Raw genomic sequence first — 57119 nt, forward strand, 5'->3', positions numbered from 1 at the left:
AGAAGACAACGCCGCTCACCGCAAAGTCCGCGCACGCGTTGAGCACGTCTTCTCCCGGATGAAGAACTACAAGATCCTCCGCGACTGCCGGCAGCGCGGCGACGGCCTCCACCACGCGGTCCAGGCCGTGGCCCGCATGCACAACCTCGCCCTCGCCGCGTGACCGCCAAGCTCAGCTGCCCGCTTCAGGCTGCTTGATCACGGCCTTGTGCAACACCCTTTAGGGTCGAGGCGATCACGCGGCGGCGGGTTCTCGGGTGGTCTCGAGATCGTTGAGCACCGCGAGAACCGGCCCCCAGCACATGCCGACGGTGTCGCGGTCCGGAATGACGCCGCGTTCGCGTTGTTTTCGGAGGTGGACGAAATTTCGGTACTCACGGACGATTGCCATGAAGTCGTGGGCGTCCATCTGGATCCAGCCTCGCGTACGAGCTGTGTCCAGGAGCAGGGCGAAGCTGGCTCGTTCAGGCGCAACACGCCTCTCGCCCTGAGGGATGCCCCGTTGCAGGCTGGGGTCTCTGTGCGTGAGCACGTCGAGGAGAAGAGCTTCTGTGAAGCTCCCGATGCCGATGAGAGCCATGCCGTACGCGCCGTGCTGCTCGCAGATCTGTGTTTCGGTGACCCTCGCCATGAGTTGGCGCAGGAACTCCTCGCTGCTGACCAGGGGGCGGATTCGCTCTTCCAGGTCCTCGGGGACTGAGAACACCGTGCTGTCGCCGTCCGTGCTGATATCGCCCAGGACGGGGCGTCGGGCGACGTAGGTGACAGCCAGCCCCTCGGCAGCGAGAAAACTGTTCAGTTCTTGGCGGATGAGGTCGGCGGAGGACGATCCATCCTCGTATTCGAGCGGATCGCAGATGCGGCAGAGCAGCCTGCTGACTGCAGCGTGATCAGTGGCGCCGACCATGACGTCCGTGAGCCACACGATGCGGGGTGAGCCGTCGTACTCGGGGGTCGATGGCCAGGCTGCGCGTTGCAGGAGTTGTTCGAGCTGGTAGCCGCGGCGCTCAAAGGGACCGTCCATGTCGACGATGAGACGAGCGACGCGCTCGAGGGTCAGAGTGTCAAGCGTTTTCATCACTGTTCCTTGTCTGCCGGGTGCCGGGCCTGTTCAAAGGCGCGGGTGAGGCGTTCGACGATCACGCGACCGCGGCGTTTGAACCCGAGTTCGGTGAGGGCCTGGCCTACGCGGGTATCGCGATCGAGTTGGAATCCGTCGCTCAGAAGCCACTTGGCCAGGGCGAGCAGATCTGAGTCGCTGTAGGCACCGGTGCGTCCGCCTTGTGGCAAGACAGGACGGGCGCCTCGGCCGGTCACTGCGGGCTGAGCCGGTGGGCGGTGGACGGCATCGGGAGCAGGCGTGCGGTCGGCCCGTTCCATGGCGTCACGCCAGGCGTCAAGGAGCCTCTCGATTTCAGCATGCGGATCGGCGAACCAACTGGACGCCCAGATGCGATGGAAGCGCCATCCGAGTCTTTCCAAGTGTTCTTGTCGCAGTCGATCGCGGTCGCGGGCGCTGGGAGCTCGGTGATAGCGATCACCGTCCGTTTCGACGGCGAGCATCATCTGTCCGGGGCGGTCACGGTGACCGAGCGCGAAATCGATGCGGTAGCCGGACACGCCCCATTGCGGTGTGACCGGAACATGAGCCAATTCGAGTGCCACAAGTATCTGTTGTTCGAAGCCGTTGAGATTCCAGTCGGTACGTGCGCCACCAGCGCGCTGGAGGTCTCCGCCGTGGGAGGCGTACTCCAGGAATCCGCGCAGCATTTCGGGGCCACGATGCCGAGTGGCCAGAAGCTTGGACGGGTCGAAGTCGTGGTGGGTGAAGGAAGAGACGACGATCATCGACTGGCGGGCGCGAGTGATGGCCACATTGAGGCGCCGTTCTCCCCCATCGTTGTTGAGCGGGCCGAAGTTCATGGCCAGGCGCCCGCTTGCGGCCTTCCCATAGCCGATGCTGAGAATGATGGCGTCACGTTCATCGCCTTGGACTTGTTCGAGGCTTTTGACGAAGAAGCGCCGACGTGGGCCCGCTTCGGGGCTGAAGTAGTCCTGCACGTCCGGCCGGTCCTGCAGAGCTTGCCTCAAAGCAAGGTCGATCCGGTCTGCGTGACGCTGTCCCATGGTGATGACACCGAGACTCTGAGCCGATGTGTGGGTGGCATGCGCCAGGGCGAGATCGACGACGCGCTGTACTTCTTCGTCCGAGGAGCCGGATTGGCCAGGGCTGACTTGGGCGTCGACGATGTCCAGGCGAATGGGGCTCGCCTGGACGGTGCCTGGAAAGGTGACGAGTGTGTCGTCATAGATGGCATGGTTCGCGAAGGCGATGAGGCGTTCGTCGCGACTGCGGTAATGCCACTTGAGGGTGTGGACGGGCAGACGGGTACACAGCATGTCGAGGAGGGACTCGAAGGCATCTGGTGCGGCGTCGCCGGAGTCCTCGTCATCGGTGTTCTCGTCTGAGCCGCTGAGAAGCTTCTGGAAGAAGGTCGTCGGGGGGAGCTGGTGTGGGTCGCCGGCGACGATGACCTGTCGGGCGCGCATGATGGATGTGATGGCGTCGTGCGGGAGGACCTGGCTGGCTTCGTCGAAGATGACGACGTCGAAGAGGCGGGTGGCGGGAAGGACGCGACTGACGACGAGTGGCGACATGGCCCAGCACGGTTTGGCGGCCATGAGGACGTCCGGCGCCATCTCGACGAGTCTGCGCAGGGCCAGGTGCCGGGATTTGCGGTGTGCCTGGGTGCGCACGAGGGTGTTCTGGTCGGCATGGGCATCGCGTGCTTTTCTCAGCCAGGTGGCGACTTCGTATCGGACGCGAGCAGGGTTGAGGTCGCGATGGGTGCGGTCGAGACGTTGGAACTGCTCGATCGTGTGGTCGTGCTCGGTACCGATGAAGGAGCGGAGATAGGGGCGTTGCATGCGCGCCTCGTCGAGAACGGAGGCCCACCAGAGGTGGTTCAGGGTTCCGACAGCGCCATCGGGGTCGGTGCCGACTTCGGCGAGCTCATCCAGGAGGTGGCCGAGCCCGGCCGACTCCAGGCGATCGGTGAGCTGGTTGAGCTCGGGCATCCGCAACAGTGTCTCGCGGTCTTGGTCAAGCCGCTGGATGTACCGGTCCACTTCCCCAGTTGAGGTGTTATCCCAACCGTCCCAGCACACGCACAGTGCTATCGCGGCGAGCTGGTTGCACACCTCCGTGAAGGACGCGGCCGCAGACGACAGTCCGGGAACGGCCCATGGCCTACTGCCGTCAGCGGTGGCCCGTTCCTGCCACCGGGCTTTCTGCTCCGCAGCGTCGGTGAGGGCCGCATGCAGCAAGTGGCGCGCACGACAACCGTCCTTGGCCAGTCCTCGCGCTCTCGCTGTCAGTTTTCGGCGTTGCCACCAGCCAACTTTGACAACATGCTCCCTGCGCCATGCACGGTCGGCGGTCGCGGCGACCATATCGTTCAGGTCGGAGTCGAAGACAGCCGCCTCGAAGCGACTGAGGGTACTGGTGACGTCGTGCAACAGTGTCAGGAGGGACTGCCATCCTTGGACATCGTCGGCCCGCCGCAACCCCGCGGTGTCCACCAGCTTCTCGACGGTGCGTCGCGCATTGGTCAGAGCGCGTCCGGTGAGCTGGTCGAGACTGGTGACGACGGAATGCAATTCGCTGTCGGAGCAGACTGTCAGGCGAGACCAGGGAGATGAGCCACACCGGACCAGGAGACCGCTCTTGGCCACGAAGGCGCGCAGGTCCTTCTCGGTCTGGAGCTGCTGGTCGCCGTGGAAGCGGCGCAGGTCGCTGCCGCGTAACCGCAGTCGGGTGTGCCGGTCACAGGGGCTGGCCATGAGGCATGCGATCAGTTGGTACGGACTGATCTCCCACGGTGCCAGCGGCTGGTGAAACTCCTGAACGTGCTGCAGGGCCTGCTGTCGATGACCATCAAGGTTCCGGTGGAGACCATCAGGGCGAGGTGGGGGCTCCTGTCCAGCGCGTTCCAGGGCCTCATATAGCTGCTGCGCGGTCTGGCGGCGGCTGAGTTTGTTGCCGTGCAGGTCGAAGACAAGTCCATCGAGGTCGACTTCGGCAAGATTGTCGGTCACCGCTTCGATCGCGGCACGCTTTTCGGCGACGAAGAGCGTCTTCTTACCCAACGCCGCGAAGGCAGCGATCAGGTTGGCGATGGTCTGGCTCTTGCCCGTGCCGGGTGGCCCCTCAATGACCAGATGGGCGCCGGCCAGCGCGGCGGTGATGGCTTTCTGCTGAGAGCCATCAGCGTCCCGGACCAGGTATTCCGACCCAGGTGCGACGGAATCCGCGCTGGAGTGTGCGCGGGGAACAGCATCTGCGCGTAGAGCACGCTCGGCTTCCTTGTCTTTGGCCAAGGCCGCGACGACCGGGTGGCTCGCCAACAAGTCGACCGACTGGGCGAGGTCGTTGACCATGGGAAGGCGGTCGAAGCTGAAAACGCCGGCCACCACGCGCTCTTCCAGTTCCACCTGGAGATCGCTCCGTGTGCAGGCGGTCTGCAATACCTCATAGGCGCAACGCGTACGGTCATCAAGATCAGCGCACTCGTCGATCGCGTTCGTGATCTTGTCGGTGAGTGCCTCGAGATCACCGTCCAGCCCGTACTGACGGCTCAACGCGTAGAGGAGAACTGGATTGACCTCGACCTCACCCACCCCGGCGAGGACGAAGTCATTCTCTGTCACGGTGCGCGGTTCAATGGTGATCGGCTGCAGGAGAAGGGGAGCACGCAGCGCTGTGACCGGTCGGCTGCCTCGCGTTGCGGGGGGCTCGACACACACGATGCCGAGTGCCAGGCGCCCGGCGTCAATGCCTTGTTCCTCCGCCAGCTCGACCATCTTGCGACGGAGACCCCGTGCTCGTCCCCACGCCGTTTTGTGATCGCCCGAGGCGGGGAAGAGGCTGGACAGGCGGGTTGCGCGGCCGTTCAGTAGCGATGTCAGCGCCTGCGGCGCCGCATGAGTGACGTCCAGTGTCGCCCGCTTCGTGTCTTTGAAATGCAGCAGAGTGTTGTAGGGGCCGAAGTCGATCAGTGCATCGGACCATTGCTGCGCACAGACCTCCACCGCCCGACGGCGTGCAGGTCCCACGTGCTCATCCACGTCTTCCCCTTGAGTGAACTGGCTTGCTGGCGCGACCTGTTACGGGCCGCGGTCCGCCCTTGGTCCGAGACGAACAGATCAAGATATGGGGCGGCGACGGCATGCAACAGGAGAAATCTGGTCACGCAGGGGGCGCGCGAGAAGCACGTACGGCGCAGATGCAGCGAACCTGTGCAGTTCCAGCCAGTTCGCTCGCTCGAATGCCATGCCTACTTGCGTGCGCCCGGCTCCCCGCAGCTACGTTCCACTCCGTCCAGCGCAGGACGACACGATGGGGGACGGATGGCAAGGACCGCGCGACAGACAATCAACTCGCTACGTCGTCCGGCGAGCGTTCGTCTCCACTCCACCGAGGAGCTCGTCGGCCAGGTTGAGTCGGCGGCGGCGCTCGTCGACAAGAGGCGGCGCGAAAAGGGTCAGAGCACGCTCCGTCGGAAGCCCGCGCTCCACCCCGTCATCGGCGCGCAGTCAGTAATCACCATGGAACTGACGCCTTGGAAAGTTCTGCACGCCCTGGCGCGCGGATACATGCTGTCAAGTCAGGGGACGGGTCACGGCCTTGCAGAACACTGGCTGAGTCTGAAGTTCTGCGAAGCCCTGGATGTCAATCGGGCCCGGTCCATGGAACTCACCGAAAGCGGCAGGACACCCGAGAGCTGGTACAAAGGCATGCAAGCGCGTGAGTTGGCTGTCGGGTTCGGCCTCGCGGCGGCCGAACACATCGTGCAGCAGCGTTATCCGGACCACATCATCTCGGTGGTGGACACCGGGATTGTGCTGCGCGCCGGATGGGCCCCGAGCGTCTCGCAACGCAGCAAGTCCGCCCGTCCGCGGCCTGACTACATCCTGGAGGCGTGGAAGCCGGGCGAACCTTCGAAGATCACGTTCGTGGCTTGCCGTGGCAATCACCAAAAGCCGACCAAACGCAGCGGCCAGACACGCCACACCACAATCCAGCAATTGATCAAGGGCGCCGAGCTGACCGAAGGAATGCAGATCGGAGACTGGAACAGCACCGCCAGCCTCATGATCTCGACTGAGCTCCTAGGCCAGGGCGGCATCGTCGTCAATGTCATCGAGTCACCTGGCCACACTCAACTCCCCCTCCGCACACCGGGAATGTCCGGGCACGCAGACGATGAAATCAAGGATGAACCGGGGATTCCTTACCTCAATGCGATCCAGATACCGAACCGTGGAGAGCGACGTGCGCACAAAGTCGACGGATTTCAAGTAGGCCCCGAAAACGTCGCGTGGTTCGGGCAACTCCTCGCCCGGACCGGGGCGGCCGGCCTGACGGCCTTCGCCGGAGGCGGCCCGAGAACAGCCCGCTACCTCACCGCACGCCAAGGACAGAAGTACTACCAGGTACCTGTGTTCGCTGCTACGTCGAGCGTCGATGACGCCGAGCTCTATGTAGGCGACACGAAGTTCGTCGGCACAGACCACGTCTTCCGGCTCGGATCTGTGCGCGTCGAAGCCTTCTCTGGGATGGCGAACGAGTTGTACGAGCTACTCAAAGAGGGGCGAGTAGAGGAATACCGACGCGTGACATACGAGCGGAATCAACAAGGCGCCTGCACGGCAGACGAAGGCACTGGCCCTCTTTCCCTGCAACCCGACGGCACAGCCATGGCGCTGAGAATCTTGCCGCTTCGGCAGCAGCGCAGGTAGGGCGGCCCTCGCCTCCTACGGCCGCCAAGGCCCCTATCAGCACCTGCCCAGCGGGGGCCTCAGTCGCCGTCACATGTGCCATGTCGCACTGCGGAAGGTACAGAAGTCGTCACCGGGCGGATGGCTCCCACGGTACCGCCCACACCGCACACCGTGCGCACAAACGAAACCGCAGCTCAGGAGCCCTTCGCGGCCGGCTCCAGAATCGCCACGCACTCCACATGATGCGTCATCGGAAACAAATCAAACGCCCGCAACATCCGCACTCGATACCCATTCTCCCCGAAGTACCCCAAATCCCGCGCCAGCGCCGCCGGATCGCACGCCACGTACGCGATGCGTCGCGCCCGCAGGGACGCGAGGTGCTTGACCGTGTCGCGGCCGGCGCCCGCGCGGGGTGGGTCGAGGACGATCAGGTCGACCTCGGTGATGCCCGTGCGCGGGAGGACGGATTCGACCTTGCCCTGTTCGATGCGGACGCGGGGGAAGTCGGCCAGGTTGTGGCGGGCGTCCTCGACCGCGCGTTTGCCGGACTCGATGCCGAGGACCGCGCCCTTGTCGCCGAGGCGGTCGGCGAGGGCGCCGGCGAAGAGGCCGACGCCGCAGTAGAGGTCGAGGGCCATCTCGCCCTTGCGCGGGAGCAGGCCCTGCATGACCGCGGTGACGAGGGTGTCCGCCGCCTTCGGGTGGACCTGCCAGAAGCCGCCGGCACCGACCCGGTGGGTGCGGCCGTCCGCTCGCTCGCGGACGAAGGGGCGGCCGTGGACGCGGTGCACGCCCCCGGACTTCTCGTCGACCCGCATCACCGAGACCGGCTTGTCCAGCTCGACCAGGGGCAGGCGGCCGCCCGGACGCGGGGTGAGGATCACCTGGCGGTCCTGGGAGCCCGTCGCCGCGATCGCCTCGACCGACTCCATGCCGGCCCACTCGTGCTTCTCGATGCCCAGCTCCGACACGCCGGGCGCCGCGATCATGCAGTGGTCGATGCGCTCGACCTCGTGCGAGCGGTGCCGGCGCAGACCGGCGTGGCCCTCCGCGTCGACCGCGTACTGCACCCGGGTGCGCCACTGCGGCACCTCGCCGGCGGGCAGCTTGTCACCGTCGGCCGGGACCACCGTGCCGTCCCAGCCGGCCTCCTCGGGGGTGAGGCCCGCGAGCCGCCGCAGCTGCTCGGCGAGCACGTCCGCCTTCAGCCGGCGCTGGGCGCCCGGCTTGGCGTGCTGCCAGTCGCAGCCGCCGCAGCGGCCGGGCCCGGCGAAGGGGCAGGGCGCCTCGATGCGGTCCTTGGACGCCTCCAGGATGCGTACGGCGTCCGCGCGCAGGAAGCGGGCGCCCTCCTCGCCCTCGGTCACCTTCGCCACCACGCGCTCGCCGGGCAGCGCGTGCCGGACGAAGAGGACCTGGCCCTCGGCGGTACGGGCGATGCAGTGGCCGCCATGGGCGACGGGGCCGATCTCGACCTCGTACTCCTCGCCCACCAGAGACGTGTTCGGTTCTGCCTGCATGGTGGGTGGCTCCAGAGGATCGGGTTCGCGACGGAGGACGGCAAAGAAGCAGACGAGCTGCGGAGACGGGTCCGGGGCGGTCGAGCGCAGCCCGGTGGACCGACAACAGCCCACCAGTCTACGGCCTCGCCGCCCCGGTCCCGTACCGCGGTGCCTCGTCAGTCCTTGGCGGACGACCCCGACGACCCCGACGGCTCCGACGACTCCTTGGGCCGCTCCCCCGCCGGGCCGCGGCGGACCGCGCCGGGCGCGCTCCACTCCTGGCGCCTGCGGGCCCGCATCTTGGCCGCTTCGGAGGAGGCCAGCTGGTAGGGCACGGAGGTGACCATCACACCGGGCGTGAACAGCAGGCGGCCCTTGAGGCGCAGAGCGCTCTGGTTGTGCAGCAGGTGCTCGTACCAGTGGCCGACCACGTACTCGGGGATGATCACGGAGACCGCGTCCCGCGGGGACTCCTTGCGCAGGCCCTTGACGTACTCGATCACCGGCCGGGTGACCTCGCGGTACGGCGAGTCGAGGACCTTCAGCGGTACGTCGATGCCGCGCCGCTCCCACTCCTCGCGCAGCGCCTTGGTCTCGGCCGGGTCCACGTTGACCGTGAGCGCCTCCAGGCCGTCGGAGCGCATCAGCTTGGCGTAGGCCAGGGCCCGCAGGGTCGGCCGGTGGATCTTGGAGATCAGCACCACGGAGTGCACCCGGGAGGGGCGGACCAGGTCGTCGTCCGGCTCCTCGGGCGCGGCGATCTCCTCGGCGACGCGGTCGTAGTGCTTGCGGATCGCGGTCATCGTCGCGAAGAAGATGCACATGCCCAGCAGGGCCACCCAGGCGCCGTGCGTGAACTTGGTGACCAGGACGACGACCAGCACCAGGCCGGTGAGGAAGGCGCCGAAGGTGTTGATCGCCCGCGAGCGCATCATGTGGCGCCGCTTGGCCTGGTCCTTCTCGACCGCCAGGTGGCGGTTCCAGTGCCGGACCATGCCGGTCTGGCTCAGCGTGAAGGACACGAACACGCCGACGATGTAGAGCTGGATCAGGCGCGTGGAGTCGGCGCCGTAGATCACGGTCAGCAGCGCGGCGGCGCCGGCCAGCAGCACGATGCCGTTGGAGAAGGCGAGCCGGTCGCCGCGGGTGTGCAGCTGGCGGGGCAGGTAGCGGTCCTGGGCGAGGATCGAGCCGAGCAGCGGGAAGCCGTTGTACGCGGTGTTGGCCGCGAGGAACAGCACCAGCGCGGTGGCGGCCGCAAGCAGCACGAACAGGAAGCTGCCCTTGCCGAAGACCGCCTCGGCGACCTGGGAGATCACCGGGTTCTGGACGTAGCCGGAGCCGATCGGGTGGCCGTTGTGCAGCAGGTCGGTGGCCGGGTTCTCGGCCATGCGCACCTTGGTCGTCGCGGCCAGGGCGATGATGCCGCAGAACATGGTGACGGCCAGCAGGCCCATCGCCGCGAGCGTGCTCGCCGCGTTCTTGGACTTCGGCTTGCGGAAGGCCGGGACGCCGTTGGAGATGGCCTCGACGCCGGTCAGGGCGGCACAGCCGGAGGAGAAGGCGCGCAGCAGCAGGAAGACCAGCGCGAAGCCCGCGAGGCCCTGGTGCTCGGCCCTGATGTGGAAGTCGGCGGTCGGCGCCCGCATGGTGTCGCCGAGCACCAGGCCGCGGAACGCGCCCCACAGGATCATGATGAAGACGCCGCCGACGAACACGTACGTCGGGATCGCGAAGAGCTTGCCTGACTCCTTGACGCCGCGCAGGTTCATCAGCGTCAGCAGGACGATCACGACCGTCGCGCAGAGCACCTTGTGCTCGACCACGAACGGGATGGCCGAGCCGAGGTTCTCGATGCCGGAGGCGATGGACACCGCGACCGTCAGCACGTAGTCCACGAGCAGGGCGCTCGCGACGGTGAGTCCGGCCTTGGGGCCGAGGTTGGTGGTCGCCACCTCGTAGTCGCCGCCGCCGCTCGGGTAGGCGTGCACGTTCTGGCGGTAGGAGGCGACCACGGTGAACATCAGCACGACGACCGCGACGGCGATCCAGGGGCTGAAGTGGTACGCCGACACGCCCGCGATGGACAGGACCAGCAGAACCTCCCCCGGCGCGTAGGCGACGGAGGACAGCGGGTCGGAAGCGAAGACGGGCAGTGCGATGCGCTTGGGCAGGAGGGTTTCCCCCAGCCGGTCACTGCGCAGTGCGCGCCCGATCAGGATCCGTTTGGGCACGTCGGTCAGTTTGGACACGAGAGAGGATCGTAAGCCTTCGAACTGGCAGCCGCCCACCCTGTCCGCAATATCTTCCCCATGGGTGAACTCGGCGGCGGAGTGATGTACGGATTCCGTGGCGCGGGCTCGGGTCGTGCCTAGATGGCAAACCCCGTCTGTCGCCGACCCTGGAGGCCCCATGCCGCCGACCGCTGAGCTGATCGGGGCGGTGCTCGCCCTGGCCGGCCTCGGAATCCTGACCGCGTGCAGCGTGCGCAGCATCACTCGCAGACGAGCGGATGAGCCTCTATGAGGCCGTCAGAGCCCGTCAGAGCCTCTCTGAGCCCGGTGCGCGGGCACTACCGGGGCACGGGGGTGCCCGGTGAGGGTGATGCGTGTGTAGCTTGGGCGACAGTCTGAGAACCTGTTCAGGCCAAGCCAACGACTCTTGACATCGGAAGGACGGTCGTGCACATCGTCATCATGGGCTGCGGGCGAGTAGGCTCCGCTCTCGCCCAGACCCTGGAGCAACAGGGGCACACGGTCGCCGTGATCGACCAGGACCCGACCGCCTTCCGTCGGCTGGGACCGGGATTCGGAGGCCGCCGGGTCACCGGAGTCGGCTTCGACCAGGACACCCTGCGCGAGGCGGGGATCGAGGAGGCGGGCGCCTTCGCGGCCGTCTCCAGCGGCGACAACTCCAACATCATCTCCGCGCGGGTCGCGCGCGAGATGTTCGGCGTGGAGAACGTGGCCGCCCGCATCTACGACCCCCGGCGTGCCGAGGTCTACCAGCGCCTGGGCATCCCGACCGTGGCCACGGTCCGCTGGACCGCCGACCAGATGCTGCGCCGGCTGCTGCCCTCCGGGGCCGAGCCGCTGTGGCGCGACCCCACCGGCGGGGTGCAGCTCGCCGAGGTGCACGCCTCCCCGAAGTGGGTCGGCCACAAGATCAGCAAGATGCAGGAGGACACGGGCGTCCGGGTGGCGTTCCTGACCCGGCTGGGCGAGGCGATCCTGCCCACCTCCCAGACGGTGCTCCAGGAGGGCGACCTTGTGCACGTGATGATGCGGACGGACGACGTGGACACGGTCGAGGCGGCGTTCGCCGAGGGCCCGGAAGAAGAGGGCGGTCACTGATGAGGGTCGCCATTGCCGGAGCCGGCGCCGTGGGCCGCTCGATCGCGGGCGAGCTGCTGGAGAACGGCCACGAGGTCCTGCTCATCGACAAGGCCCCGACCGCCATCTCGGTGGAGCGGGTGCCGCAGGCCGAGTGGCTGCTGGCCGACGCCTGCGAGATCACGTCCCTGGACGAGGCGGCGCTCCAGCGCTGCAACGTGGTGATCGCCGCCACCGGTGACGACAAGGTCAACCTGGTGGTGTCGCTGCTCGCCAAGACGGAGTACGGCGTCCCGCGTGTCGTCGCCCGGGTCAACAACCCCAAGAACGAGTGGCTGTTCAACGAGGCGTGGGGCGTGGACGTGGCCGTCTCCACCCCGCGTCTGATGTCCGCCCTGGTCGAGGAGGCGGTGAGCGTCGGCGACCTGGTACGGCTGCTGCGCTTCAGCCATGGCGACGCCAACCTCGTGGAGCTGACGCTGCCCGAGGAGTCGGCCCTGGCCGGCACCCAGGTCGGGGACGTGCGCTGGCCCGAGGACACCTCGCTGGTGACCATCATCCGGGGCACCCGGGTGCTGACGCCGTCCCGGGAGGACTCCCTGGAGCCGGGCGACGAGCTGCTGTTCGTGGCGGCTCAGGCCCGGGAGGAGCAGCTGGAGGAGCTGCTGTCGGTGCGCAAGCGGGAAGAGGCCTGACGGGCCGGAGCGGACGGGCCTGAGGCCCCGAGCACGCGGAAGGGCGCCCTTGGTGACAAGGGCGCCCTTCGTCGTCGTAACGGCCGTCCACGGGACGGAGCACATTCCGCCGACCGTCCACGGCGCGGAGCACTGCTGCCGGACGTCTACGGCACGGAGCCGCATCCGCCGGTCCTCTACGGCACGCAGCACAGCTATCGGCCGTCTACGGCACGGAGCTCACGCCTGCCTGCGATGGCGGCCCGGCATGGACTCGGGCTCGCCGCCCTCCGCGGCCAGCGCGGCCTTGCGCTCCTTCTCCGCCTTCTCGGCCTGTTCCTCGGCCTCCATCTCCGCGAAGACGTCGATCGGCGCGGGCGCCTTGGCGAGGAAGACCCAGGTGAGCCAGACGGCCAGCAGGAAGGGCGGGATCTTCAGGGCGACGAGGACCCAGCCGAGCCGGGTGGTGTCGGACCACCAGTACAGCGGGAAGAGGATCGCGCACTTGGCGAGCAGGATCAGGCCCCAGGCCCAACTCGACTTCGCGTAGGCCTTCTTGCGGCCCGGGTTGCGGGTGCGCCAGGAGAGGTTCTCCTTGAAGACCGGGCCCAGCACGACACCGATCAGCGGCACCCCGAACAGGGTGGTCACGATGTAGGCAAGCGCCAGGCCCAGCGTGTAGAGCATGCCGGGGAGGTAGAAGTCCTTGGCATTGCCGGTGAACATGGCGAACACCACACCGAAGGCCACGCCGAACACACCGCTGAAGGCGTGCTTGACGGTGTCCTTCATGGCGAGCCGGACCACGACCAGCACCAGGGAGACGGCCAGCGCGGCGATCGCCGAGAGGTGCAGGTCCTTGTTGACCGTGAAGATCGCGACGAACAGCAGGCCCGGCACGACCGTCTCGACCATGCCGCGGACGCCGCCGAACGCCTCGAACAGCGCCGCCTCCGTCACCGCACGGGCGTCGCCTTCGCCGGACACGCCGGGCGGGGTCTGGTCGGTGTCTTCGGTCGGCTTGTCGAGGGACGTCACCGGCTACTCCCGTCCGAGGGGTCGCAGTTCGTACTTCGGGTTGAACAGCACCCGGCGGCCTCGGCTCAGCGAGATCCGGCCCGATGCGATCAGCTTGCGCCCCGGTTCTATGCCCACGATGGAACGCCTGCCGAGCCACACCACGTCCAGCGCCGCGGAGCCGTCGAACAGCTCGGCCTCCAGGGCCGGGACTCCGGCGCGCGGACGCAGGGTGACCGTGCGCAAGGTACCAGTTACGGTGACGATCTGCCGGTCCTGGCAGTCGCCGATCTTCGTACAACCGGCCGTCTCGGCGTCCTCGCGCAGCTCCTCGGACTCCAGGTCCTCCTGGGACGTGGAGAGCCGGTCGAGCATGCGCCGGAACCGGCCGGCCGGCTTTTCTGAACGAGGAACAGCACTCATATCTGAAGCGTACCGGGGCCCGCCGACAGCGCCGTATCCCCGCTCACACTTCCCCGGTACGCGCCTTTTCGCCCGTCGAAACTCACTTCTCGAACCGGTACCCCATCCCGGGCTCCGTGATGAAGTGCTTCGGGTGCGAGGGATCGGCCTCCAGCTTGCGGCGCAACTGCGCCATGTAGACGCGCAGATAGTTCGTCTCCGTCCCGTACGAGGGCCCCCACACCTCCTGGAGGAGCTGCTTCTGGCTGACCAGGCGGCCCGTGTTGCGGACCAGCACCTCCAGGAGGTGCCATTCCGTGGGGGTGAGCCGGACGTCGCGGCCGCCGCGGTGCACCTTCTTGGCCGCCAGGTCGACGGCGAACCCCTCGGTCTCCACGGTGGTCACGTCGTCCTCGCCCGCGCCGACCGGCTCGGCGCGGCGGACGGCGGCGCGCAGCCGGGCCAGCAGCTCGTCCATGCCGAAGGGCTTGGTGACGTAGTCGTCGGCGCCCGCGTCCAGGGCCTCGACCTTCTCGTCGGAGGAGTGGCGGGCGGACAGCACCAGGATCGGCACCCGGGTCCAGCCGCGCAGGCCCTTGATCACCTCGACGCCGTCCATGTCGGGCAGGCCCAGGTCGAGGACGACCACGTCGGGGTGGCGGGAGGCGGCGAGATCGAGGGCGGTCCTGCCGTCGGCGGCCGCGTCGACGTCGTACTTGCGTGCCTTGAGGTTGATCACGAGGGCGCGCACGATCTGCGGCTCGTCGTCGACCACGAGGACCCGCGTGGGGGTCCGGTCCCCGCTCGGGCTCAGCATAGGGTCTGCCTTTCTGGTTCCGCGCTGCCCGGCCCACCGTGGGCCGGGGCGGGGGTGGACGCCGTTTCGGGGGACTCCGTGGCCGGTTGCCGCCCGTGGATGCTGCGCAGGCTCAGGACCATGGTGAGGCCGCCGCCGGGCGTGTCCTCCGCGGTCAGGGTGCCGCCCATGGCCTCGGCGAAGCCCCGGGCGACCGCGAGGCCGAGCCCGACGCCCGCGCCGCGCGGGGCGTCGCCGTAGCGCTGGAAGGGTTCGAAGATACGGTCCTTGGCCGCGTCCGGCACGCCGGGGCCGCGGTCCACCACGCGGACCTCCACCCGGTCGGCGAGGGCGCTGGCGGAGACCAGGACGCGCCGGCCTCCCGGGCTGTACTTGACGGCGTTCTCCACCAGGTTGGCCACCGAGCGCTCCAGCAGCCCGGGGTCGGCCAGGATCATCGGCAGGGTCTCGGGCACGTCCAGGTCGACGCTGTCCTCCGGGACGCCGCCCAGCGCCATCGGTACAACCTCGTCCACATCGATCTCGCGGATCAGCGGGGTGACGGTGCCGGTCTGGAGGCGGGACATGTCCAGGAGGTTGCCGACGAGATGGTCGAGCCGGTCGGCGCCCTCCTCGATGCCCTCCAGGAGCTCGGCGCGGTCCTCCTCGGACCAGTCGACGTCGGCGGAGCGCAGCGAGGAGACGGCGGCCTTGATCCCGGCCAGCGGGGTGCGCAGATCGTGGCTGACGGCGGCCAGCAGGGCGGTGCGGATGCGGTTGCCCTCGGCGAGCGTCCGGGCCTGGTCGGCCTCCTCCTGGAGGCGCCTGCGGTCGAGGACGACGGCGGCCTGGGCCCCGAAGGCGGCGAGCACCCTGCGGTCCTCGGCGGGCAGCACCCGGCCGGTCAGGGCGAGCGCCATGTGGTCGCCCACGGGCATGTCGACGTCGGCGTCCTCGGGGCGCTCCAGGACGGGCCCGAAGCCGGCGCGGCCCGCGCAGGTCCACGGTTCGACGTCGCTCTGCCGCTCCAGCAGGGCCGCCGACTCCATGGCGAAGGTCTCCCGGAGCCGCTCCAGCAGCTCCTCCAGGCTGGTCTCGCCGCGCAGCACGTTGCCGGCCAGGAAGGACAGGATCTCGGACTCGGCGCGCAGCCGGGCCGCCTGGTGGGTGCGGCGGGCGGCGAGGTCCACCACGGAGGCGACCGACACGGCCACGCCGAAGAAGATCACTATGGCGACGATGTTCTTCGGGTCGGCGATGGTCCAGCGGTGCAGCGGCGGTGTGTAGAAGTAGTTCAGAAGCAAAGAGCCGAAGGCCACCGAGGCGAGGGCGGGCAGCAGGCCGCCGACCAGGGCCGCCGCGACCGTGACGGCCAGGAACAGCAGCATGTCGTTGGCGAGGCCGATGTCGACGGTGTTCAGCAGCAGCGCGAGCACGGCGGGGCCCGCGACCCCCATGGCCCAGCCCGAGAGGATCCGGGTGCGGCCGAGACGGGCGCCGCGGGCCACGGGCAGTCCGCGGCCCTTGGCGACCTCCTCGTGGGTGACGATGTGGACGTCGAGGTCGGGGCCGGACTCCCGGGCGACGGTGGCGCCGACGCCGGGTCCGAAGACGTACTGCCAGGCCTTGCGGCGCGAGGAGCCGAGCACGATCTGGGTGGCGTTGACGCCGCGTGCGAAGTCCAGCAGCGCGGCCGGTATGTCGTCGCCGACCACGTGGTGGAAGGTGCCGCCGAGGTCCTCCACGAGGGTGCGCTGGACGGCGAGTTCCTTCGGGGAGGCGGCGGTCAGCCCGTCGCTGCGGGCGATGTAGACGGCGAGCACCTCGCCGCCGGCGCCCTTCTCGGCGAGCCGGGCGGCGCGGCGGATGAGCGTACGGCCCTCGGGCCCGCCGGTCAGCCCGACCACGATCCGCTCCCGCGAACCCCAGATCTTGGAGACCCGGTGCTCGCTGCGGTACTGGTTCAGGTACTCGTCCACCCGGTCGGCGACCCACAGCAGCGCCAGTTCGCGCAGGGCGGTGAGGTTGCCGGGGCGGAAGTAGTTGGACAGCGCCGCGTCGACCTTGTCGGGCTGGTAGATGTTCCCGTGCGCCATCCGGCGGCGCAGCGCCTCCGGGGACATGTCGACCAGCTCGATCTGGCCGGCCCGCCGTACCACCTCGTCCGGGACGGTCTCGCGCTGGCGCACCCCGGTGATGGACTCGACCACGTCGCCGAGTGATTCCAGGTGCTGGATATTGACGGTCGAGATGACGTCGATCCCGGCGGCGAGCAGTTCCTCGACGTCCTGCCAGCGCTTGGCGTTGCGCGAGCCGGGGATGTTGGTGTGGGCGAGTTCGTCCACCAGGGCGATGGCGGGCGCCCTGCGCAGCACGGCGTCGACGTCCATCTCCCCGAAGACGCCCCCGCGGTACTCCAGCTCCTTGCGGGGCACCTGTTCGAGGCCGTGCAGCATCACCTCGGTGCGCGGCCGCTCATGGTGCTCCACGAACGCCACGACACAGTCCGTACCGCGCTCGGTGCGCCGATGCGCCTCGGCGAGCATCGCGTACGTCTTCCCGACCCCCGGCGCCGCCCCGAGATAAATCCGCAGCTTCCCGCGTGCCATGGCTCCATTGTCTTCCGCTCACCCCTGCCTACGCAGCGTCGACCTTACGGCCAACGATGGGGACAAACCGGACGGGGGCGGGCGTACGAGAGCACTTTGACGGAACCCTGATGGGCGGGGGGCTCCCGGTCCGTGCGCGGGCGCGAAAAACGGGCCGCACCTCGCGAAGGCGCGACCCGTCTGCTGGTGGCCGTCAGCGGACTTCCGTGATCTCCGGACCCCGCTGCAGCTGTCCCATGCCCCCGGAGAACCGCGAACCCTCCTCCTGCTGGACCCCCTCGGGAACCATCTGGGCGTCGTTCGGCAGCTTGAGGACGATCGGGTCGCGGGGCGCCATCGGGCCCTCGCCGCGGACCACGACCGTGTCCCGGAAGATCTGCTCAAGGAGCCCGGCGGCCTGCGGCTGCACCGCGCCCTGACCGGAGATCACACCGCGCAGGAACCAGCGGGGGCCGTCGACACCGACGAACCGCACCACCTGGAAGCCGCCCGTGCCGTCCGGCAGCTGCACCGGCACCTGGGCCCGCAGCTCCCAGCCGAGCGGACCCTCGACCTCGTCGATGATGCCGCCCTGCTGGGTGATCCCGGCCCCGATCTCCTCGCGGACCTCGCCCCAGATGCCCTCGCGCTTGGGTGCGGCGAAGGCCTGGAGCTGGACGGCGCTGTCATTCAGGACGACGGTGGCGGCCACGATCGCGTCACCCGCGACCTCGACCCGCAGCTCCATGCCGTCCACGCCCGGCACGAACAGACCGCCGAGATCCACGCGGCCCTCGGCCGGGTCGTGCACCTCGGTGCTGTCCCACGGACCCTCGGGCCGCGGGCCGGGCTCCAGCCGGACGCGCTCGCGCTCGGCCTCCGCTTCCTCGTCCGCCTCGGTCTCGACGCTGTCGACGACCTGCTCGGCCTCGCCGGCCGCGTCCTCGGCGGCACCCTTCTTGTTGCGACGTCCGAACACGTCACTGTCCTTCCCGGTCGGATACGACCGAAGCGTATCGATTCCCACCCGTCGGGCCGCCCTCGGCGGACCGACCGCTTGTGCCGCTCTCGTCGCCCACCGCGGCATGGCCACCGGTGGACCCGAAGCCCCCTTCGGCCCGCGCCGAGCCGGGAAGCTCCGCGACCTCCTGGAAGCGGACCCTCTCGACCTGCTGGACGACCAGTTGGGCAATCCGGTCGAAGCGCTCGAACCGCACGCTCTCGCGCGGGTCGAGATTCACCACGATCACCTTGATCTCCCCACGGTACCCGGCATCAACCGTCCCTGGAGCATTCACCAGGGCGACACCGCAGCGGGCGGCGAGACCGGAACGTGGGTGCACGAAGGCCGCGTACCCCTCCGGGAGGGCGATCGACACTCCCGTGGGCAGAACGGCCCGCTCCCCGGGGGCCAGCTCGCACGCCTCGGTGGTGCGCAGATCGGCGCCGGCGTCCCCGGGGTGCTCGTACGCCGGAAGCGGTACGTCCGGATCCACGCGCCGGATCCGCACGTCCAGCGGGGGGCGGCCGGCGGGGTTCACGGGCTCCTGGGGGCTCACGGGTTCACCTCGAAGGCACGGGCCCTGCGGACCTGGTCGGGGTCGCTCATGGCGGCCTGGATCTCCTCCGGGCGGCCGTGGTCGATGAAGTGGTCGACCTTCACCTCGACGAAGAGGGCGTCGGCGCGGACGGCGACGGGCCCCTCGGGGCCGTCGAGGCGGCCGACGGCACGGGAGTAGATCTTCCGCCCGGCGACGGCGGTGACCTCGGCCGCGAGATGGAGCGTGGTGCCGACCGGAACGGGGCGCACGTAGTCGGTCTCCAGGCGTCCGGTCACGGCGACGGTCCGCAGCAGCCAGTTCAGCGAGCCCAGGGTCTCGTCCAGGGCAGTGGCCAGCACCCCGCCGTGCGCGAGGCCGGGAGCGCCCTGGTGGGCGGGCTGGACGGTGAACTCGGCGGTCAGGGCGACGCCCTCACCGGCCCGTGCCTCCAGGTGCAGCCCGTGGGGCTGCCCGGGGCCACAGCCGAAACAGTGTTCGTAGTGGGCGCCGAGAAGGTCCCCGGGTGCGGGCGCGTCGGGGTGCCGTACCGGTTTCACCGCGTCGGCTGGGGGCTGAAGGCTTGCGGAACTACCACTCACGAGCGCAGACCTTACCCGCGCGTCGGGCCATACAGGATCCCGTGCCAAGCTTGGCTCCATGCAGCACTCCGCGACCCCGTACGAAGAACGCCTCACCGCCCCCCGCTCGTGGTGGCTGATCAGCTTTCTCGTGGGCGTCTCCTTCGCCCTGATCCTGTTCCCGTTCGGCACCCTGCCGATCCTGGGCGGCCTGGTCGGCGGTACGGCCGCGGCCGCGGTGGTCGCCAGCTCGTACGGCTCTCCGCGCATCCGCGTGGTCGGCGACTCGCTGATCGCGGGCGAGGCGAAGATCCCGGTGTCGGCGCTGGGCGAGTCCGAGGTGCTGGAGCCGGAGGAGGCCCGCGCCTGGCGCACGCACAAGGCCGATGTCCGCGCGTTCCTGCTGCTGCGCGCGTACATCCCGAGGGCGCTGCGGGTGATCGTCACGGACCCCGCGGACCCGACGCCGTACCTGTACCTGTCGACGCGTGAGCCGGAGCAGCTGGCAGCGGCGATCGAGGCGGCGCGCAAGGCGAACGCCCCCACTGCGGCGGAGAGCTAGGAACCGGCTCCTCGGGAAGTCCCCCGAATGGGCCCAGGAGGGCCGGAGAGGGCCCGGGGAGGGCCCAGGGGGTCTCGGGGCGGGTCAGAGCCCCTTGTGGAAACCGCGCAGTCTCAGGGGCTTCGCAGGCTGTTCCAGGGGCGGCAGCTGCTCAAGCTCCTCCCAGGGCACCTGGATCTTGCGCAGGTCGGCGCGGACACGGGCCGCGAGTCTTCTGGTGTCCCGGCGGTTCAGGACCGCCCCGACCGCGGCGCCCACCATGAACGGCATCAGTGTGGGCATGTCCCGCACCATCCGCTTCATGATCTGCTGGCGCAGTTCGCGCTTCATGCGGCCGCCGAGGGCCGCGTCGTACGTCGACGGCTTCATCACGTCGATGCCGCGCTCCCCCGACCAGGAGGACAGATACGCGGTGCTGCGGACCTTGAGGTTGCCGGGCGGCCGGAGGCCGTAGACCTCGTGCAGTTCCGCGATGAGTTTCAGTTCGACCGCCGCGACCCCGGTGATCTCCGTGGCCAGTTCGGTCGGCAGGGCGGGCGGTACGGGCAGCATCGCCGCCGCACCGACCCCGGCCCCGATGGTCGAGGTCCCGGCCGCGGCGCCCGCCACCAGCTTGTCGGCCAGTTCCTCGGGTCCGAGACCGGGGAACTGCCTGCGCAGGGTCGCGAGGTCGCGTACGGGCACCCGCGGGGCGATGTCGATGACACGGTCCGCGAGGTACGCCAGGCCCGCCCGAGCGCGGTCACCGCTCCTGCGGGCGCCTTCCCGGGCGATGACCCGGGCTTTGCCACCGATGACCCGTGCCTGTCGCCTGGCGATGGGCACGGGTCCTCGCTTCGGCACCGGGTGGTCGGCCCGGTCCGCCGTCGGTTCGAGCGGGGCTCCCGGGTCCGGGGAGCCACGCTCGTCGTCACGCGCGCCGAGTGGGCCGTCGGGCGGCCCTTGGTCCGCTTTCCGTAGGGAGAAGCGGCGCTTCCGGGGAGGGGTCGAGCCAGTCATGGCCGACCCGTCCTCAGTCGCAGTCGCGGCAGATGGGCTGACCGTTCTTCTCTCGGGCCAGCTGGCTGCGGTGGTGGACCAGGAAGCAGCTCATGCAGGTGAACTCGTCCTGCTGCTTCGGCAGCACCCGGACGGCCAGTTCCTCGTTCGAGAGGTCTGCTCCGGGCAGTTCCAGGCCTTCGGCGGCCTCGAACTCGTCGACGTCCACCGCGGAGGTGGTCTTGTCGTTCCGCCGGGCCTTCAGCTCTTCCAAGCTGTCCGAGTCGACGTCATCGTCTGTCTTGCGTGGAGTGTCGTAGTCGGTTGCCATATCGCTCTCCCCCTCTGGGTGTCTGCGGTGTCTCCAGCGCACGTAACGCGTGAGAGGCCGGACTTGTGCCCGACCTGAGGCGGAGATTTTGCCTCACATCAAGGGCTGTTACTCAATCGACACCCAACCCGATCCCTCAAGAGTGATCGGCTTGGATGGCGGTGAGGACCGTACACGCTTCGAATACCGCACCTCAAAGGCGCCTCATCGTGTACTTCCCGTGATCAAGAGCCCTGAAAACCAGGACTTTTCAGGCTTTCTGCCCTCTGTCATGATCACTGACCGTACATGGCCGGAAATCCGCCCATGTGATCGATCACACAAACAGAAGCCCATTCAGCCCCTGGAAAATTCCGCGTGAAGCGAACATCTCCCGCGTGTGTCGACGGAATGGGCAGTGGATCACAGCGGAAGTGTCACACGCATCACGAGGCCACCGCCCTCGCGGGGTAGCGCCGTGATGTGCCCGCCGTGCGCCCTGGCCACGGACCGCACGATGGACAGGCCGAGGCCGACGCCCTTGTCGCTGCCCGTGCGCTCGGTGCGCAGCCGTCTGAAGGGCTCGAAGAGATTGTCGATCTCGTAGGCCGGCACCACCGGACCGGTGTTCGAGACGGTGAGCACCGCCTGGCCGTGCTGGACCTCGGTGTCCACCTCGACCCATCCCCCCTCGGCCACGTTGTACCGCACGGCGTTCTGTACGAGGTTCAGCGCGATGCGCTCCAGGAGCACACCGTTTCCCTGCACCACGGCCGGTGCGCGCTCGCCGCGGATCTCCACGCCCTTGGCCTCCGCCTCGGAGCGCACCTGGTCGATGGCCTGGCCCGCCACCTCGGCCAGGTCGACCGGTTTGCGCTCCACGATCTGGTTGTCGCTGCGGGCGAGCAGCAGCAGGCCCTCGACCAGCTGCTCGCTGCGCTCATTGGTGGCCAGCAGCGTCTTGCCGAGCTGCTGGAGCTCCACCGGCGCGCCCGGGTCGGAGAGGTGGACCTCCAGGAGCGTGCGGTTGATCGCGAGCGGGGTGCGCAGTTCGTGCGAGGCGTTGCCGACGAAGCGCTGCTGGGCGGTGAAGGCCCGCTGGAGGCGCTCCAGCATCTCGTCGAAGGTGTCCGCCAGCTCCTTGAGCTCGTCGTCCGGGCCGTCCAGCTCGATCCGGCGGGACAGGTCGGAGCCGGCCACCGCGCGGGCGGTGCGGGTGATCCGGCCGAGCGGGGACAGCACCCGGCCGGCCATCGCGTAACCGAACGCGAAGGCGATCACGGCGAGGCCCAGCAGGGCCAGCAGCGAGCGGCTGAGCAGGTTGTCCAGGGCGACCTGGCGCTGGTGGTCCACGCACTGGCTGATCGTGTTGTTGAAGTCGGCCAGCGGCAGGCTGGTGGTGTTGATCGCGGGGCAGTTGTCGCTGGAGACCTTCAGTTCCTGGAAGCTGACGATCTTGAACAGCGGCTGGTTGCCGGTGCTGATGGCCTGTGCGGCGAGCAGGTAGATGATCGACAGCAGCAGGATGCCGGCGATCAGGAACATGCCGCCGTACAGCAGCGTGAGCCGTATGCGGATCGTGGGCCGCAGCCAGGGGAAGGGCGGCTGGGGGCGCCGGGGGTCCCAGGTGGGCTTCGGGGGCGCCTGCGGGGGCGCGGGGGTGGTGGCCATGGTCGATCAGATCCGGTAGCCGGAGCCGGGCACGGTGACGATGACGGGGGGCTCGCCGAGTTTGCGGCGCAGGGTCATGACCGTCACCCGGACCACATTGGTGAACGGGTCGGTGTTCTCGTCCCAGGCCTTCTCCAGCAGCTGTTCCGCCGAGACGACCGCGCCCTCGCTGCGCATCAGCACCTCCAGGACCGCGAACTCCTTGGGCGCGAGCTGGACCTCCTTGCCGTCGCGGAAGACTTCGCGACGGTTGGGGTCGAGCTTGATGCCGGCCCGCTCCAGGACCGGCGGCAGGGGCACGCTGGTGCGGCGGCCCAGGGCGCGCACCCGGGCGATCAGCTCGCTGAACGCGAACGGCTTGGGCAGATAGTCGTCGGCACCGATCTCCAGGCCCTCGACCCGGTCGCTGACGTCTCCGGAGGCCGTGAGCATCAGCACCCGGGTGGGCATGCCCAGCTCGACGATCCTGCGGCAGACGTCGTCGCCGTGCACGAGCGGGAGGTCGCGGTCGAGGACGACCACGTCGTAGTCGTTGACGCCGATGCGTTCCAGGGCGGCCGCACCGTCGTACACGACGTCGACGGCCATGGCCTCCCGGCGCAGTCCGGTGGCCACCGCATCGGCGAGCAGCTGCTCGTCCTCGACGACGAGTACGCGCACGTCCCTTGTCCTTCCTGTGTCCACCCGCGTAGCGCTCCGGGGCGCCGGCGCGGGCAGGGGTGTTCGTGGAGTGTGACCTCCATCCTGCCCTTTTCGGCCATAAGTCGGCTGTAAGCGGGGTCCGGCCGCAGGAAGGGGCGCCCCGGGCGGGAATACGAGATTTTCTGCACCGGTGAGGTTTCCGGGAACGGGAGCGGGGGGAGGACGGGTTTTACACCCCGCGATCACGCTCTGCATGTGCCGCAGCACCATGCGGTACCTCACGATCCGCTTGTGCAGAGCGGGCGCGGGTGTCCGGCACCGTAGCCGCGCCCGGCCGGGCGCGCCGGGCACCTGCGGGAGACGTGATCGTCCTTTCCCACCCGGCACACCCCCGTGCCACCGACCCACCGACCCTGGACGAGGGGGCGCAGCATGGACGCTTTCACCGCAGGACTTCTCCAGCGCATAAAGACGACCGAGTCCGACCTGTCGCGGGCCCGCGACGAGGGCGACGACTTCCTCGTGGAGGTGGAGCAGGCAGAGCTGGACGACCTGCGCCGCCTCGCCGCCGAACACGGTGTGGAGGTCGGCGCGACCCGCGTCTGATCCCGTCCGAGCGCACCGGCGCGACACCGGCACGCGAAGGGACCCCGGCGAATCCAGCGCCGGGGTCCCTTCGCGTCGTGCGGGGGCGATCTCGCCGGGTCGTCCGGAGGCCGTCAGTCGTGCCAGGCCCCGAAGTCCTCCAGCAGCCCCTGGAGCGGCTCGAAGACGCCCGGGGTACCCGCCAGCGTCAGTTCCCGTGAGAGGCGCTGTGCGGGCCGTCCACCGGTCAGCGCGCCCGCCTCCCGGGCGATGAGGTCCCCCGCGGCGTAGTCCCACGGGTTCAGTCCGCGCTCGTAGTAGCCGTCGAGCCGGCCGCAGGCCACGTCGCACAGGTCGATGGCCGCGGAGCCGCCCCGCCGGATGTCCCTGACCAGCGGGATGAGCCGGGCGGCCACCTCGGCCTGGTGGGTGCGCACCTCGGTGACGTAGTTGAAGCCGGTGGAGACCAGCGCCTGGTCCAGCGGGGGCGCGGGGCGGCAGGCGAGCGCCCGTTCGCCCTCCCACGCGCCGGTGACCCAGGCGCCGCCGCCGCGTACCGCGTGGTACGTCTCGCCGCGCATCGGGGCCGCGACGACCCCGGCGACGGTCTCGCCGTCCTGCTCGGCGGCGATGGACACCGCCCAGGTCGGCAGGCCGTAGAGGTAGTTCACGGTGCCGTCGAGCGGGTCGATCACCCAGCGCACACCGCTGGTGCCGGCGGCGGAGGCGCCCTCCTCGCCGAGGAAGCCGTCGTCGGGGCGCTGTCCGGCGATCAGATCGGTGATCAGCTTCTCGGCCGCGATGTCCATCTCGGTGACGACGTCGATCGGGCTGGACTTGGTCCGCGCCACGGCGAGATCGGCCGGGCGGCCGTCCCGCAGCAGCTCGCCGGCGCGGCGGGCGGCCTCCTGGGCCAGCCGCAGCAGGTCCCGGTGCAGGGCCTCGGTCACGGGTCTCCTCACGCGTAGGGGCTGTCGGCGCCCGCGGCGGCCGGGCGGGGCGCCCGGGACGGGCAGCAGCCGACGGGACAGACGTTGTGGCTCGCGCCCAGGGTGCCCAGGGCGCAGGGGGTGATGTCCTGGCCGCGCTCGGTGGCGGCGCGCTCCAGGATCAGTTCGCGCACGGCGGCCGCGAACCGGGGGTCGGCGCCCACGGTGGCCGAGCGGCGCACCGGCAGGCCCAGTTCCGCGGCCTTCTCGGTGGCCTCGGTGTCGAGGTCGTACAGGACCTCCATGTGGTCGGAGACGAAGCCGATGGGGGCCATGACGACCGCGGGGACGCCGGCCGCGTGCCGCTCCTCCAGGTGGTCGCAGATGTCGGGCTCCAGCCACGGGATGTGCGGGGCGCCGGAGCGGGACTGGTAGACGAGGCGCCAGGGGTGGTCCACGCCGGTGCGCTCGCGGACGGCGTCGGCGATCAGCTGGGCCACGTCCAGGTGTTCCTCGACGTAGGCGCCGCCCTCGCCGTGGGCCGCCACGGGGCCGGAGGTGTCGGCGGCGGCCGTGGGGATGGAGTGGGTGCTGAAGGCGATGTGGGCGCCGTCGCGGACGTCCTCGGGGAGGTCGGCGAGGGAGCGCAGCACGCCGTCGATCATCGGTTCGACGAAGCCGGGGTGGTTGAAGTAGTGCCGCAGCTTGTCGACCTCGGGGAGCTCCAGGCCCTCGGCCTCCAGGGCTGCCAGCGCGTCGGCGAGGTTCTCGCGGTACTGGCGGCAGCCCGAGTAGGAGGCGTAGGCGCTGGTGGCGAGGACCAGGATGCGGCGACGCCCGTCGGCGACCATCTCGCGCAGGGTGTCGGTCAGGTACGGCGCCCAGTTGCGGTTGCCCCAGTACACCGGCAGGTCCAGGCCGTGCCCGGCGAAGTCCTCGCGCAGTGCCTCCAGGAGGGCGCGGTTCTGGCCGTTGATGGGGCTGACCCCGCCGAACCGGAAGTAGTGCTTCCCGACTTCCTTCAGGCGTTCTTTCGGGATGCCGCGCCCGTGTGTGACGTTCTCCAGGAACGGGACCACGTCGTCGGGGCCCTCGGGGCCGCCGAAGGAGAGCAGGAGCAGGGCGTCGTAGGGAGTGGCATCGAGCGCGTCTGGCATGTCTCGATCCTGCCACCCGGTACCGACAGCCCGGCAACCGCGGGATGAAGAGTCGAGATCCGGTGGGTTTATGCCGAAATTTCCCCAGCCGAAATCGTGTGCACTTAGGGTCACCTAACTCGTAAGCTGTATCCACCGCATTCGCGCCTTACCGGAACCGCCTCGGAGACCACGTGCCCAGCCCCTACAGAGCCCTCTTCGACGTGCCCGGCACCAAGGCCTTCTCGGCCGCGGGGCTCCTCGGCCGGATGCCGCTGTCCATGATGGGCATCGGCGTGGTCACGATGATCTCCCAGCTCACCGGGCGCTACGGGCTCGCCGGCGCGCTGTCGGCCACCATCGCGCTGTCCGCCGCGGTGCTCGGACCGCAGGTCTCCCGGCTGGTGGACCGGCACGGGCAGAGCCGGGTGCTGCGGCCCGCGACCCTGGTGGCCCTCGTCGCGGCCGCCGGGCTGCTGCTGGCCGCGCATTTCCGGTGGCCGGACTGGGTGCTGTTCGCCTGCGCCGCCGGGATCGGCGCGGTGCCGAGCCTGGGCGCGATGATCCGGGCCCGCTGGGCCGCCCTGTACCGAGGCACGCCCAAGCTGCACACCGCCTACTCGTTCGAGTCGGTCATGGACGAGATCTGCTTCGTCTTCGGGCCGATCATCTCCATCGGCCTGTGCACGGTCTGGTTCCCGGAGGCGGGCCCGCTGCTCGCCGCCGTCTTCCTGGCGGCCGGGGTCTGCTGGCTGACCGCCCTGCGCGCCACCGAACCCGCGCCGCACCCCCGCGAGCGGCACGGCGGGGGCGGCACCGCGCTGCGTTCGAAGGGTCTCCAGGTGCTGGTGGCGACCTTCGTGGCGACCGGCGCGATCTTCGGCTCGGTGGACGTGGTCACGGTCGCCTTCGCCGACGAACGCGGCCACAAGGGCGCCGCGAGCGTGGTGCTCGCCCTGTACGCGGCCGGCTCGTGTGCGGCGGGCGCGGTCTTCGGGCTGCTGCGCCTGGCCGGGGCGGCGGAGCGCCGCTGGCTGCTGGGCGTGGCCGCCATGGCCGTGAGTATGATCCCCCTCCTACTGGTCGGAAACCTGCCGCTTCTGGCCGTGGCGCTGTTCGTTGCGGGGCTGTCCATCGCACCGACGATGATCACGACGATGTCCCTCATCGAAGAGCACGTACCTCGCGCGCAGCTCACCGAGGGCATGACCTGGGTGAGCACCGGCCTCGCGGTCGGCGTGGCGCTCGGCTCCTCGCTGGCCGGTTCGGTGATCGACGCCGCCGGGGCGCGTGCCGGGTACGGGGTCCCGGTGCTCTCCGGGGCCGTCGCGGTCGTGGTCGGTTTCCTCGGGTACCGCCGGCTGCGCAGGCCGGCCGCGGGTCGGGGAGGAACCGTTGAGCAGCACAGCGAGCGGGAAGACGAGCGGCGCGAACAGCACATGGCGTAACTGGGGCGGGAACGTCGCGGCCCGGCCCGCCCGGCAGGTCGCTCCGGTCTCGGTGGAGGAACTGGCCGAGGCGGTGCGCCGGGCACGGGAGGACGGGCTGCCGGTGAAGGCCGTCGGCACCGGGCACTCCTTCACCTCGATCGCCGCCACCGACGGCGTGTTGATACGTCCTCAACTGTTGACGGGCATACGCAACATTGACCGGGACTCCATGACGGTCACGGTCGAGGCGGGCACCCCGCTCAAGCGACTCAACACGGTGCTGGCGCGCGAGGGGCTGTCGCTCACCAACATGGGCGACATCATGGAGCAGACGGTCTCCGGAGCCACCAGCACCGGCACCCATGGCACGGGCCGTGACTCCGCCTCCATCGCCGCCCAGATCAAGGGCCTCGAACTCGTCACGGCGGACGGCTCGGTGCTCAGCTGCTCCGCGACCGAGAACCCCGAGGTCTTCGCCGCCGCCCGCCTCGGGCTCGGCGCGCTCGGCATCGTCACCGCGATCACCTTCACCGTGGAACCGCTGTTCCTGCTGACCGCGCGCGAGGAGCCGATGTCCCTCGACCGGGTCCTCGCCGAGTTCGATCAACTCTGGGCGGAGAACGAGCACTTCGAGTTCTACTGGTTCCCGCACACCGGGAACACCAACACCAAGCGCAACAACCGCAGCGCGGGCCCCGAGCAGCCCGTCGGGCAGCTGGCCGGGTGGTTCGAGGACGAGTTCCTCTCCAACGGCCTCTTCCAGGCGACCCAGTGGGTCGGCCGGGCCGCGCCCGCGAGCATCCCGGGGATCGCGAGGATCTCCAGCAGGGTGCTGTCCGCGCGGACGTACACCGACATCCCTTACAAGGTCTTCACCTCGCCGCGCCGGGTGCGCTTCGTGGAGATGGAGTACGCCGTTCCGCGCGCGGCCCTGGTGGAGACGCTGCGCGAGCTGAAGGCGATGGTCGAGCGCTCGGGGCTGCGCATCAGCTTCCCGGTGGAGGTGCGCACCGCCCCGGCCGACGACATCACCCTGTCCACCGCCTCGGGCCGGGACAGCGCCTACATCGCCGTCCATATGTACCGGGGCACGCCGTACCAGTCGTACTTCACCGCCGCCGAGCGGATCTTCACCGCGCACGAGGGGCGGCCGCACTGGGGCAAGGTGCACACCCGGGACGCGGAGTACTTCGCGCGGGTGTATCCGCGGTTCGCCGAGTTCACGGCGTTGCGGGACCGTCTCGACCCGGATCGGCTGTTCCGGAACGACTACTTGCGGAGGATGCTGGGGTCGTAGGCGCGTCGGCGGAACCGCTGGGCGTGGGGGCCGGCGTGGCCCGGCCTCCGTCCGTCCGCCCGTCCGGCGAGGCGCTCGGGGAGGGCGTCGCGGAGTCCGTCGTACCGCTCTCGGAGCCGGAACCCGAGCCGGAACCCGTGCCCGAGCCGGAGCCCGACCCCGTGTCCGGGGTGGCGCCGCCGTCCGACGAGGCGCCGTCGCCCGAGGGGACATGCGAGGGAAGCTGACCGGGGTCATCCGTTCGGTGGACGGTGGATTTCCGGCCGCCGACCGCGTCGCCGACCGTCGTACCGGAGCCGCCGCTGAAGCTGCTGCCGGACGCCAGTTCGTACGTCGTGATGCCGCCCATGGTCACCCCGAACACGAGAGCGGCCGCGATCACCGGCCGCCGCCAGCTCTTGACCCGCGCGCGGTAGACGGTGCCCGCGGAGAACTCGCCCTCGGCGGGCGGCCCCGGCGCCGGAAAGACCTCGGCCGGCGTCTTGGCGACCCGCAGCTGCTCCCCGGTGCGCCGGAAGAAGTGCTGGAAGAGGGTGCCGCCGCAGGTGGCGATCACGCTGACGAGACCGGCGCCGAGGATCGTGCCGTACACGCCGAAGGAGGAGGCCAGCTTCGCCGCGATGACCGCCGCCAGGGCGCTGCCCGCCACCTGCGGGACGTTCAGGTCGATCCGCTTCCGCTCCGCATCGGGTGTTTCACGCATACCCGGAACTTGCCTGCCTTTCCCGTACTTGATCGACATCGAGGTACCGACTGCACGAGATAGGGACGTATGCGCGAAACCATTAGTTCCGTTTCTGGGGATTGCGTGAACTTCGCCACGTTCATGATCCACAAAACCGGTTGCGCACGGCTCGGACGCGCCCCTTGCCAGAAGTTGGGCGGCGCGCCAATCCACGTACGTGGCCCGAATGGAGTACTGTTGCGAGCCCTGGGTCCGGCCTCCCACCAGGGTGTCCGCGGCCACCAAGGACCGCCGGGAGGGGGCTAGTTGCACAGGGTGACGGACTTTGTCACTTAGCGTGGCGAACTGGTAACCGTGCCATAACGGCGTTCCAGGGCCCGTGCCCGACACGCCGGGCAACTCGGCAAGGTTGTGGCAGGCTGCACCCGGGCAGGCCACACTCGACTAGCGGAAGCAGCGACGCACGTGACGTCGGCAGGCACCACCCGGGAGGTCCCCATGCCCGAACTGCGTGTCGTGGCCGTCTCGAATGACGGCACACGGCTGGTGCTGAAAGCTGCCGACGCAACGGAGTACACGCTTCCGATCGACGAGCGGCTGCGCGCCGCCGTGCGCGGCGACCGGCCACGGCTCGGCCAGATCGAGATCGAGGTCGAGAGCCATCTGCGCCCCCGTGACATCCAGGCGCGGATACGAGCCGGTGCCACGGCGGAAGAGGTCGCACAGCTCGCGGGCATCCCCGTCGACCGGGTGCGGCGCTTCGAGGGTCCGGTGCTGGCCGAACGCGCCTTCATGGCCGAGCGCGCCCGCAAGACCCCGGTCCGCCGCCCCGGCGAGAACTCGGGGCCGCTGCTCGGCGAGGCCGTCCAGGAACGGCTGTTGCTGCGCGGCGCCGAGAAGGACACCGTGCAGTGGGACTCCTGGCGCCGCGACGACGGCACCTGGGAGGTGCTGCTCGTCTACCGGGTCGCCGGTGAACCGCACTCGGCGAGCTGGACGTACGACCCGCCCCGGCGGCTGGTCCAGGCCGTGGACGACGAGGCGCGCTCGCTGATCGGCGAGTCCGACGATCTCGCCGTACCGGAGCCGAGCTTCCCGTTCGTCCCGCGCATCGCCCGGCTGCCGCGCGAGCGTTCGATGGACCGCGCCCTCGACCGGCAGACCGAGCGGGAGCGGCCGAGCCTGCCCGCGCAGTCGTCCGAGCCCGCCGAGGAGATGACCGGCGAACGGGACTCGCTGACCAGCCTGTTGGAGGCGGTGCCCTCCTTCCGCGGCGACATGGTGGTGCCCGAGCGCACCCCGGAGACCCCGGACGAGCCCGACGAGGAAGCCGCCGTGGAGGAGCCCCCGGCGCCCGCCGCCTCGGCCGGCTCGGCCTACGCGGACGTCCTCATGCCCCGCTCGGTCGGCAGCCACCGCGACCGGCTGACCGGCGCCACGGACCGCCAGGCCGAGGCCGACGGGGTCCGCCCCGGCCGCCGCGCGGCCGTCCCGAGCTGGGACGAGATCGTGTTCGGCACCCGGCGCAAGAAGCAGGAGTAGACCGTCGTACGACGCCAAGAGGGGCGGAACACCCAGGTGTTCCGCCCCTCTTGGCGCTGCCGTGGCCGCTACTGCGGGTCGGCGCCCACCGCCACCGGCCGGGACGGGTCCGCGGACCACTCCGACCACGAACCGACGTACAGGGCCGCCGGGATGCCCGCCACCGCGAGCGCCAGCACCTCATGGGCGCCGGACACGCCCGAGCCGCAGTAGACGCCCACCGGCGCGTCGGAGGAGACGCCGAGGGCCTTGAAGCGGTCCTTCAGCTCGACCGCGGGCAGGAACCGGCCGTCGGGGCCCACGTTCTCCGTCGTCGGCGCCGAGACCGCGCCGGGGATGTGCCCGCCGACCCGGTCCACGGGCTCCACCTCGCCCCGGTACCGCTCCCCCGCGCGGGCGTCCAGCAGCACACCCGTACGGGCCAGTTCGGCGGCTCCGTCCGCGTCCAGAAGGCCGGCCGCGTCCGGCGCGGGCACGAAGTCGCCCGCGTCCGGGACGGGCGCCCCGGTGGCCAACTCCCCCGTCCAGGACGGCAACCCGCCGTCGAGGACCCGCACGTCCGGGTGACCCGTCCAGTGCAGCATCCACCACGTGCGGGCGGCGGCCCAGCCCTGCCCGCCGTCGTACACGACGACCGGACGGCTCGCCGACACGCCCGCGCGGCGCATGGCGGCGCCGAACTCCGCGAGGTCCGGCAGCGGATGGCGGCCGCGCCCGCCCGGCGCCCCGGCCAACTCCCGGTCCAGGTCGACGAAGACCGCGCCGGGGATGTGCCCGGCCGCGTGCTCGGCCCGGCCGTCGAAGGGCGGGGCGCCCGCCGCCTTCGCCAGGCTCAACTGCCAGCGCACGTCCAGCAGGACCGGCGGCGCCTCGCCGGCGAGCGCCTCGGCGAGTTCGGGTGCGGTGATGATGACTGTCATGGCGCCATGCATACGCCAGGGGTGGCCGCCGCGTCCAGGTCCCGCTACTCTGCTCGGCCGGGCAGGCTCGATCACGAACCGTAGGGGATCGGGCACATGCCGTACGCCCGGCGGACATCAGTCGGACAGCAGTCGGACATCGTCAGGAAGCGGCGAAAGACGTCAGCCCAGGCATTCTTCCGGAAGACACCGCCGGACCGGCGGCGCGGCGACACGCCAGGGCCGCGCGACCGTGGAGGATGCGGACACACCCCTACGGGCGTACGCGCCGGCGGCGTGCACACACCTGCCGGAGGAGCGGAAGCGACACGGCCGCCGCACAAGGCGGCCGGGGAGAGAGTGATCGATGACCGAGGCACGGGAGTCGGCCGGTCCGCAGGCGCTGCGCGCGCCCGGCACACCCTGCTGGGTGAGTCTGATGGCGCACCGGCTCACCGCCACCGAGGAGTTCTACGGGGAGCTGTTCGGCTGGGAGTTCCGGCCGGGCCCGCAGCAGCTCGGCCCGTATGTGCGGGCGTTGCTCGACGGGCGCGAGGTGGCCGGCATGGGCCAGCTGCCGCCGGAGAACCGGCTGCCGATCGCCTGGACGCCCTATCTCGCCTCGGACGACGTGGACCGCACGGCGGAGGCGGTACGGCTGTGCGGCGGCACGGTGGCGGTCGGCCCGCTGGACGCGGCCGAGGCCGGGCGGCTGGCCATCGCGGCGGATCCCTCGGGCGCGGTGTTCGGCATCTGGCAGGCGCCCGCGCATCTGGCCCCGGCGATCACCGGGGTACCGGGCGCGCCCGCGTGGAACGAGCTGATCACGTTTGAGACCGAGAGCGTCGCCAAGTTCTACGCCAGCGTGTTCGGTTACGAGACGGAGCCGGTGGTGTCCGCGGGGTTCGACTATGTGACCCTGTGCGTCGACGGGCGCCCGGTGGCCGGGCTGCACGGTGTGGGCCATGGGCTGCCCCGGGACCAGGGGCCGTACTGGGGGACCTATTTCGAGGTGGCCGACACCGCGGAGACGCTGCGTCAGGTGACGGGGCTCGGCGGCCGGATCGTCCGCCCGGCCCATGACGGCCCGCACGGGCGGATGGCCACGGTGGCGGACCCGGAGGGCGCGGTGTTCTCGGTGGTCCAGGATCCGCGCTGACGGCTTATCGCCGGCCGCGCACCGCGACCGGCGGGCAGCGGGTGGGATCCCGGTGGGCTCAGGAGGACGAGACGGGCAGCACGTCCGGGGAGAGGGCCGCCGCGCGGGCCGTCGCGGCGGTCATCCGGCGCCGGTGGTGGCGGCGGCACAGCACCTCGTAACCGACCTCGCCCGCCGCCTGGTTGACGTCCCCGACGACGACCTGGGCGCCCTCGACCACCATCTCGCCGCCGACCGTACGGGCGTTGTGCGTGGCGCGGGCTCCGCACCAGCACAGCGCCTCCACCTGGAGCACCTCGACGCGGTCGGCCAGCTCCACGAGCCGCTGGGAGCCGGGGAAGAGCTTCGAGCGGAAGTCGGTGGTGATGCCGAAGGCGAAGACGTCCACGCCGAGGTCGTCCACCACGCGGGCCAGCTGGTCGATCTGCACGGGCGCGAGGAACTGCGCCTCGTCCGCGATCACATAGTCGATCCGGCCGCCCTGCGAGAGGTGGTCCACGATGTACACATAGAGGTCCTGGGCGTCGGCGACCTCCACCGCGTCGGTGACCAGACCGAGGCGCGAGGACAGCTTGCCCGCGCCCGCGCGGTCGTTACGGGTGAATATCATCCCGGCGAGGCCCCGCGCGGAGCGGTTGTGCTCGATCTGCAGAGCCAGCGTCGACTTCCCGCAGTCCATCGTTCCGGAGAAGAACACCAGCTCGGGCATGAGGAGTTGAGCACCTTTCGGCGAGGGGGGGGAACAGCGGACGGGGCAGCGGTCAGGAGCGTACTTCGAGCAGCGGGACCAGCTGCTCCACGGGAGTCATCGAACCGTGGTTGCCCACCAGCGCGGACTCCTTGGGCTCCCGCTCGGAGGCGATGATCAGGACGTCGTCGGACGCGGCCGCGATCACGTCGCCGAGCCGGGCGTACACCCGTTCGTCCACGTGCGGCCCGAACCAGCCGGCCTTGATCGCCTCATCGCGCGAGGCCACCCAGAACTGCTCGCCGAGCACCTCGCGCCAGCAGGTGAGTACGTCGTTCGCGGCGCCCGGCACCGCGTACACATGGCGGGCCCGGCCCTCGCCGCCGAGCAGGGCGACCCCGGCGCTCAGTTCCCAGTCCGTGTCGAAGTCGAAGCGGTGCTCCTCGTCGAACGGCACGTCGATCATGCCGTGGTCGGCGGTGACGTAGAGCGCGCTGCGCGGGGGCAGTTGCTCGGCGAGGCGCTGGGCGAGCCGGTCGACGTACATCAGCTGGCCGCGCCAGGTGTCGGAGGCGACGCCGTAGCGGTGGCCCGCGCCGTCGAGTTCGGCGTAGTACGTGTACACCAGCGAGCGGTCCCCGGCGGCCAGTTGCGCGGCCGCGAGGTCCATCCGCTCCTCGCCGGACAGCCTGCCGTGGAAGCTGCCGCCGCTGAGCGCGACCTTGGTGAGCGGGGTGTGCTGAAACGTGGGCGAGGAGACCTGTGCGGCGTGCACCCCGGCGTCATGGGCCAGCTGGAAGACGGTGGGGTACGGCTGCCAGCGGCGCGGGTCGGTGTACGGCTGCCAGCGGAGCTGGTTCATCAGCGCGCCGGTGGCCGGGTCACGGACCGTGTAGCCGGGCAGGCCGTGCGCGCCGGGGGGCAGGCCGGTGCCGACGGAGGCGAGGGAGGCCGCGGTGGTCGCCGGGTAGCCCGCGGTGAGCGGCCGCCCGGTACCGCCGCGCGAGCTGCCGAGCAGCGAGTTGAGGAAGGGCGCCTCGTCCGGGTGGGCGCGCAGCTGCTCCCAGCCGAGGCCGTCGACCAGGAAGACGCAGGCGCGGTCGACCGAGGCGAGCTCCGTGATCGCGGCGGTCATGCCGGGGACGCCCATGCCGGCGGCGAGCGTGGGGAGCAGGTCGGCGAGGGAGCCGGTGCCGTACTCGGGCAGCGGGGCGGTGGCCAGGGCGAGGGGCTCCGGGTGGTCCCAGGCGGAGAGCTGGGACATCAGCGGTCGAGGTCCGCGGTCGCCTCGGAGAGGGCCTGCGCGAAGGCGAGCGCCTCGCGCACCGTCTCGGGACCGTCCCCTGCCTCGCTGACGCGCAGGCTGAGGTCGTCGGCCGTGGAGTTGCCCGTGTAGCCGTGGTCGGCGTCGCAGTTGGGGTCGCCGCAGGCGGCGGGCTCCAGGTCGATCCGGCTGACCGCGCCCCAGCCGATGGTCAGCACGACCTCGCGGGGCAGGGTGCCCGGGGTGTACTGCTCAGGGTTGGCGACCACCCGGCTGACCACCACGGACGAGATCCGGCCGAGCTTCACCGACTCGGTGGAGGTGGTGGCGTACGGCGTCGGGGAGGTGCTGTCGGCGGCCTGCTCGTCGGTGTGGCTGACGATGAAGCGGTGGCCGGTGAGGACCAGGACGGTCACATGGCGGCGCACCTCGTTCTGGTCGAACGTGGTCTCCTGGTGGACCAGGTACGACCGGATGGGCTCGCCGCCCACGGCAGCCTCCACCGCCTCGGCCACGAGGGCCGGGTAGTAGCCGCTGCGCTCGATCGCCGCTCGCAGCCCCTGGGTCGTCGTACTGGTCTTGGCCATGGCGTCCATCCTAGTCCGTGGACAGGGGCACTCCGGGCCAACGGGGCGGGCCGCCGGCGGGGGCTCCCGGCGTGTCAGGGGCGCCGGAACCGGGCGTCCGCGGGTCCGGTGGCCGCGTGCTCCCGGGACCGGCCCGTGTCCGGTTCCTCGGGACCGGCCCGTGTCCGATCTCCACCCGCTCGGCGGCGATCAGCCAGGACACGGGTTCAGATCCACCGGCGTCCGCCTCGAACGCGACCACGACGGGCGGCCGCTCCCCGAGGCTGCGGACCAGGCGCTCGGCCTCGTCGGCGGTGGGCGCGCGGAAGACCGGATCCTGGAAGGCGGCCGGGCAGGACACCAGGGCGGGTGCGACGAAGACCACTTCCAGGACGTGGTGGTACGTGAGGTCGTGATCGGCGGCGAGCCGCAGCGCCCCGGCGTCCCAGCCGGTCACCTCCCAGTCCCACCAGCTGCCCTCGGGGAGCCGCTGCCCGGCGATCTCCATGGGGCGCCGCTTCAGTAGGCCGGCATGGTGCGCGGGCCGTGGTCGTCGCGGGCGGGCGGGGGCGCGAGGCGGACGGTGGCGCCGAGGACGTTCGCGCCGTGCGGGGCCACGACGACCGGTTCCAGGGTGACGGCGACCACCTCGGGGTGGTCGTCGACCAGGCGGGAGACCCGCAGCAGCAGTTCCTCCAGGGCCGGGGTGTCGACGGGGGTGGAGCCGCGCCAGCCGAACAGCAGGGGCGCGGTGCGGATCGCGCGCACCAGCGAGGTCGCCTCCCGGTCGGTGACCGGGATCAGCCGGTGCGCCGTGTCGTCCAGCAGCTGGGAGGCCGCGCCGGCGAGACCGAAGGACAGCACGGCTCCGGCCGCCGGGTCGATCACGGTCCGTACGACGGTGTCGACGCCCCGGGGCGCCATCCCCTGCACCACAGGGCGCAGCTCCTCCGGCTTGCCGAACAGCTCGCTCAACTCCGCGTACGCCCGGCGCAGTTGCTCCTCGTCCGCCAGGTCGAGCCGTACGCCGCCCAGGTCGGCGCGGTGCCGCAGGTGCGGGGCGGTCGCCTTCAGGGCCACCGGGTAGCCCAGGGCGCGGGCGGCCGCCACGGCGTCGTCGGGGGTGGGTGCGGGGAGCGCGCGGCGCACCTGGATGCCGTACTTCGCGAGCAGCTCGCAGGTCTGCGCGTCCGAGATCGTGAGCCCCTCCCCGCGCTCCAGCAGCTCCCCGATCAGCCACGCGGCCCCCTTCTCGTCGATGTCCTCGTACTCCGGCACCCTCCCGGGCTCGGCCGCCTCCCGCCGCCACTGTCCGTACCGAACCGCTTCGGCGAGCGCGCGCACGGCGCGTTCGGCGGCGGGGTAGGCGGGGATGAGGCGAGGGGTTTCCGAGGCGGGCGCCCCGTCCGCCTCCGTGGTGGGCGGACGTTCCGCGGGACCGGACAGACGTTCCGCAGGGCGGAACGGCTGGGCACCGCCACCAGCACCGAGCGCCCTCTCGGTGCCGGGGGCCCTCTCGACACCGGCTGCCCGCACCGCGGCCGGTGCCGTGCTCGCCGCCGCCGACAGCGCCTCCGCCAGCCCGCCCAGCTCCACATGCACCACCAGGACCGGCTTCCCCGGCACCCCGGCGGCAGCCGAGCGCAGGGCCTCCGCCAGCTCCGCGTCCCCCGGCGACGCCTCCCCGATCGCGGGTATCGCCGTCACCACGACGGAGTCGTTCGTGTCGTCGGCCAGCGCGGCGCTCAGCGCCCGGTGGAAGTCCTCCGGTGTGGCCCCGGTCGTCAGATCGAGCGGCCGCGCCGGCCGCAGGCCCTCGGCCAGGCACCGGTCGTACGTCAGCACGCCCAGCGACTCGGAGTTGCCGAGGATCGCGACCCGGGGCCCGGCGGGCAGCGGCTGCCGGGCGAGCAGCAGCCCGGCGTCGACCAGCTCCGTGATGGTGTCGACCCGGATCACCCCGGCCTGCCGCAGCAGCGCGGAGACGGTCGCGTGCGGCAGCCGCGTGGCGCGCACCGCGTGTCCCTGCGGGGCCGTGCCCGTGCCCTGCACCACGACCAGCGGCTTGGCCGCCGCCGTCCGCCGGGCGAGCCGGGTGAACTTGCGCGGGTTGCCGATGGTCTCCAGGTACATGAGGACGACATCGGTGTCCGGGTCCTCGTACCAGTACTGGAGGACATCGTTGCCGGACACGTCCGCCCGGTTGCCCGCGGAGACGAACGTGGAGACGCCGGTGGTGCCGGTGACCCCGCCGCCGCGCCGGTGCAGCCGGGACAGCAGCGCGATGCCGATGGCGCCGGACTGGGCGAACATGCCGATGCGGCCGGGGCGCGGCATCTCGGGGGCGAGGGAGGCGTTCAGCCGTACGTCCGCGGCGGTGTTGATGACGCCGAACGCGTTGGGCCCGATGATCCGCATGCCGTACGCGCGCGCCTGCTGCACCAGTGCCCGCTGCCGCTCCCTGCCCTCAGGACCGCTCTCGGCGTACCCGGCGCTGAGCACGACGAGCCCCTGGACGCCGTGTTCCCCGCACTCGGCGACCACCGCGGGCACGTACTCGGCCGGTACGGCGACGACGGCGAGGTCCACGGGCCCGTCGACGTCCCGCACACTGCGGTACGCGGCCACCCCGTCGACCTCCGCCAGGTCCTCGGGGAACGCCTTGTTCACGGCGTACAGCGGGCCTTCGTACCCGGCGTCGCGGATGTTGGCGAGGACGCTGCGGCCGACCCCGCCGGGTGCGCGGCCGACGCCGATGACCGCGACGGAGCCGGGCGCGAGCAGCCGCTGCACCGAGCGTGCCTCGGCGCGCTGCTCGCGCGCGTACTGCACGGCGAGGGCGCGGTCGGTGGGTTCGAGGTCCAGTTCCAGGCGTACGACGCCGTCCTCGAAGCTGCGCTTCTGGGTGTACCCGGCGTCCGTGAACACCTTGATCATCTTGTTGTTGGCGGGCAGCACCTCGGCGGCGAAGCGGCGGATGCCCCGCTCCCGGGCGACGGCCGCGATGTGCTCAAGAAGGGCGGAGGCGACCCCCCTGCCCTGGTGGGCGTCCTGCACCAGGAAGGCGACCTCCGCCTCGTCGGAGGGCCCGGACGCGGGCGCGCCGCCGGCCCCGATGCGGTCGTAGCGCACGGTCGCGATGAACTCGCCGCCCACGGTGGCCGCGAGGCCCACCCGGTCCACGAAGTCGTGGTGCGTGAAGCGGTGGACGTCCTTGGCGGAGAGCCGGGGGTAAGGGGCGAAGAAACGGTAGTACTTGGACTCGTCCGAGACCTGCTCGTAGAAGTGGACCAGGCGGTCGGCGTCGTCGACGGTGATGGGCCGGATGCGGGCGGTCCCTCCGTCCCGCAGCACCACGTCCGCCTCCCAGTGCGCGGGGTACTCGTACCGGCTCTGCGGTTCCGCCGAGGTTCGCATGGGCCCCAGCGTACGGCTCGCGTACGACAACGGCGCGGGGCACTCTGTGGAGCACGGCGGAGGGGGTGCGCAGCCCCTCTTCTGGCATGCGTCACGATATGGAACACTGGTCTAGACAACCCTGAAACAGTGAAGGGCAGCAACACATGGCTGAGCGCCGCGTCAACGTCGGCTGGGCCGAGGGTCTTCACGCCCGCCCCGCCTCCATCTTCGTCCGGGCCGCCACGGCCGCAGGCATCCCGGTGACGATCTGCAAGGCCGGCGGCACCCCGGTCAACGCGGCTTCCATGCTGGGCGTTCTGGGCCTGGGCGCCCAGGGCGGCGAGGAGATCGTGCTCGCCTCCGAGGCCGAGGGCGCGGACGTCGCCCTGGACCGGCTGGCCAAGCTGGTCGCCGAGGGCCTGGAAGAGCTGCCCGAGACGGTCTGAGCGGGAGCCGGGTCCGTCTGCGCGGACCCGGGGCGGTCCGCGCTGGATATCGAGAAGCCGCGCCATCCTCAGTGGGTGGCGCGGTTTCCGCGTTTTCGGCGCGCCACCGTATTGGTCGCGGCCGGCATTCACCATGACCCGCTCACGGAAATTCAGGGCATCCGGAAATACACGGCTGTCGAATATCCCGCCCACTTTGTATACGGCACCGGTGTTAATTCCCCGCACCGGACATGTTTACGGCATGTTGCGAAGTGCGCGGCGCGGCTGTGGGGACCCGCAGCCGGTGCGCCGCCGTCGCCCGCTCGGTGTGCAGCGCGGTCACCGCGCGGGCGCGCTCGCCGTCGCCGCGGGCCACCGCGTCCACGATCGCGCCGTGCTCCGCCCAGGTGCCGACGACGTCGGGCGGGGTGTCCACCGTGTACATCCAGGCGATCTTGTGGCGCAGTTGGACAAGAGTCGAGGTCAGCGAGGGGCTGCCGCAGGACTGGGCCAGCGTCTCGTGGAACCAGCCGTCCAGGGCGCGCAGATCCTCGCCGCCGCCCCTTCTGGCGCGCTCCTGGCCCAGCCGGACCAGGCCGCGCAGCACCTTCAGATGGGCCTCGGTGCGGCGCCGGGCGGCGCGCGCGGCACCGAGCGGCTCCAGCAGCAGGCGCATCTCCAGCAGGTCGGCGGCCTCCTGCTCGGTCGGCTCGGCGACGCAGGCGCCCGCGTGCCGCCGGGTCACCACGAAGCCCTCCGCCTCCAGGGTGCGCAGGGCCTCGCGCACGGGGACACGGGAGACGCCGTAGCGGCGGGCGAGCACCTCCTCGGTGAGGCGGCCGCCGCGTTCGAGGGCGCCGGTGACGATGTCGTCCCGGATCGCCGTGCACACCGATCGCGCCGGAATACGCATGACCGACCTCCGCCTTAATACCCGCGACACGACGCCGACGACGGGCGCGTGTTTTCCGTGACTCTATTCCACCGCACCGGAATTTCCGATGGCGAGTCCCGAATCATGGATATTTTTTGGACAGGGCACGGCGAGAACGGCCGGGGAATGGCGAAAGCCCCGGCCGGGTGGGCCGGGGCTTTCGATGCCGTACGGGTCGGTCAGACGTTCACGCCGTGGCTGCGGAGGTAGGCCAGGGGGTCGACGTCGGAGCCGTAGTCGGGGCCGGTGCGCGCCTCGAAGTGCAGATGCGGGCCGGTGACGTTGCCGGTCGCGCCGGACAGGCCGATCTGCTGGCCCGCGGTGACCTGCTGGCCCACCGTGACACCGATGGACGACAGATGGCCGTACTGGGTGTACATGCCGTCGGCCATGCGGAGCACGATCTGGTTGCCGTACGCCCCGCCCCAGCCGGTGGAGACGACGGTGCCGACGCCGACCGCGTGCACGGGGGTGCCGGTCATGGCGTGGAAGTCGATACCGGTGTGGGAGCCGGAGGACCACAGAGAGCTGCTGGCCTTGTAACCGGTGGACACGTAGGAGTGCGCGATCGGGGCGACGAAGGCGTTCAGCCGCTTGCGCTCGGCCTCGCGGGCGGCGCGGGCCTTGGCCGCACGGGCCTCCTTGGCGCGCACCGCGGCGGCCCTCTCGGCCGCCTCGTGCTCGGCGATCCGCTGCTGGGCGACGGCCTGGGCGTCGATGTGCTCGGCGAGGTCGTCGCTGGCGGTGAGCACCGGGGTGAGGCCGGTCTGCTCGACGGTGTGCTCGGCGGCGAGCGCCGGGGACGCGGCGAGGGTGCCGATGACACCGGTGGTCGTCAGGGCCGCGACGCCGGCCGCCTGGGCGGTGGTGCGCTTGACCCGGCCGGGCTTGCGGTGCTTCCCGGTGGCGCATATGAACGCCATGTGTGTGGCTGTTCCTTTCCTTCCCTCTCGCCTACCGGGTTAGCTGACGGGTTCGGAGCAGGAAGGTCTCCTACGGGCCCCGCGCTCGCGCACGGACGCCCGATTCACCCCAGGGACGTGTGGGTCCCCGGCTCCCCTGACTCGCGTCTCGGGGACTCGGCGATGGCTGTCCGGTGCCGCGGCTGCGGCGCACTGCCCGACGGACAACCCGGACGACGCTAAGCGGACCGGCTCTCAATCCTCAAACAGAACGCGGCTTTTGTAGCGCATCCCACAGGGCAGACGGGCAACCTCCGCCTCAATTCGGACATCTTGAGGAGAGAGTGGAACAAAGTGGGGCCCTGACGACCCGTAGGCCGTCAGGGCCCCACCCGTAAGGGGACCGCCCGCGTGTGCGGTTACTCGGCCGCCACCACGGTGACCTGGCCGATGCCCAGCGCCTCCACGGGCGCCTTGATCTCCGACGCGTCCCCCACGAGGACCGTCACCAGGCGGTCCACCGGGAAGGCGTTGACGACCGCCGCGGTGGCCTCCACGGTGCCCGTCGCGGCCAACTGCCGGTAGAGCGTCGCCTGGAAGTCGTCGGGCAGATGCTGCTCCAGCTGGTCGGCGAGCGTGCCCGCGACGGCCGCCGCGGTCTCGTACTTCAGCGGCGCGACCCCGACGAGGTTCTGCACGGCGACGTCCCGCTCGGCGTCGGTCAGGCCCTCCGCCGCGAGGGTGCGCAGCACCTTCCACAGGTCGTCCAGCGCGGGGCCGGTGTTGGGGGTGTCCACGGAGCCGCTGATGGCCAGCATGGAGGCGCCGTTGCCGTCGGGCCCGGAGCGGAGCACCTGGCCGAACGCGCGCACACCGTAGGTGTAGCCCTTCTCCTCGCGCAGGACGCGGTCCAGGCGGGAGGTGAGGGTGCCGCCGAGGCAGTAGGTGCCGAGCACCTGGGCGGGCCACACCCGGTCGTGCCGGTCCGAGCCGACCCGGCCGATGAGCAACTGCGTCTGGACGGCGCCGGGCCGGTCCACGATGACGACGCGCCCGGTGTCGTCGGCCGTCACCGCGGGCACGGGGCGGGGCTCGCCCGGGGTGCCGGTCCAGGCGCCCAGGGTCTCGCCGAGCAGCGCGTCCAGGTCGATGCCGGTGAGGTCGCCGACCACGACCGCGGTGGCGGTGGCGGGGCGCACATGGCGGTCGTAGAAGGCGCGTACGGCGGCCGCGTCGATCTTCTCGACGGTCTCCTCGGTGCCCTGGCGCGGCCGGGACATGCGCGCGGTCGCCGGGAACAGCTCCTTGGAGAGCTCCTTGGCCGCGCGCCGGGCCGGGCTGGCCAGCTCGTGCGGGATCTCGTCCAGGCGGTTGCGGACCAGCCGCTCGACCTCGCTCTCGGCGAAGGCGGGGGCCCGCAGCGCGTCGGCGACCAGGCCGAGCCCCTTGGCCAGGCGCGAGGCGGGGACCTCCAGGCTGATCCGGACGCCGGGGTGGTCGGCATGGGCGTCCAGGGTGGCGCCCGCGCGCTCCAGCTCGGCGGCGAACTCCTCGGCGGAGTGCTTGTCGGTGCCCTCGGAGAAGGCGCGCGCCATGATGGTGGCGACGCCGTCCAGACCGGCCGGCTCGGCGTCCAGGGGGGCGTCCAGGAGCACCTCGACGGCGACGACCTGCTGACCGGGGCGGTGGCAGCGCAGCACGGTCAGGCCGTTGTCGAGCGCGCCGCGCTCGGGGGCCGGGAAGGCCCACGGCTTCGCCTCGCCGGCCTGCGGCTGCGGGTGGAAGTCCATGGTGGCGAGCTGCTCGGTCACTTCGCCGTCTCCTCGTTCTCGTTTCCGGCCTCTACGGTGGCCTCCGACTCCGGGTCCTGAGGCACATCGGCGTCCTCGACGGCCTGCGGGGACTTCGGCTCGTAGACCAGGACGGCGCGGTTGTCGGGGCGCAGCCGGGCCTTGGCGACCTCCCGGACCTCCTCGGGGGTGACCTCCAGGATGCGCTGCACGGCGTTCAGGGCGAGCTGCGGGTCGCCGAACAGGACGGCGTAGCGGCACAGTTCGTCGGCGCGGCCCGCGACGGTGCCGAGCCGGTCCAGCCACTCGCGCTCCAACTGGGCCTGGGCGCGCTCCATCTCCTCCGCGGTGGGGCCCTCCTCGGCGAACCGGGCCAGCTCCTCGTCGATGGCGGTCTCGATGACCGGCACCTCGACGTCGCCCGAGGTCTTCACGTCCAGCCAGCCCATGGAGGGCGCCCCGGCCAGCCGCAGCAGCCCGAACCCGGCCGCGACGGCCGTACGGTCGCGCCGCACCAGCCGGTTGTACAGCCGGGAGGACTCGCCGCCGCCGAGGACGGTCAGGGCGAGGTCGGCCGCGTCGCAGTCGCGCGTGCCGTCCTGCGGCAGCCGGTAGGCGGCCATCAGGGCGCGCGCCGGGACCTCCTCGACGACGACCTCGCGCAGCTGCTCGCCGATGACCTCCGGCAGGGAGCCGTCACGGGGCGCGGACTTGCCGTCATGGCCCGGGATGGAGCCGAAGTACTTCTCGATCCAGGCGAGGGTCTGCTCGGGGTCGATGTCGCCGACCACGGAGAGCACCGCGTTGTTCGGCGCGTAGTAGGTGCGGAAGAACTGGCGGGCGTCCTCCAGGGTGGCCGCGTCCAGGTCCGCCATCGAGCCGATCGGCGTGTGGTGGTAGGGGTGGCCCTCGGGGTACGACAGGGCGGTCAGCTTCTCGAAGGCGGTGCCGTAGGGGACGTTGTCGTAGCGCTGGCGGCGCTCGTTCTTGACGACGTCGCGCTGGTTCTCCATGGACTCGTCGTCCAGCGCGGTCAGCAGCGAGCCCATGCGGTCGGCCTCCAGCCAGAGCGCGAGCTCCAGCTGGTGGGCGGGCATGGTCTCGAAGTAGTTGGTGCGCTCGAAGCTGGTGGTGCCGTTGAGCGAACCGCCTGCGCCCTGCACCAGCTCGAAGTGGCCGTTGCCCTTGACCTGTCCGGAACCCTGGAACATCAGGTGCTCGAAGAGGTGGGCCAGGCCGGTGCGCCCCTTGACCTCGTGGCGGGAGCCGACGTCGTACCAGAGGCAGACCGCCGCCACCGGGGTCAGGTGGTCCTCGGAGAGCACCACGCGCAGACCGTTGGCCAAGCGGTGCTCGGTCGCTGTCAGGCCCCCGGAGCCTGCCTCGGCTGTGGTCGTGTGACCCATGGGCATGTACGTCCCTTCGCGAGCGGAGGCGGTTGTGAAAACCGCGTTTTTCCTGCCGTTCCTGCCACTGTATGCAAAGCGTGCGAGGCCTCGGCGAAGTTCCCGCGGCACGTACGCCGACAGCGGATCGCGTAGCCTGCCTCGCACCCGGATCACGGTGATCGTCCGGGGCGCCGGTCCGGGTTGTCAGTGCCCCGGTCCACAATGGTCCGCGACAGATCCGTCAGACGCTTCAGCATGAGCGAGCCGAAGGGTGCGCGCCCCGAAGGCGAGCGATCAGATCAGGAGGAGCCGGCAGCGATGGCCCGCCGCAGCACGAAGACCCCGCCGCCCGACGATTCGTACGAGGAGAAGATCCTCGACATCGACGTCGTGGACGAGATGCGTGGCTCCTACCTCGAGTACGCGTACTCGGTCATCTACTCGCGCGCCCTGCCGGACGCCCGTGACGGCCTCAAGCCGGTGCACCGCCGGATCGTCTATCAGATGAACGAGATGGGCGTGCGCCCCGAACGCGGCTATGTGAAGTGCGCGCGTGTCGTGGGCGAGGTCATGGGCAAGCTCCACCCGCACGGCGACGCGTCGATCTACGACGCCCTGGTGCGCATGGCCCAGCCCTTCTCCATGCGGCTGCCGCTGGTCGACGGCCACGGCAACTTCGGCTCGCTGGGCAACGACGACCCGCCGGCCGCCATGCGGTACACCGAGTGCCGGATGGCCGAGGCCACCAGCCTGATGACCGAGTCCATCGACGAGGACACGGTCGACTTCACGCCGAACTACGACGGCCAGGAGCAGGAGCCGGTGGCCCTGCCCGCCGCCTTCCCGAACCTCCTGGTCAACGGCTCCTCGGGCATCGCGGTCGGGATGGCGACCAACATGCCGCCGCACAATCTGCGCGAGGTCGTGGCCGCCGCCCGCCATCTGGTCAGGAACCCGAACGCGGACCTGGACGCGCTGATGAAGCACGTCCCCGGCCCGGACCTGCCCACCGGTGGCCGGATCGTCGGCCTGGACGGCATCCGGGACGCGTACGCGACCGGCCGCGGCACCTTCAAGATGCGTGCGACGGTCTCGGTCGAGCCCGTGACCGCCCGCCGCAAGGGCCTGGTGGTCACCGAACTGCCGTTCACGGTGGGCCCGGAGAAGGTCATCGCGAAGATCAAGGACCTGGTCAACGCGAAGAAGATCCAGGGCATCGCCGACGTCAAGGACCTCACCGACCGCGAGCACGGACTGCGCCTGGTCATCGAGATCAAGAACGGCTTCGTGCCCGAGGCCATCCTGGAGCAGCTCTACAAGCTGACGCCGATGGAGGAGTCCTTCGGCATCAACAACGTGGCCCTGGTGGACGGCCAGCCGCTCACCCTGGGCCTGAAGGAACTCCTCGAGGTCTACCTCGACCACCGCTTCAACGTGGTGCGCCGGCGCAGCGAGTTCCGCCGTGGCAAGAAGAGCGACCGGCTGCACCTGGTCGAGGGTCTGCTGACCGCCCTGGTCGACATCGACGAGGTCATCCGGCTGATCCGGTCCAGCGACAACTCCGCGCAGGCCAAGGAGCGCCTGATGGGGCGCTTCTCGCTGAGCGAGGTGCAGACGCAGTACATCCTCGACACGCCGCTGCGCCGGCTCACCAAGTACGACCGCATCGAGCTGGAGGCGGAGAAGGCCAAGCTCACCGAGGAGATCGCGGAGCTGACCCGGATCCTGGACTCCGACCAGGAGCTGCGCAAGCTGGTCTCGGCCGAACTGGCCGCCGTGGCCAAGAAGTTCGGCACCGACCGGCGCACCGTCCTGCTGGAGGCCGGCGGCGCCCCGGCGGCGGTCGTGCCGCTCCAGGTGGCCGACGACCCGTGCCGGGTGCTGCTGTCCTCCACGGGGCTGCTGGCGCGTACGGCGACCGCCGAGCCGTTCCCCGGCCAGGCGGGCGGCAAGCGGGTCAAGCACGACGTGATCATCTCGGCGGTGCCGGCGACGGCGCGCGGTGAGATCGGCGCGGTGACCTCGACGGGCCGGCTGCTGCGGATCAACGTGGTCGACCTGCCGCAGCTACCCGAGGCGACGGGCGCGCCGAACCTCTCCGGGGGCGCGCCGCTCACGGAGTTCGTGTCCCTGGAGGACGACGAGAGCGTGGTCTGCCTGACCACGCTGGACGAGTCCTCCCCCGGTCTCGCGCTCGGCACCGAGCAGGGTGTGGTCAAGCGCGTGGTGCCCGACTACCCGTCCAACAAGGACGAGTTGGAGGTCATCACGCTCAAGGAGGGCGACCGGATCGTCGGCGCGGTGGAGCTGCGCACCGGCGAGGAGGACCTGGTCTTCATCACGGACGACGCGCAACTGCTGCGCTTCCAGTCCTCGATCGTGCGTCCGCAGGGCCGCCCGGCGGGCGGTATGGCGGGCATCAAGCTCACCGAGGGCGCGAAGGTCATCTGCTTCACGGCGGTCGACCCGGCCGCCGACGCGGTGGTCTTCACGGTGGCCGGCTCGCGCGGCACCCTGGACGACTCGGTGCAGACGACGGCCAAGCTGACGCCGTTCGACCAGTACCCGCGCAAGGGCCGGGCCACCGGTGGCGTGCGCTGCCAGCGGTTCCTGAAGGGCGAGGACTGTCTGGCACTGGCCTGGACGGGCCCGGTGCCCGCGCGCGCGGCGCAGAAGAACGGCACCCCGGCCGAGCTGCCGGAGCCCGACCCGCGCCGGGACGGCTCGGGCACCTCGCTGCCGAAGACGGTGTCGGTGGTCGCGGGGCCGGTCTTCTAGTCAGCCGCTGTAGGGCGGCTGCTAGCCGCCGCAGGGCTCCGGGTCGGGTTCGTCCTCGGAGCCCTGTACGTAGCGCAGGACGCCCCACATGCCGTGCTCGTCGGCGTGCGGGGCGTCGCTCTCGCAGCCCTTCAGTTCGCTGCCGAGCGCCTCGGTGTCGATGCCGGAGCCGATCAGCACCAGTTGGGTGCGGCGTTCGTCGGCGGGCGCCCAGGACTCGGGGTAGAAGCGCAGGAACCGGCCGACGGCGTGCATGGTGTACCGGTTGCGGGGGTCGTTGGGGCCGAGGTCGACATGTCCCTTGATCCGGTACAGCCCCTCGGGCCTGCTGTCCAGGAACCGCATCAGGCGGCGCGGGTCCAGGGGGACGTCGGAGACGAAGGACAGGCTGTCGTAGCCGGTGTGCAGATGCCCGGCGTGGCCGCTGCCGCCGAGGCCGTCCGTGCCGTGGTCGTCGCCCCGGCCGTCGCCATGGTCGTGCAGGTCGTCGAAGGACAGCTGGCCGATGCGTTCCTCGCTCGGCCGGCAGTCGAAGAGGAACTCCGGGTCGATGCGCCCGTAGGTGGCGGGCACGACGGCGGCCCCGTCGGTCAGCGACCCCACCAGAGCGAGCACCCGTTCGGGGTCCGCGGCCCGGTCCAGCTTGTTGACGACGACCAGGTCGGCGAGGGCGAGATGCCGGTCGATCTCGGGGTGCCGCGCGCGCGTGTCGTCGAACTCGGCGGCGTCCACGACCTCGACCAGACCGCCGTAGACGATGCCGGGATGCTCGCTGGCGAGCACCATCCGCACCAGTTCCTGGGGTTCGGCGAGTCCGCTGGCCTCGATGACGATCACATCGACACCGGTCTCGGGTGCGGCGAGCTTGCCCAGGTAGACGTCGAGTTCACCGGCGTCCACGGCGCAGCACAGGCAGCCGTTGCCGAGGGAGACGGTGGAGTCGCCGAGGGCGCCCGCGACGGCCAGCGCGTCGATCTCTATGGCGCCGAAGTCATTGACGATCGCCCCGATCCTGCTGCCCGCGCTGCGGTGCAGCAGGTGATTGAGGAGCGTGGTCTTCCCCGATCCGAGAAACCCGGCCAGGACGACGACCGGAATCTGCTGCTGGGGACGACGACCGCCGTCCGTCTCGTGCGCCGAGTTGTTCCCCAAGGGGCGACCTTTCTCCTGTGACCGGGCTGCGGACCAGGATAAAAGGGTTCGGGGGCGAAGCGCGGACGCCCTGGGGAGAGCTGGTCGAAAGCTTCCGAGGCGGAGGGATGCCTCCTGACCCCGGAAACAGGCGGAGGGCTCACTGAGCCGGGCGGCAGGCCCCAGCCTGGACGCAAGAGTCCCAAGACCGGGGGCGGCGGAGTCCTCGGGCAGGACATCGGGGTCTCGGGCAGGGCGTCGAGGCCTCGGGCGAGGCTTCGAGGTCTCGGGGCGAGCGCGGGAGGCCTTCGACGCCGCCTGCGCGAGGCCTTCGAAACCGGGGCAGCAGGGCGCCGAGCCGGGGCGGGGGACTGCGAGGGCGGTCGGCGGTCCCGGGCCGGGCGAGCCATGAAAGCGGCCGAAGCCGTGGGGGCGGGCGAAGCCGTGAGGGGGGCGACGGGCTCGGGCCCGGTCGACCTGGTCAGGCCGTCGGCCCGTCACACGGTGGGCACCTCCACCGCCGGTTCCGGCCCCACGTATCGCGCTGCCGGGCGGATGATCTTCGAGTCGGCCGCCTGTTCCAGGATGTTGGCGCTCCAGCCCACCACCCGGCCCGCCGCGAAGGTCGGGGTGAACATCTCCCGGGGCAGGCCGCACAGTTCCATGACCACACCGGCGTAGAACTCGACGTTGGTGTGGAGTTCACGGCCCGGCTTCAGCTCGGCGAGGACGGCCTCGACCCGGCGTTCGACCTCCACCGCGAACTCCACCCGGGGGCCGCCGAAGCCGAGGGCGATCTCCCGGAGCATCCGCGAACGCGGGTCCTCCGTGCGGTAGACGGCGTGTCCAAAGCCCATGATCCGCTCGCCGGCCAGCACCCGTTCCCGGATCCAGGCATCGACACGGTCGGGCGTGCCGATCGCGTCCAGGGTGTCCAGGGCCCGGCTGGGCGCCCCTCCGTGCAGCGGGCCGGACAGCGCGCCCACGGCACCGGTCAGACAGGCCGCCGCGTCGGCCCCGGTGGACGCGATGACCCGGGCTGTAAAGGTTGATGCATTGAATCCGTGATCAATGGTGGAGATCAAGTATTGCTCGACCGCCCGCGCTCGACGTGGATCGGGTACCGAACCGGTCAACATGTACAGGTAGTTGGCGGCGTACGGCAGGTCCTCCCGCGGCTCCACGGGCTCAAGCCCCTGCCCCAGCCGGTACAGCGCGGTGAGCAGCGTGGGTACGGCGGCGCAGGCGGCGAGCGCCTCGGCGCGGCGCCGGTCGGCGTCCAGGTCGTACAGCGGCCGGAATCCCCGCGCCGCGCCCAGCAGGGACAGCCCGCTGCGCAGTCCGGCCAGCGGGCCGGAGACGCGGCTCGCGGCGGCGATCGCGGGCAGGCTCGCCCGGACCTCCTCGGGCAGCCGCCGCAGCGCCGCGGTCTCGGCGGCGAAGGCGGCACCACGCTCGGCGTCGGGCAGGGCGCCGTGCATGAGCAGGTGCCAGACGTCCTCGAAGCGGCGGGTGCCGGCGAGGTCGACGGCCGAGTACTGCCGGTAGTGGTAGAAGCCCTCCAGCCCCCGTACGTCGCCGATCTCCGTCTCGGTGACGACGACGCCTGCGAGCCCGCGGGGGACGTCGACGAGGGGTGTTGCGGTCCTATTGATGGCCATGATTGTCCTCTCTCAGCTTGATCCGACTGTCCACTCTTGACGTTTCTACTGTCAATATTGATTAAATCAATGCAAGGAAAGTTGGCCATCAAGATGTGCAGAGACCGCTACGGTGACCCTCATGCGCGATCACGAACCCGCCCCCAACCGCCCGGGGCGAAGGCTGACCACCAAGGAGACCGCCGAACTGCTCGGTGTGAAGCCCGAGACGGTCTACGCGTATGTCAGCCGCGGCCTGCTGAGCAGCAAACGCGAGCCCGGCGGCCGCGCCAGCACGTTCGAGGCGCGCGACGTGGAGGACCTGGCCCGGCGCAACCGCCGTGAGAGCGCCGGGATCCCGGGTTCCGGCGGCGATCTCTCGGTGCGCACCCGGATCACCCTGATCGAGGCCGACCGGTACTACTACCGGGGCGTCGATGCCACCGAACTGGCCGCCCGGCACTCCTACGAGGAGGTCGCGGAGTGGCTGTGGACCGGCCGGCTCGTCCCCGGTACGGCCTTCACCGCGCCCGAGGCGACCGTGCGCGCCGCCCGCCGGGCCGTGCAGGCGCTGCCCGAGCACACCTCCCCCATCGACCGGCTGCGGGTCGCGACGATCGCCGCGGCGGCCGAGGACCCGCTGCGTTTCGACCTGTCCGAAGAGGCCGTCCTGAACACGGCGCGCGTGCTCATCCCCACGCTCGTCGACGCCCTGCCACCGGTCGCACACATCCCCGGGGACGACGCGCCGCTCGCCCACCGCCTGTGGTCCCGGCTGACCGGCCGCCCGGTGGACGAGGACGCCGTGCGCGTACTGGACGCCGCCCTGGCCCTGCTCGCCGATCACGACCTGGCCGCCTCCACGCTCGCGGTCCGGGTCGCCGCCTCCGCGCGGGCGCACGCCTACGCGACCGTCTCGGCCGGTCTCGGCGTCCTGGAGGGCCCGCTGCACGGCGCCAGCAGCGGGCTGGCCCACCGGATGCTGCTGGATGTGCTCGAACTGGGCAACGCGGGCCCGGTGATCGCCGACGAACTGCGCGCCGGGCGCCGCGTCCCCGGGCTCGGCCACCGCCTCTACACCGGCGAGGACCCCCGCGCACAGGTCCTGTTCGGCCTGCTGGAGCAGCTCCCCCGCGCCGAACCCGCCCTGCTCGCCGCCCGCGACATCGTCGCCACGACCGCCCGGCACACCCCGCTGCACGCCAATGTCGACCTGGCGCTCGCGGTGTTCACCTCCTCCTTCGGCATGCCCGCCACCGCCGGCGAGACGATCTTCGCCGTCGCCCGTACCGCGGGCTGGATCGCGCACGCCCTGGAGGAGTACGGCGAACGCCCGCTGCGGATGCGCCCCGTCGGCCACTACGTCGGCCCGCGCCCGCCGCAGCCCCTCCCGGAGGCCGACTGAGTCCCCGCGCGGCACCCACCGGGAGCCACGCCCCCTCCGGGAGGCCACCGCTCCGCCGTGAACGGGCACAGCCCGCGGCCGGAAGTCGCCCTGGCCTGAGTCAGGTTAGGCTCACCTCTGTGAGTAGGTGCGCGTCCGTCTCCCTGAGCCTCGACGAGCCCGTTTCGGCGACGGCGGCCACGGCGACGACATGGCTGCTGCTGGAACAGCCGGGCCCGTGGGGCGCCAAAGCGCTCACTTCGAGCCATCTGGACCCGGCGGTCGGCCGCGCCCTGGAGGCGGCCGCGTCGGACACCGGCGTACGCGTGGCGCTCATCCGGCGCCCCGGCCGCCACGCGGACCCCGGCACCGGCGAGATCCGCCAGGTCTACGCCGCCCACACCGTGCCGGGCCGCGGCTGGTTGCGCGCGGCCACCACCCGCGATCCCCGGCACCTCCTCGATCTGGACCTCGGCGCCCTCGGCGCGGGCGACCACCGCTCCTTCGACGCGGCACTCGACGGGCGCCCGCACACCGGCGATCCGCTCGCGCTCGTGTGCACCAACGGCAAGCGCGACCGCTGCTGCGCCCTGCTGGGCCGACCGCTCGCCAGCGAACTCGCCGCGTCCGGGGAAGACGGGGTCTGGGAGGTCACTCATCTGGGTGGACATCGTTTCGCGCCGACCGTGCTCGTGCTGCCGTACGGCTACGTCTACGGCCGCGCCGACGCGCGCACCCTCAAGAAGGCCCTGGACGGCGTCCGGAAGGGCCGGGTCGCCGTCGCCGGGTGCCGCGGCTGCTCCGCCTTCGAACGCCCCGGTCAGGCGGCCGAGCTGGCGGTGCGCGAGGCGGCGGGCGAGTACCGGGCGGGCGTGCTGGGCGTCGTACGGACCGACGGCGCGGCGCCGCGCTGGGCGGTGACCGTCGCCCATGCCGACGGCCGCCGCTGGCGGGTCACCGTGGCGCGCGGCGCGTCGCTGCCACCGCGGCCGGAGAGCTGCGGCGCCGCGGTGCTCGGCACACCGGCGCGTATGACCGTCGTCGCGGTGCGTGAGCTGCGCCCGACGGCGCTGGCGAGCTGAACCGCGCGGCGGGCGCACCCCGTACTGTCGTCCCCCATGAGTCCGACTCCCTCCGCACGCCGTCTGCGCCTCGGTATGCCACGGCGGGTGTTCTCCCAGGTGCTGCTCATGCAGGTGACGATCGCCGCGGGCGTCGCGGTGCTGGTGACCGGCCTGTTCCTCGCGCCGCTGAGCAAACAGCTGGACCACGAGGCGATGCGCCGCGCGCTGGCCATCGCCGAGACCACGGCCCAGGACCCGCAGATCGCCCAGGGCCTGCTGACCACGCCGCCGACCAAGGACGGCCCGGTGCAGCAGGAGGCCGAGCGGATCCGGCGCGCCACGCACGCCGAGTACATCGTGGTCCTGGACCGGCACTGGGTGCGCTGGTCGCATCCGACCACGTCGCAGATCGGCCGCACAGTGTCCACGAGCCCCTCCGGCGCCCTCGCGGGCAAGGAGGTCATGGAGATCGACCGGGGCACCCTGGGACGCTCCGCGCGCGGCAAGGTACCGCTGTACGACGCCCACCACCGCCTGATCGGGGCGGTCTCGGTCGGCATCGCCTACGACAGCGTGCGCGCCCGGCTGATCGGTGTCATCCCCGGGTTGCTCGCCTACGCCGGCGGCGCCCTCGCGGTGGGCGCGCTGGCCGCCTGGCTGATCGCGCGCCGGGTGCAGCGGCAGACCCGGGACCTCGCCTTCTCCGACATCTCGGCGCTGCTCGCGGAGCGCGAGGCGATGCTGCACGGCATCCGTGAGGGCGTGGTCGCCCTGGACCGGGGCGGGCGGATCCGACTGCTCAACGACGAGGCGCGGCGGCTGCTGGGCATCGGCGACGAGGCCATGGGCCGCGCCCCCGACGAGGCGCTCGGCGAGGGTCGTACGACCGATGTGCTCGCCGGGCGGGTGACCGGCACCGATCTGCTGACGGTGCGCGGCCGGCGGGTGCTGGTCGCCAACCGGATGCCCACCGACGACGGCGGTGCGGTGGCCACCCTGCGCGACCGCACCGAGCTGGAGCAGCTGGGACGCGAACTCGACTCCACGCGCGGGCTGATCGACGCCCTGCGCGCCCAGGACCACGAGCACGCCAACCGGATGCACACCCTGCTCGGGCTGCTGGAACTGGAGATGTACGACGACGCGGCGGAGTTCGTCGGGGAGGTGGTCGGGGATCACCGGGTCACCGCCGAACAGGTCACCGAAAAGGTCCAGGACCCGTTGCTGGCCGCCCTGCTGGTCGGCAAGGCGACGGTGGCGGCCGAGCGCGGGGTCGCCCTGTGGGTGTCGGAACGCAGCAGGCTCCCGGACCGGCTGATCGATCCGCGAGGGCTGGTCACGGTCGTCGGCAACCTGGTGGACAACGCCCTGGACGCGGTCGCGGGCACTCCGCACGCGCGCGTGGAGGTCGAGTTGCGCGTCGAGGGCCGTACCGTCGTGCTCCGGGTACGGGACACCGGGCCCGGAGTGCCGGTGGACCAGCGGGAGTTGGTCTTCACCGAGGGGTGGTCCACCAAGCGGGCGCCCGTGCACGGCAAGCGGGGTCTCGGGCTGTCGCTGGTGCGCCGACTCGCCGAACGCCAGGGCGGCAGCGCGACCGTGGACACCGCGGGCGGGGGCGGTGCGGAGTTCACGGTGGTGCTGCCGGAGGCGCTGGGCGAGCCGGAGCTGGAGCCCGGGTCCGGACGGGAGCCCGAACCCACGGCACGCAACAGTTGATTGCCTTGACCGTCCGCCGTACTACTTGGCCGCCTTGGCGAACTCGGTCGTGTACGTCTTGCTCAGGTCGACGTTCGCGTTCTTGATGTTGGGGTTGAACGCCTTGAGCACCTTCTCCACGGTCTCGGGGCCGTTCTCCGGCATCACACCGTCGTCGGTGAACATCGGCAGGGTGCTCTTCACGGACTGGGTGTAGAGCGCCTTGTCGCCCTGGGAGTAGTCGGCGGGCATCTTGGCGGCTATCTCGTCGGCGCTGTGGGTGGACATCCACTTGAGCGTCTTGACGAATGCGTTGACCAACTTCTGAACGGTCGCCTTGTGTCCCTTCACCCAGTCCGTCTGCATGTACAGACTTGACGACGGGTACGGCCCGCCCAGCGCCTGCTGCGAACCCTCGGGGGTACGCATGTCGAGCAGGATCTTGCCGGCCTTCTTGTCGAGGATCGTCGCTACGGTCGGGTCGGTGGTCATGCCGCCGTCGATCGAGCCCTGCTGGAGCGCCGCGATGAACGTCGGTCCCGCGCCCACCGCGACCGGCGTGAACTCGCTGACGTCCACCCCGTTCTTGACCGCCAGGTACTTGGTGAGGAAGTCGGTCGAGGACCCGAGCCCGGTCACACCCAGCTTGCGGCCCTTGAAGTCCTTGGGCGAGGTGACGTCGCCCGCGGCCTTGGCGGACACGACCTCCACCTCGCCCGGGGCGCGCGAGAACTGGACGACCGACTCGACCGACTTGCCCTTCACCTGGAGGTCGAGGGTGTGGTCGTAGAAGCCGACCGCGCCCTGCACCTGGCCGGCGACGAGCGCGGTCTCGGCCTGGACCCCGGCGGGCTCGGACATGAGCTGGACGTTCAGGCCCTCGTCCTGGAAGTAGCCGAGGCGCTGGGTGAGCATCGCGGGCATGTAGATGACCTTGTCGAGGCCGCCGACCATGATCTTGACGCTCTCGCCCTTGCCGCCGCCTCCGCCGGAGCCGGCCGCGGAACCGGCCGCGTCGTCGGCGCAGGCGGTGAGCGAGGACAGGGCGAGCAGGCCGGCGGCGGCCAGGGAGGCGTGTCTGGCGGTCTTGCGCATGGCGGTTCACGTCCTTGTGAGAGGGCGGTGCGGGTGAGGGTGTGGGGGGGCTGGTCCTGCGGCGGGCCGGCCGGTGGTCCGGGCCGGGGCGCCCGGCTGCCGGAGCCGGTGGGTCAGCTCTCCGAACCGGCCGGTTTCCAGCGGAAGATGCGCCGCTCGGCGAAGGTCAGCAGGCCCTCGGCGGCGAGGGCGACGACGGCGAGGATGACCATCGCGGCGTACACACCGGCGGCGTTGAAGGTGTTCTGCGACTGCGCGACGAGCAGGCCGATGCCCTTGGTCGCGCCGATGTACTCGCCGACGATGGCGCCGATCAGCGCGAAGCCGAAGCTGACATGGAGGCTGGTGAAGATCCAGGAGGTGGCCGACGGGATGACCACCTGGAGAGTCACCCTGCGGTCGCTCGCGCCCAGGACACGGGCGTTGGCCACCAGGTTGCGGTCCACCTCGCGGGCGCCCTGGAAGGCGTTGAAGAACACCGGGAAGAAGACCAGCACCACGGCGGAGGCGACCTTGGAGGACGGGCCGAGTCCGAACCAGATCAGGAAGATGGGCGCAAGGACGATCCGGGGAATCGAGTTGAGCACCTTGATGTATGGACCAAGCACCTCGGCGAGCAGGCCGATCCGGCCCAGCGCGATACCGAGGAGGACACCGGCGACCACACCCACGAGCCAGCCGAGCAGGGCCTCGTAGAGGGTGTACCAGACCTGCTCGCCCAGGGAGCCCAGCGCGGTGCCGTGCAGGACCCACGTGGAGATCTGGTCCCAGATCTTGGAGGGCATCGAGAAGTTGAACGGATCGATGACCCTCGCCCGGGACAGCGCCTCCCACAGACCGAGTACGGCGACCAGGAGCACCACCCGCGCGGTGTTGACGAGGAGCTTGCGGCGGCGGGCGGCCCGGGCGCGGCTCTGCGCGCGGTCGGGAGCCTTGGCGGTGCCGGCGACCGGGGTGTCGAGGACCTCAGGCGGCATGGGCGGCACCCCTCTCGCGGGTGATGCGGACCTCTTCGCCGAGCGACTCCCAGATCTCGCGGTAGATCTCGATGAACCGCGGCTGCAGGCGTACCGCCTCGACCTTGCGTGGCCGGGGCAGATCGATCTCGAAGACCTGCTTGACGGTCGCGGGCCCGGCCGTCATCACGACGACCTTGTCGGCCAGCGCGATGGACTCCTCCAGGTCGTGGGTGACGAAGACGACCGAGGCGCCGGTGCCCTCCCACAGCTCCAGCAGCTCGTCCGACATCAGCGCCCGGGTCTGCACGTCGAGCGCCGAGAACGGCTCGTCCATCAGCAGGATCTCGGGGTCGTTGACGAAGGTGGCGGCGAGGGCGACGCGCTTGCGCTGGCCGCCGGAGAGCTGGTGCGGGTAGCGGTCCTCGAAGGCGGCGAGCCCGACCCGGGCCAGCCACTCGCGGGCCTTCTGCCGGGCCTCCGCCTTGGGGACGCCCCGGAAGCGGGGGCCCGCCATGACGTTCGACAGCACGGTGCGCCAGGGGAAGGTGGCGTCCTGCTGGAAGACGAAGCCGACCTTGTCGCCGACGCCGCCGACCGGCTCCCCGGCGACCATCACCTCGCCCTCGGTGGGCTCTTCCAGCCCGCTGACCAGCGTCAGCGTGGTGGACTTGCCGCAGCCGGTCGGCCCCACGACGGCCACGAACTCACCGCGTCCCACGGTGAGATCCAGACCGCGCACGGCCGTGTGCAGTCCCCCTGACGGGGTTCTGAAGGTCTTGCTCGCGCCCCGCAGCTCGATGGCGGGGCCGGTGTGTGCGCTCATGACCCGGGACGGTAGGTCCGCCCCTGCACGAGCAGCAGTCTTGTGTGCACAAGGCGTTCTTTTGCTCGCAAGAACCTGTTGTGCTCTTTTTGCTCGCGCTACAACTGCGGAGCCGCACGGGCGGGCCGGACGCCCGCCGGCCTTGAA

The 57119-nt window shown here is 70.9% G+C and carries 48 protein-coding genes and 1 riboswitch; of the genes, 15 read left to right on the top strand and 33 right to left on the bottom strand.

From position 1 onward, the window contains the following. On the top strand, window positions 1-163 hold a 163-nt coding region (locus AB0N90_RS31365), incomplete at its 5' end, for a transposase (RefSeq protein ID WP_365202505.1). Window positions 164-235: 72 nt separating this feature from the next. On the opposite strand, the gene AB0N90_RS31370 is transcribed toward AB0N90_RS31365, so the two are convergent. Together AB0N90_RS31370 and AB0N90_RS31375 are read right to left on the bottom strand one after the other, a co-directional pair. After that, complete coding sequence (locus AB0N90_RS31370) at window positions 236-1078, bottom strand: hypothetical protein (protein ID WP_365202339.1); 843 nt, start codon at window positions 1076-1078, stop codon at window positions 236-238. Next, window positions 1078-5127, bottom strand: a complete 4050-nt coding sequence (locus tag AB0N90_RS31375) for an AAA domain-containing protein (RefSeq protein ID WP_365202341.1) — start codon at window positions 5125-5127, stop codon at window positions 1078-1080. The genes AB0N90_RS31370 and AB0N90_RS31375 overlap by 1 nt, the downstream gene beginning before the upstream one ends. A 282-nt stretch (window positions 5128-5409) precedes the next feature. Between AB0N90_RS31375 and AB0N90_RS31380 the strand changes: the two genes are divergently transcribed. Further along, on the top strand, window positions 5410-6801 hold the full coding sequence (locus tag AB0N90_RS31380) for a hypothetical protein (protein WP_365202342.1): 1392 nt from the start codon (window positions 5410-5412) through the stop codon (window positions 6799-6801). Window positions 6802-6977: 176 nt separating this feature from the next. Here AB0N90_RS31380 and AB0N90_RS31385 read toward each other — a convergent pair whose 3' ends face one another. Beyond that, the gene (locus AB0N90_RS31385) at window positions 6978-8306 is read right to left on the bottom strand and encodes a TRAM domain-containing protein (protein ID WP_365202343.1); all 1329 of its coding nucleotides are present in this window, start codon (window positions 8304-8306) and stop codon (window positions 6978-6980) included. Between the two features lie 158 nt (window positions 8307-8464). Next, entirely contained in the window at window positions 8465-10540 is a 2076-nt protein-coding gene (locus AB0N90_RS31390; protein WP_365202345.1) for an APC family permease, read from the bottom strand. 429 nt (window positions 10541-10969) lie between these two features. On the opposite strand from AB0N90_RS31390, the gene AB0N90_RS31395 reads away from it, so the two are divergent. Then, entirely contained in the window at window positions 10970-11641 is a 672-nt protein-coding gene (locus tag AB0N90_RS31395; RefSeq protein ID WP_361677863.1) for a TrkA family potassium uptake protein, read from the top strand. Beyond that, complete coding sequence (locus AB0N90_RS31400; protein WP_361677860.1) at window positions 11641-12315, top strand: TrkA family potassium uptake protein; 675 nt, start codon at window positions 11641-11643, stop codon at window positions 12313-12315. The genes AB0N90_RS31395 and AB0N90_RS31400 overlap by 1 nt, the downstream gene beginning before the upstream one ends. A 219-nt stretch (window positions 12316-12534) precedes the next feature. On the opposite strand, the gene AB0N90_RS31405 is transcribed toward AB0N90_RS31400, so the two are convergent. The 7 genes from AB0N90_RS31405 to AB0N90_RS31435 all read right to left on the bottom strand — a co-directional run bounded on the left by AB0N90_RS31405 (window position 12535) and on the right by AB0N90_RS31435 (window position 19237). After that, window positions 12535-13332: a DUF3159 domain-containing protein gene (locus AB0N90_RS31405; RefSeq protein ID WP_365202347.1), complete on the bottom strand. Its 798-nt coding sequence runs from the start codon at window positions 13330-13332 to the stop codon at window positions 12535-12537. A 3-nt stretch (window positions 13333-13335) separates the two neighbouring features. After that, window positions 13336-13734, bottom strand: coding sequence for an OB-fold nucleic acid binding domain-containing protein (locus tag AB0N90_RS31410; RefSeq protein ID WP_078967283.1), 399 nt, complete (start codon window positions 13732-13734; stop codon window positions 13336-13338). 82 nt (window positions 13735-13816) lie between these two features. After that, a complete protein-coding gene (locus tag AB0N90_RS31415; protein ID WP_085566954.1) occupies window positions 13817-14530 on the bottom strand; it encodes a response regulator in 714 nt (237 codons plus the stop codon). Next, window positions 14524-17118: a sensor histidine kinase KdpD gene (locus tag AB0N90_RS31420; RefSeq protein WP_365202350.1), complete on the bottom strand. Its 2595-nt coding sequence runs from the start codon at window positions 17116-17118 to the stop codon at window positions 14524-14526. Before AB0N90_RS31420 ends, AB0N90_RS31415 begins: the two co-directional genes overlap by 7 nt. 193 nt (window positions 17119-17311) lie before the next feature. Then, window positions 17312-18076, bottom strand: coding sequence for a DUF3710 domain-containing protein (locus AB0N90_RS31425; RefSeq protein ID WP_361677850.1), 765 nt, complete (start codon window positions 18074-18076; stop codon window positions 17312-17314). A gap of 1 nt (window position 18077) precedes the next feature. Further along, entirely contained in the window at window positions 18078-18656 is a 579-nt protein-coding gene (gene dut, locus AB0N90_RS31430; protein ID WP_365202352.1) for a dUTP diphosphatase, read from the bottom strand. After that, window positions 18653-19237, bottom strand: a complete 585-nt coding sequence (locus tag AB0N90_RS31435) for a PaaI family thioesterase (protein WP_365202353.1) — start codon at window positions 19235-19237, stop codon at window positions 18653-18655. Before AB0N90_RS31435 ends, dut begins: the two co-directional genes overlap by 4 nt. Window positions 19238-19295: 58 nt before the next feature. On the opposite strand from AB0N90_RS31435, the gene AB0N90_RS31440 reads away from it, so the two are divergent. Further along, entirely contained in the window at window positions 19296-19778 is a 483-nt protein-coding gene (locus AB0N90_RS31440; RefSeq protein WP_365202355.1) for a DUF3093 domain-containing protein, read from the top strand. Between the two features lie 84 nt (window positions 19779-19862). Here the strand turns inward: AB0N90_RS31440 and AB0N90_RS31445 are convergent, their stop codons facing one another. The 4 genes from AB0N90_RS31445 to AB0N90_RS31460 all read right to left on the bottom strand — a co-directional run bounded on the left by AB0N90_RS31445 (window position 19863) and on the right by AB0N90_RS31460 (window position 23397). Next, window positions 19863-20777, bottom strand: coding sequence for a hypothetical protein (locus AB0N90_RS31445; RefSeq protein ID WP_365202357.1), 915 nt, complete (start codon window positions 20775-20777; stop codon window positions 19863-19865). Between the two features lie 13 nt (window positions 20778-20790). Then, window positions 20791-21087 carry a DUF4193 domain-containing protein gene (locus AB0N90_RS31450; RefSeq protein WP_037654155.1) on the bottom strand — a complete coding sequence of 99 codons (297 nt, stop codon included), beginning with the start codon at window positions 21085-21087 and terminating at the stop codon, window positions 20791-20793. A gap of 402 nt (window positions 21088-21489) precedes the next feature. Continuing rightward, window positions 21490-22737, bottom strand: a complete 1248-nt coding sequence (locus AB0N90_RS31455) for a HAMP domain-containing sensor histidine kinase (RefSeq protein WP_365202359.1) — start codon at window positions 22735-22737, stop codon at window positions 21490-21492. A 6-nt stretch (window positions 22738-22743) separates the two neighbouring features. Continuing rightward, window positions 22744-23397 (bottom strand): response regulator transcription factor, encoded by a 654-nt coding sequence (locus tag AB0N90_RS31460; protein ID WP_007387794.1) that lies wholly within the window; start codon window positions 23395-23397, stop codon window positions 22744-22746. Between the two features lie 414 nt (window positions 23398-23811). On the opposite strand from AB0N90_RS31460, the gene AB0N90_RS31465 reads away from it, so the two are divergent. After that, the gene (locus tag AB0N90_RS31465) at window positions 23812-23985 is read left to right on the top strand and encodes a hypothetical protein (protein ID WP_164932606.1); all 174 of its coding nucleotides are present in this window, start codon (window positions 23812-23814) and stop codon (window positions 23983-23985) included. A 113-nt stretch (window positions 23986-24098) separates the two neighbouring features. Here AB0N90_RS31465 and AB0N90_RS31470 read toward each other — a convergent pair whose 3' ends face one another. Together AB0N90_RS31470 and AB0N90_RS31475 are read right to left on the bottom strand one after the other, a co-directional pair. After that, window positions 24099-24914 (bottom strand): inositol monophosphatase family protein, encoded by an 816-nt coding sequence (locus AB0N90_RS31470; protein ID WP_365202361.1) that lies wholly within the window; start codon window positions 24912-24914, stop codon window positions 24099-24101. An 8-nt stretch (window positions 24915-24922) separates the two neighbouring features. Then, window positions 24923-26050 carry a ferrochelatase gene (locus tag AB0N90_RS31475; RefSeq protein ID WP_365202363.1) on the bottom strand — a complete coding sequence of 376 codons (1128 nt, stop codon included), beginning with the start codon at window positions 26048-26050 and terminating at the stop codon, window positions 24923-24925. Window positions 26051-26223: 173 nt separating this feature from the next. Here AB0N90_RS31475 and AB0N90_RS31480 point away from each other — a divergent pair, with 173 nt between their 5' ends. Continuing rightward, a complete protein-coding gene (locus tag AB0N90_RS31480) occupies window positions 26224-27477 on the top strand; it encodes an MFS transporter (protein WP_361677828.1) in 1254 nt (417 codons plus the stop codon). Continuing rightward, the gene (locus AB0N90_RS31485; RefSeq protein WP_365202366.1) at window positions 27425-28756 is read left to right on the top strand and encodes a D-arabinono-1,4-lactone oxidase; all 1332 of its coding nucleotides are present in this window, start codon (window positions 27425-27427) and stop codon (window positions 28754-28756) included. Before AB0N90_RS31480 ends, AB0N90_RS31485 begins: the two co-directional genes overlap by 53 nt. Here the strand turns inward: AB0N90_RS31485 and AB0N90_RS31490 are convergent. Beyond that, a complete protein-coding gene (locus AB0N90_RS31490) occupies window positions 28680-29459 on the bottom strand; it encodes a hypothetical protein (protein ID WP_365202368.1) in 780 nt (259 codons plus the stop codon). The genes AB0N90_RS31485 and AB0N90_RS31490 overlap by 77 nt on opposite strands. Window positions 29460-29939: 480 nt before the next feature. On the opposite strand from AB0N90_RS31490, the gene sepH reads away from it, so the two are divergent. Next, window positions 29940-30983 carry a septation protein SepH gene (sepH, locus tag AB0N90_RS31495; RefSeq protein WP_361677819.1) on the top strand — a complete coding sequence of 348 codons (1044 nt, stop codon included), beginning with the start codon at window positions 29940-29942 and terminating at the stop codon, window positions 30981-30983. A gap of 68 nt (window positions 30984-31051) precedes the next feature. On the opposite strand, the gene AB0N90_RS31500 is transcribed toward sepH, so the two are convergent. After that, complete coding sequence (locus AB0N90_RS31500) at window positions 31052-31903, bottom strand: sulfurtransferase (RefSeq protein WP_365202369.1); 852 nt, start codon at window positions 31901-31903, stop codon at window positions 31052-31054. A 346-nt stretch (window positions 31904-32249) separates the two neighbouring features. On the opposite strand from AB0N90_RS31500, the gene AB0N90_RS31505 reads away from it, so the two are divergent. Beyond that, window positions 32250-33041, top strand: coding sequence for a VOC family protein (locus AB0N90_RS31505; protein WP_365202371.1), 792 nt, complete (start codon window positions 32250-32252; stop codon window positions 33039-33041). 58 nt (window positions 33042-33099) lie between these two features. Here the strand turns inward: AB0N90_RS31505 and AB0N90_RS31510 are convergent, their stop codons facing one another. Genes AB0N90_RS31510 through AB0N90_RS31530 form a run of 5 tightly spaced genes read right to left on the bottom strand, consistent with a single transcriptional unit; the run spans window position 33100 to window position 38976 of the window. Further along, window positions 33100-33750: a thymidine kinase gene (locus AB0N90_RS31510; protein ID WP_085566940.1), complete on the bottom strand. Its 651-nt coding sequence runs from the start codon at window positions 33748-33750 to the stop codon at window positions 33100-33102. 52 nt (window positions 33751-33802) lie between these two features. Next, window positions 33803-34993 carry a nucleotide pyrophosphatase/phosphodiesterase family protein gene (locus AB0N90_RS31515; RefSeq protein WP_365202373.1) on the bottom strand — a complete coding sequence of 397 codons (1191 nt, stop codon included), beginning with the start codon at window positions 34991-34993 and terminating at the stop codon, window positions 33803-33805. Beyond that, window positions 34993-35589 carry a DUF5998 family protein gene (locus AB0N90_RS31520; RefSeq protein ID WP_164932605.1) on the bottom strand — a complete coding sequence of 199 codons (597 nt, stop codon included), beginning with the start codon at window positions 35587-35589 and terminating at the stop codon, window positions 34993-34995. Before AB0N90_RS31520 ends, AB0N90_RS31515 begins: the two co-directional genes overlap by 1 nt. Window position 35590: 1 nt before the next feature. Next, a complete protein-coding gene (locus AB0N90_RS31525) occupies window positions 35591-36067 on the bottom strand; it encodes a hypothetical protein (RefSeq protein WP_365202375.1) in 477 nt (158 codons plus the stop codon). A gap of 11 nt (window positions 36068-36078) precedes the next feature. Continuing rightward, window positions 36079-38976 carry a GNAT family N-acetyltransferase gene (locus AB0N90_RS31530; protein WP_365202377.1) on the bottom strand — a complete coding sequence of 966 codons (2898 nt, stop codon included), beginning with the start codon at window positions 38974-38976 and terminating at the stop codon, window positions 36079-36081. Between the two features lie 146 nt (window positions 38977-39122). Here AB0N90_RS31530 and AB0N90_RS31535 point away from each other — a divergent pair, with 146 nt between their 5' ends. Then, the gene (locus AB0N90_RS31535; protein ID WP_365202379.1) at window positions 39123-39404 is read left to right on the top strand and encodes an HPr family phosphocarrier protein; all 282 of its coding nucleotides are present in this window, start codon (window positions 39123-39125) and stop codon (window positions 39402-39404) included. Between the two features lie 214 nt (window positions 39405-39618). On the opposite strand, the gene AB0N90_RS31540 is transcribed toward AB0N90_RS31535, so the two are convergent. The 4 genes from AB0N90_RS31540 to AB0N90_RS31555 all read right to left on the bottom strand — a co-directional run bounded on the left by AB0N90_RS31540 (window position 39619) and on the right by AB0N90_RS31555 (window position 44424). Further along, window positions 39619-40299 carry a GntR family transcriptional regulator gene (locus AB0N90_RS31540; RefSeq protein WP_361677801.1) on the bottom strand — a complete coding sequence of 227 codons (681 nt, stop codon included), beginning with the start codon at window positions 40297-40299 and terminating at the stop codon, window positions 39619-39621. Between the two features lie 200 nt (window positions 40300-40499). Further along, a complete protein-coding gene (locus AB0N90_RS31545) occupies window positions 40500-41243 on the bottom strand; it encodes a M23 family metallopeptidase (RefSeq protein ID WP_365202381.1) in 744 nt (247 codons plus the stop codon). A gap of 13 nt (window positions 41244-41256) precedes the next feature. Beyond that, a riboswitch (cyclic di-AMP (ydaO/yuaA leader) is annotated at window positions 41257-41415 on the bottom strand. Window positions 41416-41641: 226 nt separating this feature from the next. Continuing rightward, on the bottom strand, window positions 41642-43012 hold the full coding sequence (locus AB0N90_RS31550; protein ID WP_365202507.1) for a pitrilysin family protein: 1371 nt from the start codon (window positions 43010-43012) through the stop codon (window positions 41642-41644). 17 nt (window positions 43013-43029) lie between these two features. Continuing rightward, window positions 43030-44424 carry a pitrilysin family protein gene (locus tag AB0N90_RS31555; RefSeq protein WP_365202383.1) on the bottom strand — a complete coding sequence of 465 codons (1395 nt, stop codon included), beginning with the start codon at window positions 44422-44424 and terminating at the stop codon, window positions 43030-43032. 294 nt (window positions 44425-44718) lie between these two features. Between AB0N90_RS31555 and AB0N90_RS31560 the strand changes: the two genes are divergently transcribed. Next, window positions 44719-47178, top strand: coding sequence for a DNA topoisomerase IV subunit A (locus tag AB0N90_RS31560; RefSeq protein ID WP_361677792.1), 2460 nt, complete (start codon window positions 44719-44721; stop codon window positions 47176-47178). A gap of 21 nt (window positions 47179-47199) precedes the next feature. Here AB0N90_RS31560 and AB0N90_RS31565 read toward each other — a convergent pair whose 3' ends face one another. Then, window positions 47200-48330 carry a GTP-binding protein gene (locus tag AB0N90_RS31565; protein WP_365202386.1) on the bottom strand — a complete coding sequence of 377 codons (1131 nt, stop codon included), beginning with the start codon at window positions 48328-48330 and terminating at the stop codon, window positions 47200-47202. A 476-nt stretch (window positions 48331-48806) separates the two neighbouring features. Then, window positions 48807-49970, bottom strand: coding sequence for a citrate synthase/methylcitrate synthase (locus AB0N90_RS31570; protein WP_365202388.1), 1164 nt, complete (start codon window positions 49968-49970; stop codon window positions 48807-48809). Window positions 49971-50091: 121 nt separating this feature from the next. Between AB0N90_RS31570 and AB0N90_RS31575 the strand changes: the two genes are divergently transcribed. From AB0N90_RS31575 to AB0N90_RS31585, 3 genes are all read left to right on the top strand, one after another. Then, a complete protein-coding gene (locus AB0N90_RS31575) occupies window positions 50092-51354 on the top strand; it encodes a citrate synthase (RefSeq protein ID WP_365202390.1) in 1263 nt (420 codons plus the stop codon). A 119-nt stretch (window positions 51355-51473) separates the two neighbouring features. Further along, window positions 51474-52415 (top strand): sucrase ferredoxin, encoded by a 942-nt coding sequence (locus AB0N90_RS31580; protein WP_365202392.1) that lies wholly within the window; start codon window positions 51474-51476, stop codon window positions 52413-52415. 36 nt (window positions 52416-52451) lie between these two features. Continuing rightward, the gene (locus tag AB0N90_RS31585) at window positions 52452-54116 is read left to right on the top strand and encodes a sensor histidine kinase (protein WP_365202394.1); all 1665 of its coding nucleotides are present in this window, start codon (window positions 52452-52454) and stop codon (window positions 54114-54116) included. A 21-nt stretch (window positions 54117-54137) separates the two neighbouring features. On the opposite strand, the gene AB0N90_RS31590 is transcribed toward AB0N90_RS31585, so the two are convergent. The 3 genes from AB0N90_RS31590 to AB0N90_RS31600 form a co-directional block, all read right to left on the bottom strand. Then, complete coding sequence (locus AB0N90_RS31590) at window positions 54138-55190, bottom strand: ABC transporter substrate-binding protein (RefSeq protein ID WP_365202396.1); 1053 nt, start codon at window positions 55188-55190, stop codon at window positions 54138-54140. Window positions 55191-55303: 113 nt separating this feature from the next. Further along, on the bottom strand, window positions 55304-56167 hold the full coding sequence (locus tag AB0N90_RS31595) for an ABC transporter permease (protein WP_365202398.1): 864 nt from the start codon (window positions 56165-56167) through the stop codon (window positions 55304-55306). After that, window positions 56157-56972, bottom strand: coding sequence for an ABC transporter ATP-binding protein (locus AB0N90_RS31600; RefSeq protein WP_361677769.1), 816 nt, complete (start codon window positions 56970-56972; stop codon window positions 56157-56159). Before AB0N90_RS31600 ends, AB0N90_RS31595 begins: the two co-directional genes overlap by 11 nt. Window positions 56973-57119 lie beyond the last annotated feature (147 nt).

The sequence above is a fragment of the Streptomyces sp. NPDC093018 genome (assembly GCF_040684035.1).
GTDB lineage: Bacteria > Actinomycetota > Actinomycetes > Streptomycetales > Streptomycetaceae > Streptomyces > Streptomyces murinus.

Coding starts and splice junctions, on each gene's coding strand:
- AB0N90_RS31540 (WP_361677801.1), bottom strand. CDS start 40,299: ATGCGTATTCCGGCGCGATCGGTGTGCACGGCGATCCGGGACGACATC.
- AB0N90_RS31410 (WP_078967283.1), bottom strand. CDS start 13,734: ATGAGTGCTGTTCCTCGTTCAGAAAAGCCGGCCGGCCGGTTCCGGCGC.
- AB0N90_RS31440 (WP_365202355.1), top strand. CDS start 19,296: ATGCAGCACTCCGCGACCCCGTACGAAGAACGCCTCACCGCCCCCCGC.
- AB0N90_RS31400 (WP_361677860.1), top strand. CDS start 11,641: ATGAGGGTCGCCATTGCCGGAGCCGGCGCCGTGGGCCGCTCGATCGCG.
- AB0N90_RS31590 (WP_365202396.1), bottom strand. CDS start 55,190: ATGCGCAAGACCGCCAGACACGCCTCCCTGGCCGCCGCCGGCCTGCTC.
- AB0N90_RS31510 (WP_085566940.1), bottom strand. CDS start 33,750: ATGCCCGAGCTGGTGTTCTTCTCCGGAACGATGGACTGCGGGAAGTCG.
- sepH (WP_361677819.1), top strand. CDS start 29,940: ATGCCCGAACTGCGTGTCGTGGCCGTCTCGAATGACGGCACACGGCTG.
- AB0N90_RS31455 (WP_365202359.1), bottom strand. CDS start 22,737: ATGGCCACCACCCCCGCGCCCCCGCAGGCGCCCCCGAAGCCCACCTGG.
- AB0N90_RS31545 (WP_365202381.1), bottom strand. CDS start 41,243: ATGGCGTTCATATGCGCCACCGGGAAGCACCGCAAGCCCGGCCGGGTC.
- AB0N90_RS31555 (WP_365202383.1), bottom strand. CDS start 44,424: ATGCCCATGGGTCACACGACCACAGCCGAGGCAGGCTCCGGGGGCCTG.
- AB0N90_RS31530 (WP_365202377.1), bottom strand. CDS start 38,976: ATGCGAACCTCGGCGGAACCGCAGAGCCGGTACGAGTACCCCGCGCAC.
- AB0N90_RS31585 (WP_365202394.1), top strand. CDS start 52,452: ATGAGTCCGACTCCCTCCGCACGCCGTCTGCGCCTCGGTATGCCACGG.
- AB0N90_RS31515 (WP_365202373.1), bottom strand. CDS start 34,993: ATGTCCCAGCTCTCCGCCTGGGACCACCCGGAGCCCCTCGCCCTGGCC.
- AB0N90_RS31415 (WP_085566954.1), bottom strand. CDS start 14,530: ATGCTGAGCCCGAGCGGGGACCGGACCCCCACGCGGGTCCTCGTGGTC.
- AB0N90_RS31380 (WP_365202342.1), top strand. CDS start 5,410: ATGGCAAGGACCGCGCGACAGACAATCAACTCGCTACGTCGTCCGGCG.
- AB0N90_RS31600 (WP_361677769.1), bottom strand. CDS start 56,972: ATGAGCGCACACACCGGCCCCGCCATCGAGCTGCGGGGCGCGAGCAAG.
- AB0N90_RS31500 (WP_365202369.1), bottom strand. CDS start 31,903: ATGACAGTCATCATCACCGCACCCGAACTCGCCGAGGCGCTCGCCGGC.
- AB0N90_RS31385 (WP_365202343.1), bottom strand. CDS start 8,306: ATGCAGGCAGAACCGAACACGTCTCTGGTGGGCGAGGAGTACGAGGTC.
- AB0N90_RS31490 (WP_365202368.1), bottom strand. CDS start 29,459: ATGCGTGAAACACCCGATGCGGAGCGGAAGCGGATCGACCTGAACGTC.
- AB0N90_RS31550 (WP_365202507.1), bottom strand. CDS start 43,012: ATGGACTTCCACCCGCAGCCGCAGGCCGGCGAGGCGAAGCCGTGGGCC.
- AB0N90_RS31505 (WP_365202371.1), top strand. CDS start 32,250: ATGACCGAGGCACGGGAGTCGGCCGGTCCGCAGGCGCTGCGCGCGCCC.
- AB0N90_RS31595 (WP_365202398.1), bottom strand. CDS start 56,167: ATGCCGCCTGAGGTCCTCGACACCCCGGTCGCCGGCACCGCCAAGGCT.
- AB0N90_RS31475 (WP_365202363.1), bottom strand. CDS start 26,050: ATGCCAGACGCGCTCGATGCCACTCCCTACGACGCCCTGCTCCTGCTC.
- AB0N90_RS31450 (WP_037654155.1), bottom strand. CDS start 21,087: ATGGCAACCGACTACGACACTCCACGCAAGACAGACGATGACGTCGAC.
- AB0N90_RS31535 (WP_365202379.1), top strand. CDS start 39,123: ATGGCTGAGCGCCGCGTCAACGTCGGCTGGGCCGAGGGTCTTCACGCC.
- AB0N90_RS31465 (WP_164932606.1), top strand. CDS start 23,812: ATGGACGCTTTCACCGCAGGACTTCTCCAGCGCATAAAGACGACCGAG.
- AB0N90_RS31520 (WP_164932605.1), bottom strand. CDS start 35,589: ATGGACGCCATGGCCAAGACCAGTACGACGACCCAGGGGCTGCGAGCG.
- AB0N90_RS31525 (WP_365202375.1), bottom strand. CDS start 36,067: ATGGAGATCGCCGGGCAGCGGCTCCCCGAGGGCAGCTGGTGGGACTGG.
- AB0N90_RS31570 (WP_365202388.1), bottom strand. CDS start 49,970: ATGGCCATCAATAGGACCGCAACACCCCTCGTCGACGTCCCCCGCGGG.
- AB0N90_RS31575 (WP_365202390.1), top strand. CDS start 50,092: ATGCGCGATCACGAACCCGCCCCCAACCGCCCGGGGCGAAGGCTGACC.
- AB0N90_RS31370 (WP_365202339.1), bottom strand. CDS start 1,078: ATGAAAACGCTTGACACTCTGACCCTCGAGCGCGTCGCTCGTCTCATC.
- AB0N90_RS31420 (WP_365202350.1), bottom strand. CDS start 17,118: ATGGCACGCGGGAAGCTGCGGATTTATCTCGGGGCGGCGCCGGGGGTC.
- AB0N90_RS31445 (WP_365202357.1), bottom strand. CDS start 20,777: ATGACTGGCTCGACCCCTCCCCGGAAGCGCCGCTTCTCCCTACGGAAA.
- AB0N90_RS31560 (WP_361677792.1), top strand. CDS start 44,719: ATGGCCCGCCGCAGCACGAAGACCCCGCCGCCCGACGATTCGTACGAG.